65 protein-coding genes and 1 tRNA gene (1 of these 66 running past the window's edge) are annotated in these 55,469 nt (G+C 50.4%); 20 read left to right on the forward strand and 46 right to left on the reverse strand.

Going from position 1 to position 55,469, the window contains the following annotated elements:
- Positions 1-159 precede the first annotated feature (159 nt).
- From JNC80_RS17435 to JNC80_RS17455, 5 genes are all read right to left on the reverse strand, one after another.
- Entirely contained in the window at positions 160-420 is a 261-nt protein-coding gene (locus tag JNC80_RS17435) for a hypothetical protein (RefSeq protein ID WP_376711057.1), read from the reverse strand.
- Positions 420-1,166 (reverse strand): hypothetical protein, encoded by a 747-nt coding sequence (locus JNC80_RS17440; protein WP_376711058.1) that lies wholly within the window; start codon positions 1,164-1,166, stop codon positions 420-422. The genes JNC80_RS17435 and JNC80_RS17440 overlap by 1 nt, the downstream gene beginning before the upstream one ends.
- A 67-nt stretch (positions 1,167-1,233) precedes the next feature.
- Complete coding sequence (locus JNC80_RS17445; RefSeq protein ID WP_376711059.1) at positions 1,234-1,632, reverse strand: hypothetical protein; 399 nt, start codon at positions 1,630-1,632, stop codon at positions 1,234-1,236.
- 1 nt (position 1,633) lies between these two features.
- The gene (locus JNC80_RS17450) at positions 1,634-3,871 is read right to left on the reverse strand and encodes a hypothetical protein (protein ID WP_376711060.1); all 2,238 of its coding nucleotides are present in this window, start codon (positions 3,869-3,871) and stop codon (positions 1,634-1,636) included.
- Positions 3,871-4,677, reverse strand: coding sequence for a phage tail protein (locus JNC80_RS17455; protein ID WP_376711061.1), 807 nt, complete (start codon positions 4,675-4,677; stop codon positions 3,871-3,873). The genes JNC80_RS17450 and JNC80_RS17455 overlap by 1 nt, the downstream gene beginning before the upstream one ends.
- A gap of 84 nt (positions 4,678-4,761) precedes the next feature.
- Here JNC80_RS17455 and JNC80_RS17460 point away from each other — a divergent pair, with 84 nt between their 5' ends.
- Positions 4,762-5,133: a hypothetical protein gene (locus tag JNC80_RS17460; protein WP_376711062.1), complete on the forward strand. Its 372-nt coding sequence runs from the start codon at positions 4,762-4,764 to the stop codon at positions 5,131-5,133.
- A gap of 165 nt (positions 5,134-5,298) precedes the next feature.
- Here the strand turns inward: JNC80_RS17460 and JNC80_RS17465 are convergent, their stop codons facing one another.
- From JNC80_RS17465 to JNC80_RS17540, 16 genes are all read right to left on the reverse strand, one after another.
- The gene (locus JNC80_RS17465; protein ID WP_376711063.1) at positions 5,299-6,861 is read right to left on the reverse strand and encodes a hypothetical protein; all 1,563 of its coding nucleotides are present in this window, start codon (positions 6,859-6,861) and stop codon (positions 5,299-5,301) included.
- Positions 6,861-9,026: a PAT1 family protein gene (locus JNC80_RS17470; protein ID WP_376711064.1), complete on the reverse strand. Its 2,166-nt coding sequence runs from the start codon at positions 9,024-9,026 to the stop codon at positions 6,861-6,863. Before JNC80_RS17470 ends, JNC80_RS17465 begins: the two co-directional genes overlap by 1 nt.
- On the reverse strand, positions 9,026-9,907 hold the full coding sequence (locus tag JNC80_RS17475; protein ID WP_376711065.1) for a tail fiber domain-containing protein: 882 nt from the start codon (positions 9,905-9,907) through the stop codon (positions 9,026-9,028). The genes JNC80_RS17470 and JNC80_RS17475 overlap by 1 nt, the downstream gene beginning before the upstream one ends.
- Positions 9,908-10,024: 117 nt before the next feature.
- On the reverse strand, positions 10,025-10,477 hold the full coding sequence (locus JNC80_RS17480; RefSeq protein WP_376711067.1) for a GNAT family N-acetyltransferase: 453 nt from the start codon (positions 10,475-10,477) through the stop codon (positions 10,025-10,027).
- Complete coding sequence (locus tag JNC80_RS17485; RefSeq protein ID WP_376711068.1) at positions 10,474-12,111, reverse strand: hypothetical protein; 1,638 nt, start codon at positions 12,109-12,111, stop codon at positions 10,474-10,476. The genes JNC80_RS17480 and JNC80_RS17485 overlap by 4 nt, the downstream gene beginning before the upstream one ends.
- A 38-nt stretch (positions 12,112-12,149) precedes the next feature.
- The gene (locus JNC80_RS17490) at positions 12,150-12,845 is read right to left on the reverse strand and encodes a phage adaptor protein (protein WP_376711069.1); all 696 of its coding nucleotides are present in this window, start codon (positions 12,843-12,845) and stop codon (positions 12,150-12,152) included.
- A 3-nt stretch (positions 12,846-12,848) separates the two neighbouring features.
- The gene (locus JNC80_RS17495) at positions 12,849-13,559 is read right to left on the reverse strand and encodes a hypothetical protein (protein WP_376711070.1); all 711 of its coding nucleotides are present in this window, start codon (positions 13,557-13,559) and stop codon (positions 12,849-12,851) included.
- Between the two features lie 63 nt (positions 13,560-13,622).
- Complete coding sequence (locus JNC80_RS17500) at positions 13,623-13,913, reverse strand: hypothetical protein (RefSeq protein ID WP_376711071.1); 291 nt, start codon at positions 13,911-13,913, stop codon at positions 13,623-13,625.
- A gap of 45 nt (positions 13,914-13,958) precedes the next feature.
- Positions 13,959-14,981 carry a phage major capsid protein gene (locus JNC80_RS17505; RefSeq protein ID WP_376711072.1) on the reverse strand — a complete coding sequence of 341 codons (1,023 nt, stop codon included), beginning with the start codon at positions 14,979-14,981 and terminating at the stop codon, positions 13,959-13,961.
- 14 nt (positions 14,982-14,995) lie between these two features.
- On the reverse strand, positions 14,996-16,189 hold the full coding sequence (locus tag JNC80_RS17510) for a prolipoprotein diacylglyceryl transferase (protein WP_376711073.1): 1,194 nt from the start codon (positions 16,187-16,189) through the stop codon (positions 14,996-14,998).
- 23 nt (positions 16,190-16,212) lie between these two features.
- A complete protein-coding gene (locus JNC80_RS17515; RefSeq protein WP_376711074.1) occupies positions 16,213-16,524 on the reverse strand; it encodes a hypothetical protein in 312 nt (103 codons plus the stop codon).
- Positions 16,521-18,800, reverse strand: a complete 2,280-nt coding sequence (locus JNC80_RS17520) for a hypothetical protein (RefSeq protein ID WP_376711075.1) — start codon at positions 18,798-18,800, stop codon at positions 16,521-16,523. Before JNC80_RS17520 ends, JNC80_RS17515 begins: the two co-directional genes overlap by 4 nt.
- Positions 18,801-18,809: 9 nt before the next feature.
- A complete protein-coding gene (locus tag JNC80_RS17525; protein ID WP_376711076.1) occupies positions 18,810-20,204 on the reverse strand; it encodes a PBSX family phage terminase large subunit in 1,395 nt (464 codons plus the stop codon).
- Positions 20,185-20,658, reverse strand: coding sequence for a terminase small subunit-like protein (locus JNC80_RS17530; RefSeq protein WP_376711077.1), 474 nt, complete (start codon positions 20,656-20,658; stop codon positions 20,185-20,187). Before JNC80_RS17530 ends, JNC80_RS17525 begins: the two co-directional genes overlap by 20 nt.
- A 586-nt stretch (positions 20,659-21,244) precedes the next feature.
- A tRNA-Gln gene (locus tag JNC80_RS17535) sits at positions 21,245-21,318 on the reverse strand.
- 503 nt (positions 21,319-21,821) lie between these two features.
- Complete coding sequence (locus tag JNC80_RS17540) at positions 21,822-22,361, reverse strand: hypothetical protein (RefSeq protein WP_022710417.1); 540 nt, start codon at positions 22,359-22,361, stop codon at positions 21,822-21,824.
- Between the two features lie 90 nt (positions 22,362-22,451).
- On the opposite strand from JNC80_RS17540, the gene JNC80_RS17545 reads away from it, so the two are divergent.
- Positions 22,452-22,670 carry a hypothetical protein gene (locus tag JNC80_RS17545; RefSeq protein ID WP_376711078.1) on the forward strand — a complete coding sequence of 73 codons (219 nt, stop codon included), beginning with the start codon at positions 22,452-22,454 and terminating at the stop codon, positions 22,668-22,670.
- Positions 22,671-22,688: 18 nt separating this feature from the next.
- Here the strand turns inward: JNC80_RS17545 and JNC80_RS17550 are convergent, their stop codons facing one another.
- From JNC80_RS17550 to JNC80_RS17595, 10 genes are all read right to left on the reverse strand, one after another.
- Positions 22,689-22,952 carry a DUF2312 domain-containing protein gene (locus JNC80_RS17550; RefSeq protein WP_075656917.1) on the reverse strand — a complete coding sequence of 88 codons (264 nt, stop codon included), beginning with the start codon at positions 22,950-22,952 and terminating at the stop codon, positions 22,689-22,691.
- A 10-nt stretch (positions 22,953-22,962) separates the two neighbouring features.
- Positions 22,963-23,415, reverse strand: a complete 453-nt coding sequence (locus JNC80_RS17555; RefSeq protein ID WP_376711079.1) for a helix-turn-helix domain-containing protein — start codon at positions 23,413-23,415, stop codon at positions 22,963-22,965.
- A complete protein-coding gene (locus tag JNC80_RS17560) occupies positions 23,412-23,564 on the reverse strand; it encodes a hypothetical protein (RefSeq protein ID WP_175576070.1) in 153 nt (50 codons plus the stop codon). The genes JNC80_RS17555 and JNC80_RS17560 overlap by 4 nt, the downstream gene beginning before the upstream one ends.
- A complete protein-coding gene (locus tag JNC80_RS17565) occupies positions 23,561-24,463 on the reverse strand; it encodes a DUF1376 domain-containing protein (protein ID WP_376711080.1) in 903 nt (300 codons plus the stop codon). Before JNC80_RS17565 ends, JNC80_RS17560 begins: the two co-directional genes overlap by 4 nt.
- On the reverse strand, positions 24,460-25,893 hold the full coding sequence (locus JNC80_RS17570; RefSeq protein ID WP_376711081.1) for a replicative DNA helicase: 1,434 nt from the start codon (positions 25,891-25,893) through the stop codon (positions 24,460-24,462). The genes JNC80_RS17565 and JNC80_RS17570 overlap by 4 nt, the downstream gene beginning before the upstream one ends.
- Positions 25,890-26,072 carry a hypothetical protein gene (locus tag JNC80_RS17575; RefSeq protein ID WP_139316334.1) on the reverse strand — a complete coding sequence of 61 codons (183 nt, stop codon included), beginning with the start codon at positions 26,070-26,072 and terminating at the stop codon, positions 25,890-25,892. Before JNC80_RS17575 ends, JNC80_RS17570 begins: the two co-directional genes overlap by 4 nt.
- Positions 26,069-26,284: a hypothetical protein gene (locus JNC80_RS17580; RefSeq protein ID WP_075654684.1), complete on the reverse strand. Its 216-nt coding sequence runs from the start codon at positions 26,282-26,284 to the stop codon at positions 26,069-26,071. Before JNC80_RS17580 ends, JNC80_RS17575 begins: the two co-directional genes overlap by 4 nt.
- Entirely contained in the window at positions 26,268-26,534 is a 267-nt protein-coding gene (locus tag JNC80_RS17585; protein ID WP_376711082.1) for a hypothetical protein, read from the reverse strand. The genes JNC80_RS17580 and JNC80_RS17585 overlap by 17 nt, the downstream gene beginning before the upstream one ends.
- Before the next feature lie 33 nt (positions 26,535-26,567).
- Complete coding sequence (locus JNC80_RS17590; RefSeq protein ID WP_075654682.1) at positions 26,568-26,954, reverse strand: hypothetical protein; 387 nt, start codon at positions 26,952-26,954, stop codon at positions 26,568-26,570.
- Positions 26,955-27,194: 240 nt separating this feature from the next.
- Positions 27,195-27,401 carry a helix-turn-helix domain-containing protein gene (locus JNC80_RS17595; protein WP_213597341.1) on the reverse strand — a complete coding sequence of 69 codons (207 nt, stop codon included), beginning with the start codon at positions 27,399-27,401 and terminating at the stop codon, positions 27,195-27,197.
- Here JNC80_RS17595 and JNC80_RS17600 point away from each other — a divergent pair.
- Positions 27,400-27,792 (forward strand): helix-turn-helix domain-containing protein, encoded by a 393-nt coding sequence (locus JNC80_RS17600; protein WP_238481583.1) that lies wholly within the window; start codon positions 27,400-27,402, stop codon positions 27,790-27,792. The two genes, JNC80_RS17595 and JNC80_RS17600, sit on opposite strands and share 2 nt — an antisense overlap.
- On the opposite strand, the gene JNC80_RS17605 is transcribed toward JNC80_RS17600, so the two are convergent.
- A complete protein-coding gene (locus tag JNC80_RS17605; RefSeq protein ID WP_376711083.1) occupies positions 27,753-27,980 on the reverse strand; it encodes a hypothetical protein in 228 nt (75 codons plus the stop codon). The genes JNC80_RS17600 and JNC80_RS17605 overlap by 40 nt on opposite strands.
- 158 nt (positions 27,981-28,138) lie before the next feature.
- Positions 28,139-28,882, reverse strand: coding sequence for an outer membrane protein (locus JNC80_RS17610; protein ID WP_213597337.1), 744 nt, complete (start codon positions 28,880-28,882; stop codon positions 28,139-28,141).
- Positions 28,883-29,373: 491 nt separating this feature from the next.
- Between JNC80_RS17610 and JNC80_RS17615 the strand changes: the two genes are divergently transcribed.
- Positions 29,374-29,622, forward strand: coding sequence for a hypothetical protein (locus JNC80_RS17615; RefSeq protein WP_376711084.1), 249 nt, complete (start codon positions 29,374-29,376; stop codon positions 29,620-29,622).
- Positions 29,623-30,017: 395 nt separating this feature from the next.
- Here JNC80_RS17615 and JNC80_RS17620 read toward each other — a convergent pair whose 3' ends face one another.
- Positions 30,018-30,464, reverse strand: coding sequence for a pyridoxamine 5'-phosphate oxidase family protein (locus JNC80_RS17620; RefSeq protein WP_376711085.1), 447 nt, complete (start codon positions 30,462-30,464; stop codon positions 30,018-30,020).
- A 256-nt stretch (positions 30,465-30,720) separates the two neighbouring features.
- Here JNC80_RS17620 and JNC80_RS17625 point away from each other — a divergent pair, with 256 nt between their 5' ends.
- The 11 genes from JNC80_RS17625 (at position 30,721) to JNC80_RS17675 (ending at position 35,513) form a co-directional block, all read left to right on the forward strand.
- The gene (locus JNC80_RS17625) at positions 30,721-30,996 is read left to right on the forward strand and encodes a hypothetical protein (RefSeq protein ID WP_376711086.1); all 276 of its coding nucleotides are present in this window, start codon (positions 30,721-30,723) and stop codon (positions 30,994-30,996) included.
- Complete coding sequence (locus tag JNC80_RS17630; protein ID WP_376711087.1) at positions 30,996-31,199, forward strand: hypothetical protein; 204 nt, start codon at positions 30,996-30,998, stop codon at positions 31,197-31,199. The genes JNC80_RS17625 and JNC80_RS17630 overlap by 1 nt, the downstream gene beginning before the upstream one ends.
- 82 nt (positions 31,200-31,281) lie before the next feature.
- A complete protein-coding gene (locus JNC80_RS17635) occupies positions 31,282-32,103 on the forward strand; it encodes an ERF family protein (protein ID WP_376711088.1) in 822 nt (273 codons plus the stop codon).
- Positions 32,103-32,567 (forward strand): single-stranded DNA-binding protein, encoded by a 465-nt coding sequence (gene ssb, locus JNC80_RS17640; protein ID WP_376711089.1) that lies wholly within the window; start codon positions 32,103-32,105, stop codon positions 32,565-32,567. The genes JNC80_RS17635 and ssb overlap by 1 nt, the downstream gene beginning before the upstream one ends.
- 8 nt (positions 32,568-32,575) lie before the next feature.
- Positions 32,576-33,001: a recombination protein NinB gene (locus JNC80_RS17645; RefSeq protein ID WP_376711090.1), complete on the forward strand. Its 426-nt coding sequence runs from the start codon at positions 32,576-32,578 to the stop codon at positions 32,999-33,001.
- Positions 32,998-33,231 (forward strand): hypothetical protein, encoded by a 234-nt coding sequence (locus JNC80_RS17650; protein WP_376711091.1) that lies wholly within the window; start codon positions 32,998-33,000, stop codon positions 33,229-33,231. The genes JNC80_RS17645 and JNC80_RS17650 overlap by 4 nt, the downstream gene beginning before the upstream one ends.
- Complete coding sequence (locus JNC80_RS17655) at positions 33,231-33,599, forward strand: HNH endonuclease (protein ID WP_376711092.1); 369 nt, start codon at positions 33,231-33,233, stop codon at positions 33,597-33,599. The genes JNC80_RS17650 and JNC80_RS17655 overlap by 1 nt, the downstream gene beginning before the upstream one ends.
- Positions 33,599-34,555, forward strand: coding sequence for a DUF551 domain-containing protein (locus tag JNC80_RS17660; protein WP_376711093.1), 957 nt, complete (start codon positions 33,599-33,601; stop codon positions 34,553-34,555). Before JNC80_RS17655 ends, JNC80_RS17660 begins: the two co-directional genes overlap by 1 nt.
- Before the next feature lie 196 nt (positions 34,556-34,751).
- Positions 34,752-35,018, forward strand: coding sequence for a hypothetical protein (locus JNC80_RS17665; RefSeq protein ID WP_376711094.1), 267 nt, complete (start codon positions 34,752-34,754; stop codon positions 35,016-35,018).
- Positions 35,015-35,284 carry a hypothetical protein gene (locus JNC80_RS17670; protein WP_376711095.1) on the forward strand — a complete coding sequence of 90 codons (270 nt, stop codon included), beginning with the start codon at positions 35,015-35,017 and terminating at the stop codon, positions 35,282-35,284. Before JNC80_RS17665 ends, JNC80_RS17670 begins: the two co-directional genes overlap by 4 nt.
- On the forward strand, positions 35,274-35,513 hold the full coding sequence (locus JNC80_RS17675; RefSeq protein WP_376711096.1) for a hypothetical protein: 240 nt from the start codon (positions 35,274-35,276) through the stop codon (positions 35,511-35,513). Before JNC80_RS17670 ends, JNC80_RS17675 begins: the two co-directional genes overlap by 11 nt.
- Here the strand turns inward: JNC80_RS17675 and JNC80_RS17680 are convergent.
- From JNC80_RS17680 to JNC80_RS17690, 3 genes are all read right to left on the reverse strand, one after another.
- Positions 35,510-36,751: a tyrosine-type recombinase/integrase gene (locus JNC80_RS17680; protein ID WP_376711097.1), complete on the reverse strand. Its 1,242-nt coding sequence runs from the start codon at positions 36,749-36,751 to the stop codon at positions 35,510-35,512. The genes JNC80_RS17675 and JNC80_RS17680 overlap by 4 nt on opposite strands.
- Positions 36,752-37,074: 323 nt before the next feature.
- Positions 37,075-37,797 (reverse strand): DUF8692 domain-containing protein, encoded by a 723-nt coding sequence (locus JNC80_RS17685; protein ID WP_376711098.1) that lies wholly within the window; start codon positions 37,795-37,797, stop codon positions 37,075-37,077.
- Positions 37,798-38,028: 231 nt separating this feature from the next.
- On the reverse strand, positions 38,029-39,087 hold the full coding sequence (locus JNC80_RS17690; RefSeq protein ID WP_376711099.1) for a GNAT family N-acetyltransferase: 1,059 nt from the start codon (positions 39,085-39,087) through the stop codon (positions 38,029-38,031).
- 355 nt (positions 39,088-39,442) lie between these two features.
- On the opposite strand from JNC80_RS17690, the gene JNC80_RS17695 reads away from it, so the two are divergent.
- Both JNC80_RS17695 and JNC80_RS17700 read left to right on the forward strand, forming a co-directional pair.
- Positions 39,443-39,835, forward strand: a complete 393-nt coding sequence (locus JNC80_RS17695; protein WP_376711100.1) for a GFA family protein — start codon at positions 39,443-39,445, stop codon at positions 39,833-39,835.
- Between the two features lie 65 nt (positions 39,836-39,900).
- On the forward strand, positions 39,901-40,347 hold the full coding sequence (locus JNC80_RS17700; RefSeq protein ID WP_028233851.1) for a pyridoxamine 5'-phosphate oxidase family protein: 447 nt from the start codon (positions 39,901-39,903) through the stop codon (positions 40,345-40,347).
- An 11-nt stretch (positions 40,348-40,358) separates the two neighbouring features.
- On the opposite strand, the gene JNC80_RS17705 is transcribed toward JNC80_RS17700, so the two are convergent.
- Positions 40,359-40,796: a PACE efflux transporter gene (locus tag JNC80_RS17705; RefSeq protein WP_376711101.1), complete on the reverse strand. Its 438-nt coding sequence runs from the start codon at positions 40,794-40,796 to the stop codon at positions 40,359-40,361.
- Between the two features lie 335 nt (positions 40,797-41,131).
- Positions 41,132-41,980: a mechanosensitive ion channel family protein gene (locus JNC80_RS17710; RefSeq protein WP_022711822.1), complete on the reverse strand. Its 849-nt coding sequence runs from the start codon at positions 41,978-41,980 to the stop codon at positions 41,132-41,134.
- Positions 41,981-42,227: 247 nt separating this feature from the next.
- Between JNC80_RS17710 and JNC80_RS17715 the strand changes: the two genes are divergently transcribed.
- Positions 42,228-43,424 carry a winged helix-turn-helix domain-containing protein gene (locus JNC80_RS17715; RefSeq protein WP_376711102.1) on the forward strand — a complete coding sequence of 399 codons (1,197 nt, stop codon included), beginning with the start codon at positions 42,228-42,230 and terminating at the stop codon, positions 43,422-43,424.
- A gap of 7 nt (positions 43,425-43,431) precedes the next feature.
- On the opposite strand, the gene JNC80_RS17720 is transcribed toward JNC80_RS17715, so the two are convergent.
- Genes JNC80_RS17720 through JNC80_RS17745 form a run of 6 tightly spaced genes read right to left on the reverse strand, consistent with a single transcriptional unit; the run spans position 43,432 to position 51,665 of the window.
- Entirely contained in the window at positions 43,432-44,343 is a 912-nt protein-coding gene (locus JNC80_RS17720) for a hydroxymethylglutaryl-CoA lyase (RefSeq protein ID WP_376711103.1), read from the reverse strand.
- 17 nt (positions 44,344-44,360) lie between these two features.
- A complete protein-coding gene (locus tag JNC80_RS17725) occupies positions 44,361-46,052 on the reverse strand; it encodes an AMP-binding protein (RefSeq protein ID WP_376711104.1) in 1,692 nt (563 codons plus the stop codon).
- A gap of 2 nt (positions 46,053-46,054) precedes the next feature.
- Entirely contained in the window at positions 46,055-48,073 is a 2,019-nt protein-coding gene (locus tag JNC80_RS17730) for an acetyl/propionyl/methylcrotonyl-CoA carboxylase subunit alpha (protein ID WP_376711105.1), read from the reverse strand.
- The gene (locus tag JNC80_RS17735) at positions 48,066-48,869 is read right to left on the reverse strand and encodes an enoyl-CoA hydratase/isomerase family protein (RefSeq protein ID WP_376711106.1); all 804 of its coding nucleotides are present in this window, start codon (positions 48,867-48,869) and stop codon (positions 48,066-48,068) included. Before JNC80_RS17735 ends, JNC80_RS17730 begins: the two co-directional genes overlap by 8 nt.
- Positions 48,870-48,877: 8 nt before the next feature.
- Positions 48,878-50,482, reverse strand: coding sequence for a carboxyl transferase domain-containing protein (locus tag JNC80_RS17740; RefSeq protein ID WP_376711107.1), 1,605 nt, complete (start codon positions 50,480-50,482; stop codon positions 48,878-48,880).
- A gap of 13 nt (positions 50,483-50,495) precedes the next feature.
- Positions 50,496-51,665 carry an isovaleryl-CoA dehydrogenase gene (locus JNC80_RS17745; RefSeq protein ID WP_376711108.1) on the reverse strand — a complete coding sequence of 390 codons (1,170 nt, stop codon included), beginning with the start codon at positions 51,663-51,665 and terminating at the stop codon, positions 50,496-50,498.
- A 126-nt stretch (positions 51,666-51,791) separates the two neighbouring features.
- On the opposite strand from JNC80_RS17745, the gene JNC80_RS17750 reads away from it, so the two are divergent.
- A complete protein-coding gene (locus JNC80_RS17750; RefSeq protein ID WP_376711109.1) occupies positions 51,792-52,823 on the forward strand; it encodes an AraC family transcriptional regulator in 1,032 nt (343 codons plus the stop codon).
- On the opposite strand, the gene JNC80_RS17755 is transcribed toward JNC80_RS17750, so the two are convergent.
- Complete coding sequence (locus JNC80_RS17755) at positions 52,820-54,817, reverse strand: acetoacetate--CoA ligase (protein ID WP_376711110.1); 1,998 nt, start codon at positions 54,815-54,817, stop codon at positions 52,820-52,822. The two genes, JNC80_RS17750 and JNC80_RS17755, sit on opposite strands and share 4 nt — an antisense overlap.
- Positions 54,818-55,201: 384 nt before the next feature.
- Between JNC80_RS17755 and JNC80_RS17760 the strand changes: the two genes are divergently transcribed.
- A protein-coding gene (locus JNC80_RS17760) for a glycosyltransferase (RefSeq protein ID WP_376711111.1) crosses the window boundary here: on the forward strand, positions 55,202-55,469 show its start. Its footprint extends 560 nt past the window's final position; the window shows 268 of its 828 coding nt (coding positions 1-268); the start codon lies at positions 55,202-55,204; its stop codon lies off the right edge, out of view.

Consider the following 55,469-nt stretch of genomic DNA (forward strand, 5'->3'; position numbering starts at 1 on the left):
CAGCTGCTGCTCAAGATTTACAACGCGGGAACGAAGATCGAAATCATTCTCTGTTGGCGACATCACCAGCACCCCGCTTTTTTCCCATATGCATTGTGACCAGCAACGCCCTTGCCTGCGCTCTGGTCATTGCCAGCCAGATAGACGGCTGTTTCTGGCTTAAGGCTGATCTTCTGCCATCCCGCGCAATTGCTCACACTGGTCGCGCACCCCGCCAAGCTCAACACACAGAGCAACGCTGTCCAAATTGTCGATTGTTTCATTAATCCCTGCCCTGTTCTGGATGGCCTGTGTTACAGCTTGCGCGACTTTCAGCGCCGCATCCTGCTTGCCGTCATGTTGTCCGAGCGCATAAAAAAAGAGGCCTGAAACTGCCCCTCCGATTACCGCGCCCGTGATGTGTTGAAGGCTGATTTTCATCAGTGTGCCTCTATCAGCTTTGTGAGCTTCGCTTTGACCTGCGGCATGGAGTAAATTGCATACCCCGCCAGACCGCCGCCAATAACCACAGAAGCCAATTGAACGCGCCAATCCAGTAGACCGAGTGCCGGTAATGCTGCTGCCGTCAACCATGTCCAGAAACGCTTTGACGTGCCAACCGGCTCTGCTACTTCCGGAACTGGAAGAACCTCATTAACCGGCGCTTCGATAACCTGCTCAACACCATACCCCTCAGCAAGCAGCAGCTTATCGTAGTCACGGGCATAGCCAGCAATCAGATCGGCCTTATCCATCAGATTGACGATACGCCGAGCATTACGGAAGTCAGATTTTTGGAGAGTGATGTAATCGGACAATTTCTTACCCGTAAACCAGCCTTCCTGCATACCAATGATGAGGATTGGCGCAGCGTATTCCGGCTTTAACAGAAGCTGAGGATTACCCACGAAATCAACACACATCCGCTCACTGGCTTTTCGACAAAGTTCATGTGCAGCACGTTCATAGTTTTCTTTCCATGTCAGCTGAACATACCCCATACCAACGTGAGGGTAATATTTTTTGGAGCGAAGATATTTCTCTCCGCCCATCTCGCGCACAGGCTTCATAGTGTGCGCTGTCTCATGATACGCAGTCGCTAGCACATAGGCCATTTGATTGCGCAATAACCCACGCTCTCGACCCGCCTCAATCAAGAGACGAGTATCGCCAAGAATCATATTCATATGGCTTCCTTTGGATAATAAAAAACCGCCTCAAGGGCGGTGCAAATGGTCAATGATCAGACGATGGTCAGGCAGTTAATGCTTGCTGCCACATTGCATCAACTTGCTCCTGCGTTAGCGACAGATGCGCTGCCACTTGGTTGAGCAATGGGTGCAAACGCCGGTATTCAGAAGCATCCTGCCATTCGATTACAGCTTCATCACCCATAGCGATAATAGCCGCGTCGAGGTCAGAAAGGCTGATGCCGTTGCGCACCAATGTCAGGCGAAGCTGCCGCTTGCTGATTGGCGGCATCAGGGCGCGTTGCTGTTCTGGCGTTAATTCTGCTCCGGGAATGTCGCCACCCTCAATGTCTTCGACCGGAACTTCTTTCATGGGTAGTGCAAAATCAGGATACGCTTCCGGGTGCATAGGGAAGCCTTTTTTCCCGATACGTTCATGATCGACAACTGTCACAGTGCTCATGTTAGGCCTCTTTATCAACTTCAGGGATGAACCGCCCGGTGCCACGTTCACAGTTCGGGTCTAAATTCAGGACGAAAGCATCTTTTCGCCGCCCTGTGACCATCCATGCGATTTCGTCATTGCAGGATGTATCAGCACAGGTGATTTTCAATATGCCGCCCGTCATCTTGCCATCAGGCCAAACGACTGTTCCACCCTCCTGATTTTGCAATGAGGAAATCATGATATCAGCATTCAATGCTGCGAAAGTACCCGGCATCATTCCGAAATAATCATCGATATTGACGGTTGCCTTGCCATTAACAAGACGGACAACGCCACGATAAATATTCACGTACTCCGGAGCTTCAACAAAACCATGTCGGAGATTTTTATTCGCCGGATCAAGAGGGTGATCAATCAGGAAAGTGCCGCTGCCCTTTGACAAAGCACCCGGTATGTGTACGCGGTTATCAGAACCGAAGCACTCAAGAAGAACTGTACCACCGAAACCAGCTTGAACGCGCCAACTCCCGTACACCGTATCGGATATATTGGCGCCCATTGTATATGCGTATGCCGCTCCAGGAGATTGTAAGAAATACGCCGGAATATTACCCACAACTGAAATAGTGGTGCCGACTATTTTTACAGCTCCGGTAAAGTTAGTACCTGACAAACTTGCCTTACCGTTTAAAGCGCTCTGCGTTGCCGCTGAAACCGGAAGCTGCGCCGCTGTCTGGCCGTTTAATAAGGCGCTATCTGCTGCTTTTTCCTCCGTGCCGAGTTTACCCTCCAATGCATCAGCAATCGCACCAGAAGCCACCATTTGCGCTTCTGTTTTGTTGGCAACATTGCCGAGGCCGACTTCAGCAGGTGTGTGAGTATGAGGGGATGGCGGGAAAGTCGCAGGCTTGCCCGACAGATCGTCGTAACTGCCAGTTGTGGCCACCGTTGCAAGTGCTGGTGTTTTGTCCGCATCAGCAGGAATTCCGGCCAGCTTATTCGCCTCTGCTGTGGTATAGCCTTGATAGCCAGTAGCATAAGAAATGGTGATTGTGCCGCTTGTGGTAATGGCACCAGTTGCAGATAAACCAGCTGGAACAGCAACCTCGACACTTGTAACGGTGCCTGTGTTCGCCGTCGCACCGGTGGCAATGCCTGCAAGCTTTGTCCGCTCAGCTGCGGTCATAACTTTGGCAGCTGTCGTTTCGACCATGCTGCTCATGCTGAAGGCATCGGTGGCCTTGTTATTCGGATCATAAGTTGCACGGAACATGTCTCCGCCACCGGACGGATCAACCCATACACCGCCGCGCGTTAACAATGCCCCGCCCGCTGTTGAGCCAGTAGCATCAATATCTGTCGTCGCGACTTTGCTTTTAGTTGCCAGAGCACCAAGATCAGACGGCTGAACAGCAGTGTCAGCTTTTGCGCCCTGCGCTGTGGTTGCCTTTCCATCCAGTGAAGTTTGCGTTGCTGTCGAGATTGGAAGCGTGAGAGCCGTATAACCTTGCAGCTTCGCACTGTCCGCAGCTTGAGCGTCGGTATCAAGCTTTGTTCCAAGTCCGGCAGTCAGTTCGGTCCTCGTGGCAAAATTGGCGATTGCTGGCGGCTGCACGGCTGTGTCAGCTTTTGCAAGAGACGCAATACTTGCAGCACTCAGTGCCACTGTCCGGTCAGCGGAGAAGTCGCCACCACCCGTCAGTCCCGTACCGGCTGTAAGCTTTCTTGAAGGTTGAACTGAAGTATCTGCCAAAGCCAGCGAGGCGAGTGAGGTGGAGGAAAGAGCAAGAGCGATATTTGCGGCCAAAGTGCCGCCACCGACAAGCCCAGATCCTGCGGAAACTGAGCGCTCTGGTTGAACCGCGGAATCAGCTTTCGCCAAGGACGCGATACTGCCTGTACTTAGCGCAAGTGTTCGATCCTGCGAAAGGTCGCCTCCTCCTGTTAATCCTGCGCCGGTTGCGATAGTCCGATTTGGCTGTACAGCGGTTCCCGCAAGATTTCCTTGTGCGCTAGATGCAAACCGCGCGGAGCCGAGCGTTTCAATCGCCTGCGCTGTTTTAAGCGGCGTCATAGCGACGGTATCACTCAGCCCTTCTCGTGCCTGCGGCTCTGTTGCAATCGGGAGTGCAGCAGCGACCAATTGCTTAACCGTTGTCCGCCGCGTACTTGCTCGGTCAATAGCAACATTATCATCAGGGGATGGCGATGCATCGACCGGAAGGTCGTTAATTCTTACTCGTTCGTCAGCCATTATACACCTGTCCGAATGATATAATTGAGAATGATTGAGGGCTGCATATTAAGATGTGGCTGGCCACTTCCACGTTTTTCAGTGGTAAATAAATGCTTGTGTACGCCCGCCCATAGCGTTCGTAAAAAACCGTCGCCACCAGAACCAGAAGGGCGAATGCCTCCCGAGGAGCTTGAAAGTGCAGGGCCCGGATACTCATGATCATGCCCACCAGAATCTTGCGTTTCGCCAGAATGGGAGTGGGCTGGCATTTGGGCTTCAGTAAGCGTTTGAGTTTCCGCGCCGCCATTCGCCCCAAGGCCTTTACCATCAACCCCGCTACCAGCTGATGTGATACGGTTTGCAGCAGCCCCGCCCATATCATCTTTGCCGACTACGACACGCCCGCGCAGGTCAGGCAAATTGAAGGTCGTTCCACCATCACCTGCACCGTATGTGGTGCCAATAACTGCAAAGAGTGCGGAATAAGTCGTGCGTGAAATGGCCTGTCCAAAGCACAGCAACCAGCCAGTCGGCGCAGCGGGGCCAGCAAAGGCCATAATTGCACCGGTTGGCATCGCTCCATCCAATGTGCGCCGGTTTACAGCATCACCGGCAGCTTTAGGGTCACCAATATTGGTAAGCCGGTAACCGTTCACTGACTGATCTGCCAGCCAAGGCGTTGAACCATTACGTTTGATGGTTTCTGATAAGACCTGAGAGATATCCTCAAGCGGCACGTTATGCTGCTCTGCAAGAACAGTTGTACCAGTGATGGCTTTATACACCGGTGGCAATGTATGCCTGCCGTTTGCATCCAAGGGCATTTCTGGCCTCCAAATAAAAAAAGCCCTCGTGACAAGAGTCAGAGGGCGATGTAAGTTTACTGGCTTAGAGATTGGGGGGTGAGAATGAAGTCGGCTGTTGTTCTATTCGGTTTAGTTGTATTGGCAGGATGTCAAACCAAACAGATTGAAGAAATGGGATATTCTGAGAAGAAGGCCCTAGCAGAACAGATAGTTCAGCGCTGTTATGCACAAGGCGTTAAGCCAAACTCCCCTGAGATGAATACTTGTTCTATGGCGGAGGTTCAAAAAGAACATTACAGCCGCCGAAACAGCGCTATCAGACAGCAAAACGCAGCTGCAGCAATGAGTGCAGGTATGGCTAACGCCTCTCAAGGTTATTATCGCGCTGCGGCAAACACATCAGCAATGAACAGAACTGTCACATGCTCCCGCGTGCCATCTCCTGTCGGGTATTCTACTGTGCGGTGTTACTGATGAATCAAACTGATCACAACCGGAACGAAAATCAGCCATTCTTTAACTCGAACGCCAAGCCGTTTTTTATTCAAATGATGGTTGTAATTTTTTGCGTTGTTTTTCTTGCTTCACCAATTCGAAACTGGATTGGCGAGGTTTTATGTTCAGAGTTAAATTTTTGCTCTAATGAGCAGCAACAACGCCTGAGCGCAACAGCGCATCAACAATAGCTTTTCTGCCTCCTGACAGTTGTGCGATTGGAAGTTTGCCACCAGAAGCAATGACTGCCTCAGCAAGTCTGGCGTTAGTTGCAGATAAAGCTTCGGCTCCACGCTTTGCCACCATCCCCACACCGGCAAGAGGTAAAGTTGCGCCGCCCGTTGCGCTTCCCCCAAGGAGATGAAGCAAAAGAGTGAGGCCGTTTCCTTCTGGCGATAGCCTTCCTGCCAGCCTCAGCAAGCCCTGCCCTTTGGTGCCAACTACAGCCCTCTTAACCGCTTCCAACTCTTGTGGATTGAAGCCTCGCTTTAGCTTGTCAGAGTTAAGAATTTTCCGAAGTTCCTGACGGGTCGCATTCTCAATATTCCCACCTGATCCGGTTGAGGCTGCGCGCAGACCTGCCCTTTCCATAAGGTTATTTACTGTTTCCAGTTTTCGTGCCTGCCCGTAAAGCCCTCTTGCTTCTTTCAATGCGGCGGATGCCAGTTCGTTATTCCCTGTAAGGACATCGCCAGTCTGTGGATTCATCGCAAGACCGTCGAGTGCATCAGCAATTTTGGCCGTAAGCGCATTATTGGATTTATTGCCCGCCTGATATGCATTACCGGCTATTTTACGAGCAGTATCCAGTCCTTTCAGGGTCACATCATTACCAACAAGTCGGTCAACTTCATTCAATGCTACTTTAGCGCCGGATTGTAGTTCGGGGTGATAACCGAAGTCTGCAAAATCTTTCACAAGTGCATCGCGGATGCGCTCAATACCCTGCTTAGAGTAGACAACGCCTGCATCGTCTGCCCGCTCATATGCTGCTGCGGCTGCATTCTTTAAATCATCGGCCGTTGGCAACGCGGATTGATCTATACCTTTTGCACCAATACGGGCGACCGCTCCTGTAAGCCCCCCAAGAGCGCCGCCAAAGCCAGCACCGGTGGCCGCATTCCAAGCACGGTCGTTAAAGCCTTGCCCTTCACCAGCACCGTACACCCCACCCCAGATAGCGCCCTCAGCAGCGCCGCGACCACCCAATGAGGCAAGTGTAGGTTTAGCTCCATTAAGTAGGGTCAAACCACCTTTTGCCGCAACCCCGCCCAGACCAAGACCACCGGCAACACCACCAACAGTAGAAGCAATCGGGGAGCGTTCATTGCGTCGCCTTTGAAGTTCAGCTTCCAATTCCATTGAGCGGTTATATTCACGGCCAATATCGAAACCATTGCCTTGAATTGCGCTAATACCGGCTTTGAACGGAGCCATTGCACCAGACACAATTTCATCGCCAAACGGAATACCTGTGAGGATGCTATCTGTTGCATCAGAAAACGCACCGATGCCACGCAGTGCTTCAATTTTATCGGCCTCAGACGCAGCTGACCATCCATCAGAGAAACGTGCGCCTGCATTTGGCTGTTGCCCACCGAGAGAACCAGCTATTTCATTCACGGTTGCTTCCTGCTGCTCAGGTGACAGCTGCAGAAAGTTATCGTCAACTTTGACGCGCTTACCATTGATATTAAGTGTCGCCATTATGGTTCAATGCTCCACTGAACGCCCGATGAGGTACGATTGCTGCCTGTGCCAATGTCTTTCGATGACTTACGGAAATCTTCCAGCGGGTTTTTCAGGTTCTTAATCAGCTCTCGCCCCTGTGCCGCCGTAATCTCACGATTTGCAACTCGATCAGCGATGTCGCCCATTTGCATCTGATACTGAGTAATGCCAGTCATGGTATCGAGGATGAGATTGTTACCATCAGGCGTGTTGATGATGCGCGGTAATGATTGTTTGAAGAGCGCAAGATCAGCATCAGACATAGGGCCTGATCCGGGCTGCCGCTGCTGAGGCACAAGCTCGTTGATTAAAGCCTGCGATGCTTGAAGGTCGTCAAGCCCATCTGTTTTAATGCCGTACTCACCGGCAGCCAACTTAAGAGCTGCTGTTGCTCCAGTTGGAGACGCTGCCATTAAGCCACGCAAGCGATCAATCTGAGCAAGCTTTGAACGTGCCTGAACGCCTGTATCCGAAAGCGATGAAAACGTTTCAGCGTTCTTTTTGTCGAGCGCTTCATAGAATTTATCACCTTCACCAACTGAAACATTGGTGCTACTGGCGCCAGCCTTTTTAACCATCTGCTGATACTGATCAAAAGTACCAGCAAAGCCGTTCTGACGCGCATATTCAAAGTTCTGAATGTCGCTTGTTGGCTTAGTCTGTTCTGGGAAATTAGCAATAACTTGACCAGTATCTGCATCAACGAGGTTGCCGTTGATGCTGGTTGTATTTCTTTTGGCGGGCGTATTCAGATCACGTTGCAACTTCTGCATTTGCATCTGGCGCATCGGATCAGCATTTTGCATCTGTTGCTGTAGCGCCATGTTAATCATGCCGCGCTGACTATCATTCAGGAATGGATCAGACGCTGCCGCCATAAGCTCCTGAAGCTGGTTGCCGCCCTGCTGTGGCTGCGGTGCCGTTGATGCATAACTGCCCATCGCCGGAGCTTCTGGGAAATAACCCTGCCCTGCCGGTGCCTGCTGCGGTGAAGTACCAGCCGGAGCCAAAGCACCACCAAACATCGCGTCATGCTGCTGGATAGCATTATCCGAGAACTGAGGCAGTGGCGCTTGCGGGATTGCACCCGTTGGCATTGGGTCAAGTTGCTGTATCGCCTGCGGCTGGACAGGTTGGGCTTCCTGCGTTCCGCCAAAACGGGAATTAAACTGATCTTGTGAAATTCCCTGCGGCTCAGGAGGTGCAATCATATTAATTGCGTCAGTTGCGGTATTTGCCGGCTGATGGGATTGTGGGGCATATGCCTGCGCAACACCAATAGACGGATCAAGGCTAGCGACCTGTGCCGATGGCTGTGCAGAGCCACTACTTTGCAGATCAGCAACAATCTGAGCAAGCTGGGCATCTGGTACATTCCGAAAGCCTTCCCACTCGGAACGAAGCGCAGCCATTTTACCGCTTAATGTATTTGCGGAAGCAATACGACGCCGCGCTAAATGGTTGGCAATCGCATCTTGGGTGCTTTGGTCAAATGCAGCATTAGGGTCTAGCCCCATTTCTCTCACAGCATTTCGGAGGGTTGTTCCCACGATTTGGTGCCGCCCCATTGGTGTTGCAACACGCCCAACCTTTCCTTTCACAGATTGAGCGTATCGCCCGCTCGGGTCAGCAAAAGCCAAAACATCTTTTATCGGCATTTGTGAGACTTGTACGCCTGAAAATTCTCCACCATTCCGCTGAGCATGGCCAAATAGCGTGTTATAGTCTCCTCCGCCCTCATGCTTATCCAGCGCAGAGAGAAAAGAGGAGGGCAAAGCACTTACGCCTGCAGGGCTTGCTGTTGTCCCCGTTGCCGCCGCGCTCGTAGGTGATGCACCAACTGCAACGCTGGAGGGATAAGCCGCCTGTCCGCCGGAGAGGATTTTTGCCAGATCAAGCGAATTAAACTTATTGGTAGCGCCCTCAATGCCTGCCTTTTCAGCTGCATCAGCTCGGCCTTGTTTAATGTTACCAACAAGAGCATTGGCCATACGAGCGGCACCCTGCGTCCAGTGACCGACCGGCGAAGTGTCAGCGCCGGAAGCAATCATGGCCTCGGCAATCTTGCGCTCACGGGAGATCTGATCTGGTGTTTTCTTCTGTCCACCAGAACCCCACACGAAATAATCCTGCAAAGCCATTAGTGAACCTTTCCATAGTCAACCATTCGGAAACCGCTTGGATGCATTTTCACAGCGTCTGGCTGCTTTTTCTCAACATCTTGAGCCATAACGCCCATCTGAGTGGGGCCACCATCTTTGTAGCGATAGGTGTAGATTGGTGTACCATCATCAGTGCGGCCCACTCGTTCAACATCAGTTTTCAGATGCTCATCCGAAAATTTAAACATACCTAAAGCAGCCGATCCGAGGCCAAATAGACCACCCATTTTGGCCTGATACTGGTTCATTTCGGATTGGTATTTCTGATTTACCAATCCAGTGTAATCCACGCCGCCAACGCTTGTTTGTGGAGTGCCGCCCGACATCTGAGCCGGATTAGACACCTGCGAACCAGAGAGAAGCGCCGTAATCTCGTTAATCGGCTGGTTGCGCTGCGCCAGAGCCTCACTGAACGCCTGACCGCGACCTGTGAGCATCAAATTGTTATAGGCATCATTCTTGGACTGGCCGAGACGCGCCATTTCTGTGTCCCATGCGGCCGTACCTTCACGAATGCCTTTATTTGCAAGCGTGGTGCGCAGCTTGTCCTCATCCTGCGCAAAGCGAGGATCAAGGCGTTGCGCACCCAGATCATAAGCCCAATTGGCGGCATCCTGATTGTTAAACTCAAAAGGCTTATTGAGGTAATCCTTGAGTTTTGCAGACTGTTCATTCGCAAGGCCAGCCAGATTGCTTTCTGCGGCCTGAGACTGTTCAAAGATTTTCTGCTGCTCAGGGGATAGGTTTGTCGTCTGTGTATAGGTTGGAGTTTCAACCCATTTACCGAACGAATCCTGAAAGCGGTTGGTGCCGGTCTGCTTGTAATCAACCGTTCCCCAAGGATTGACCTGATTGACCATATTCAGGTTCTGCTGCGTAATCGCTGTATCGCGGTTTGCGCCGGCCTGCGCCTGTGCTGTCTGTACCGGATCGGGAGCTTTAGGGGCTTTTTTACCGATAATACACCTACCCGCCTGTTAGGGCTTATAGAAGCGACCGGCGCGCCATGCGTCATCGGTCAAAGTGAAGATAAATTCGCCCTCATCCCTGCCGCGCAAACGGGGGATATAGTTTTCTGAGAACCCGTAAGCTCGGGCGATGCGAAGCATATTTTCGTTGCGCTCTGAAACACGCAGAACGACAAGCTGGTTTTTCAGGCCATCAAAGGCAAAGGACAGCATCGTTTGTGCTGTCCGGCGGGTCAGCCAGCGCTTTGAAATAGCAGCGGTTGTTATCTCAATCACGCCGCTCTCGGGATGCCAGTTATGGAATAAGCTGCCGCCAATCAGTTCGCCGTCTTTGAAATACCCCATAGCAGCGTATTTTTCTAAGGCGTGAGCATCATCAAAAACCAGCTTGCAAACGAACTCACCGATTTGCGTGTGTCGCCCTGGCACCGGCTGCCAGCCGTAAACCTGCGTTTCAATCAAGTCACGATTTCCGCTGTTTGATAGGTCAAATCCAAACTGATGATTTCAGCGTCCAGAGGAACGATTGAGCCACTTGTGACCTGACAGGAAACAGAAAGCGCATAGCCAGAACCACCGACAGAATTCCATCGGTTATTCATGAAGCTTTCCCGCGTTCCTCCCCATACGGATTGCCCCCATATGGCTGTCCCCCATTCGGAGGTAGATTCCACACTGGTGGCATTCGGGGCAGTCGGCAGTTCGATATCGTATTCCTGATGCAGATTGACACTCAATGTCAGCAATGAAGCTGCCCGAATGGTAAACCGCGCCAATTCTCCAATCTTTAAAGAAGCGGGTGCGCCCAAGTCCTCAAATAGCGGCAGATAGGCGCCGGTATAAGTATTGCCTTTATCGCTGCCGCCAACATTGGCTTTGATGACCTCACCTTCCAGAGAGCCGAAATAAAGCTGCCCCTGAAAGACCTCCATGCAGTTCGAAGTCCAGCCTGTGAAACGCCCCCACTTACCGGTCAACGCATTGGCAGCAAACATAACCGGTGATGAACCGCTCATATGCGGCGGGACAACCAGCACCATCTGACGGTCTGGCCATATCTGGCAATGCCAGCCTTCATTGCCACGCAACAAAGTGGCTTCATTCCATGCATCCTCAATCGGATAGGACACTGCCGCCGGAGATAGCGCCGCCACGTCTCTCTGAATTGCCTGAGAAAGCGGGATAAAGCCAGTCGTGGTGGCGATGATAATATCCCCGCCTGCTCGTATCCATGCTTTACGTCCGAGCGGCTTGCCGATCCGGTATACGCCAACCTTTGACCAGTCAGCTGCATCAGATGGATTTGCACCTTGATAGACGGCGATTTCGCCTTCTGTGGTGATAAACACGCATTGCTCAGACAAGCCACCCTGCGCACCGCTATCGAGCGACCACGTAGCACCAAAAAGGATTGAGCCACCTTCTTGGAATACACCGCCAAGCGGGAACTTTGTAAGCTTCCCGCCAACCTGATCAACCGGTAAATACCAGACATCAAGTGTATCTTTTTGAACAAAGAACAGTCGGTTTTTATAAGCCCATGTCGTGACCATATCTTCGGGCTTTACGTCTGTTACGGTGCTTTCAAACTCCAGCGCAGGCGTTTCGGTAAACGTCTCTCCATCATAGACAAATGGCTTATCGACCCCGTTCACACCGCGCAGGAAAATACCGCCAGCGGTTGCAAACTGAATAACTGACCAATCACCAGATTGCTTGCCAGTTAGGACATTCAGCCCAGCCGTGGAGAATTCACCAAAACGAGCACCGGTATCTGTCTCAAGATCATCATCTTCAGCGGTAGAAAGCCGCCAATTACGCGCGTTCGGAACAGCGGTGATATTCCAGATTTCATTGTCGGTAGCTGCAAAAAGCTTCTGGTTGCCGCCTGAAACATATTTGAACAGTGCTCGAACCGGTTTCTTGTCTGTGCCAAGTGTAGCGTAAAGCTCACTACCACGGCGCAGCATTACAGTTGTCGCGCTTGGGAAAAAGTTATCCAGAACGGCGGCGGCTTGAGGCAACCCCTCGCCTGCAGGCTGGGCTATATTCCTGTTCGCCACCCAACCACCGACCGGAGAAAGCCAGCGTTTCATTGTGGAGCCGCGAGGCTTTCGAGCTGATCTTGGCCACTTCATCCAAGCACCTGCGGGTACGCCGGAGAAACATCCAGTGAGGTTGTCGTGCGACCAATCGCAAGGATGTGTGAGCCTTTATCTTTACCTGCAATTTCATTGAAGCGCTTTTCAAACAAAGCCTGATCGTCGGTGTAATCAAGCCGTTTCTGATGTCGATACCGCCAGATCAGACCCAACGTCAGTAAGTCTTCATCAAGCAGAAAGGCATCATCATCCTTTTGAAAGCGCCGCTGTGTTTCACCATTGGCGCTTTTTACGATGTAATTGCTGATGTAATAAAAACGTGCCTTTTCACCCAAAGATACAATGGGCACGATATGCACCTGACCGCCGAGCATTATCCAGCAACCACCGGCAGAATACCCAACAGGACTATTCCGGTTCGCCCATGCATCAAGATCATTGATTGGTACATAGCAATTCGCAAAACCATCCCCGACCCTTAAACTGGCCTTGATTGGCATGCGGCTATAATCCACCGGCAAGGCAAAACTTTCATCGCTGCCGGTGCCTGTCATTTCAGCAAGCTTTGTAAGGACGCGCCAATCGTGCGAACGCGCAATATCCTGCGCAACATCATTGACCAGTTCGGTCAGTTCATTCTCCAGCACATTGGTTGAAGAAAAGAACACGCTGGGCTTTACGCCCATAATGCGTGATGCAGCACTGCGTAGCGCGTCACTTACAGCCATTTGTTATTCTCCAGCCTGAGCGGCATCAAGTTCACGCGCCATTGCCAGCAAGGTTTCACGCTTTGGAGTGCCGCGTACACCTTCGCCGGATTTGTCTTTGATGAAGGCTTTCAGGTCTTCGTCTGGCATGAGCGCAAACAGGTCTTCATCTTCATTATCAGCAGGCGGAGCCGGTGGAGCATTTGCTTCATTTTTTTCAGCCTCAAGCTCTGCAATACGCAGGCGCAACGCCTCATTTTCAGAAGCCAAAGCCACACTATCAGCGCCTTTAAGGGCGCTATCAATGAATGCCTGAGCCTGATCTTTAAGGCCACGGCCACCCTGCCCGAGGTTTTTGAGTGGCTGTCCATCCAGACCGGCAAGCTGCTCAGCGGTATAAATTTTGAGCGCTTTCAGCTCCATGCGTTTGGCTTCGGTCAGGAAGGGCAATTCTGAAAGCGGAGTGCCATCGGCAATCTGTGCGCGACCTTCTTTGAAGCGCAGATACTGCTCATTGTATTTCATGGCATATGTCTGGCGTTCGTTATTGCCGTTTTCATCTTCCGCCCAACCGGCAAAGGAATGTGCAGGGAATACCGGCTTGTGCTGCTTATCACCGGCAAAATGCAGTTCACAGACTTCAATTTCACGATAGATCGGGCGGCCTTCCTTCTTGGATGCTGCCGGATCATGCTGTGCAATGCTTTTGAAAATTGCTGTTTCTTTTAACGACATGGTGTTTCTTTCTGTCTGAGAGAGCGGGAATAAAAAAGGGCGGTGTTACCCGCCCCGTTTTGCTTAGAGTGTTGAGCGTTTCGCGTGGAAGCTCTCGCCAGATTTAACGGCCACCGGAACTTTGAAGCCGCCAGCCCCTGCTGAGGCTACAAAGGTGGTTTCATTGATCTGTACTTCCGCATCTTTCGCCAGATCAGCTCCGGCTTTGACGTGGATGTAATCGTGGCCATCAGAACCTTTGACCATTGTGCCAAGCGGATAGCTTGGTGCGCCTGACGAATTCAGATCCCAATAATATTTATCTGCATGCTGCTCGACATCAGGGCCGAGCGTTGGGGTAATGCGATGAGACATTGCCTTGACCTTTCCTGAAAAAGAAAAAGGACGGGTAAACCGCCCTTAAGTTGCTGGGTTGCTGTCGAACAAGCGCCATGAGAACAGCGGATTGCTATTTGTCAGCTCACCCATGAAGCCAATGAACTGCGCAATCGCATCCTGATTGATTGGCATGAGGCCATCGCCCGGGAACAGCTTGTCAAAGTTACGGTTCTGGTTGTAGCGGAAGCGCATACTGTCAGTGTCGAGACCGTAAGTGGTATTGGCTGGCATATTGGAGCCAATGCCGCCGTCCAGCACGATTTCAGCGCGCTTGCCGCCACCGATATATTCCAAAGATGAGAAGCCAAGCTTCGCAAGGCCGCCCTCTTTGGTGATGCGCTGAATGGCGGTTGTTGCCGCGTCATAAGCTTCATAGTGCTCAGGCGACATGAGCAGCAGATCAGCATGGCGTTTACCACGGGAACGCTGTGTCATGATACGATTCAGCATCGGCCGGATAGTATCTTTATTTACCTGAGTGCCGATATCGGTGAATGCGGCCTGCGCATCAAAAGCACTTGTGCGCCACTTCGGCACCTCTGCGCGGTTGATGCCGCCGTACACGCCCTGATCTGGTAGGATTGGAATAGCGGCATTCAGACCTGTAACAGCCTTACCACCATTTGCAGAGCCATCGCCGTGCAGCGCGGCATCCATCATATCAGTGAGGGAGCCTTCCGCCACTTCCAGATAGGATTCCATTGTGTCGAGAAGCTGATTTTCCCCCTCATTGTTGAGGATTTCCTCATTGGAGAGGGTGATAGGTACAGCCGCCATTTTGGGTGTGAAATAAGCGTCATTGAACAGCTCAATTGGCTTATTCGCCAGAATATCGAAGCCGCTGTACCACTGGCCATCCATCTTATCGATGAGAAGGCGCTCACGGATGCGAGGGCCAGAATATGTTTTCCAAAGGCCTTTACGCTTGAGAACAGCAAAGAATGCATTGCTGTTAGAAACAAGGTCTTGATAACCCTTCGAGCGATCCTCAAAAGCCATCGAAAGAACCTGACGGTAGTGGTCAATCTTTGTAACCGGTGCCATGATAGGTTTTCCTGTTATTGGACATTGCGCAGCGCTTTCTGGAGCGCTTCACGCGGGGATGAAGAAGGCTTTCCTGCTGTGCGAGGGTCTGAGCCTGCCGAAGGTGCGCCGGAGACGGATTTAAGCCCTGCCGGATTGACGGGGCTTGGTGCGTCACGGGTTTGAGCCGTGGGATTCTCTGCAGCCTGTGTGAGAGGTGCTTGAGAAGGATTCATTCTGTCAGCAAGTGCATACGCATCCTGCAATGTGGCTGCGCGTTTGCTTTCAAGGAGGAAGGCGATATCGTCCGCCAGTTCCTCAACACGAGGGTGATCTTTTGCAAAGCTCTGGATCATTTCATGTGTTTCGCGCAGACGATTGTCTTGCATGGTTTGTTCAAATGCCGCCGACCGATTGGTTAGCTCTGTGATTTTTTCATTCATCTGACGAATAACAGTATCCTGCCGCGATGCAGTGCGATCAGCCGGCATATTCAGATAGCTGGCTGCAACGTCACGGAAACTAACCGGCGTACCATCTGGATTGCGCCACTGCTTGTGTGCGGCAACATTCGCGATGATCTGCTCAAAGGCCGTAAACGGGTCGCTGTGCAATAAGCGTTCAATGCCGGTATAATTTGCCAGCGCATCTTTTACTGTGGTGCCGTATTGCGTCGCCATCTCGTCATATTCGCGGATGGTTTCATATTTTTCATGGCTTTCACGGTACTTGTTAAGGCCATTCTCCAGCTCTGACAGGCTGCGATTGACCTCAGCGCGCACACTTTCAGGGGTGCTTTCCCATTCCTGCCTTGCCTGTTCATGGAAGCGCTGCGGCGCTTCAAACTTGACTGGCTTCGGTGCCTCTGGTGTTTGCGGCTGTTCGGCTGGTTTGGCAGCCTCAGGAGCATCTGCATTGGCTTTCGGCTGTTCTGCTTGAGGCTTTGCCTCATCCTTCGCCGGTTCATTATTCTCGCCTTCTTTGGCGGCGGGTTTTTCCGGCTTAGCTTCTTGCTTGGTATCGACAGGAGCTTCTTTCACCTTTGCAAGTGCGCGCTCGACTGCTTCACGGGGGGATTTAGCAGGTTCCTTTGCTTCTGGCTGCTCTGCCGGTGTTTCTGGCTGTTTAACAGCCACCTGTTGCCCGAGCGGATTGCTGTATGTGTCAGTTGTATTGCCAATTTCGGCAACAGCGGATTGTTCTGCCGGAGCAGCGTTTTCGATATCCATGATGTTTCCTGTCTGAGAGGTTGTTAAGCGTTCATTTTCGCTCTTGCTTTTTCAAGCGATGCCCTGATCTCTTTACGATCAATCTTTGGCTTTTCCGGTGTTTTAAACCGGCTGCTGTCGTTCCCGACTTCAATGCATCCATGCGCCTTTGTGACCGCACGGAAAGCTGATTTTGAGCTGTATGACTGGCCGGTGCACGGATGCTCGGTATCCGGCATCTCATCGCGGATTACCATCGGAACAGGAAGGTCGGAACGCGCAACACCCAGAACAGGCTTCTGGAAACGATAGACCTTGCGGCCGTTCCCAAGATCAACCTCTATTAAATTGCTCATATACCACCTCCATCAGCTGGAACTGTTGGCTGGTTAAGAGCATTGACACGCTCCTGCTCTCGAAGTGCGGCTTCATTGGTTTTTGCAGCCATATCAAGCTGGATGCGATCCATTTCTAAAGCCGTTCTTTGCATATCCTGCTCATGTTTCTGCGCGTCTCGTTGCGCCTGTTGATTAGCAAGCTGCATGCGCTGCTCGGTCTCGGAGCGCTTATTCTCAGCCTCCTGACCTTTCAAAGCCATCTCGCCTTGCTGCCTCTGCTGGTCAGCCTGAGCTTTCATCATGGCTTCCTGTCCGCGCATCTGCATTTCTGCACGTTTCAGCTCAAGCTCTCCATCAAGGCGCTTTTGTTCCATTTCCAATTGTTGCTTTGCAGCCTCGGCTTGCGGGTTTGGTTGCGGCTGTCCAGCTTTGGACGTCAAAGCCTCAACAAAGGTATCAACCTGACCATTAAGCTCACGGCCTGCACGATACGGAGCCAATACGAATTTGAGCATTGCACCTGCCAAAGGTGCAGCCTCCGGCGCGGTACTGACCAGCTGGCCAAGAGCTGCAACGCTCTGAGTGAACACGCCCATAAACTCGTTGCGCGCTTCTTTTTCGGCCTGCTCGTCCGGCTGAATGGTGCTGTCAGTTTCAATATCAAGCGTGAATGGCCGAATGCGCTGATCACGCAGCACCGCCATTACTTGCTCTATCGTGACTATCGCGGAAAGCTTTGCAATTTCCTGCTGTGCTTGTTGCATAATCTGCTGCTGAGCCTCAGCAAGCATCGCCTGAGCCTGTTCAGGGTTTTGCTGTGCCTGCTGGAGCATTTCAGGATTGCTCTGCGCCTGCTGCGCAAGCTCCTCAGATTTAGCCTCAAGCTGCTTTTTAGCATTTACCTCAACATCTTTGATTTTGGCTTTCATCGCTGCATCAGTCGGCAGCTCCATCTGGCACATTTCCTTAATGGTCTTTTGAGAAAAGTTCTCAGCGATAATTTCAGCCGCAATTCGTGCAACATCACGCGCTACCCGAACAAGCTCCTGTTGCTTGTCACGGATGCGAACCGAGCCATACTGTGCTTTGAGATTCTGTGCTGCTGCTGTCTCGCTGGCCTCTGTCGAGCCACGCATAATGTCAGACAGACCCATGATCTGATAAACATCATCAATGATCTGTTTGCGAAGAGCCACAAGCGTAGTAATCGTCGTGACAATCATATCGACCGGCAACCAAATGATTGGTGCGCCATTGCCCCCACCAAAGGCCGCCCAATCAGAAATTGGCACCATGATCTTGCGATCATCGTTCAGCTTGAGAGCTGTCTCAACCGCATCGCCCTGCTCACCAGCAGAAGGATAAAAACCTTTTACCTGAATAGCTTCAGACAATGAATGAATACGGCGGGTAAGCTCCGCAATTTCCTCAAGCTGATCTTTGTAATAGACCATATCAGGAATAGGAATAAGCGACCTGCGACGGCGCGTGCCGTAAGCAGGCTTCGGACATGGAAAGAAGCCCTCAAGGTTCAAATGAGGCTTATCAACGTCGAGCACCACATCAACGCCCGATGCAACCCAGATCACCTTATTCTCGGTCTTTGACCAGATTTCCCATACACCAGCTTTTTTCAGGCCATCATCTGCACCGTTTTCCTTGTCTTCCTTGTGGATGGTGTATTCAGCGTTCAGATATGCATCGCCGCTTGTTTTCGTAAAGCGGGCTTTCATTTCATCCTTGGTCAACCAAGCACGACCGGCAACCCAACCAACATCTGACCATTTACGCGCAGGCTCATGGAGGAAGTCCTTTCGGTCTTTATGCTCAACGCAGACCTTTTCTTTCCCATCCTTGTTTTCATAGCGCACCCACGGTGCACCACGGGCAAGAATGGCCAGATCATCGCGCAGCTCAAGCATAACCTCGTTAATGGCCGAAAGGTCAAAGGTTACGACTGTACAGCGTTCAAGCACTTCTGAAGCTGTATCCAGTACCGGTTTATTATCCGAAAATTTTGGTACAACGACCGGAACAGGAGGCCGCGCATAAATCGACGGTGCAAGCACCTGAATATTCGCCCAGAACAACTGAAAATCTCGGTCACGCTTGACATTGCCCAGCTTCTCTAGGTCGCCATAAAGCTCGTCAATTTTATCAGCTTTATCCTGATAGGGTTCAAAGACCTTTTCAGCCTGAGTGATAACTTGCAGCCACGCAGTCGCATCTTCTGCATCCGGCAATGCTTCATCGTCTGCCGCCCCATCAGGGCGCAGTTCGGACTCGTCAATCATCGGTAATCCTTAAATCCTGATCCGGTCTGATCTGGCCTCAGTGACCGGCGGAATTTGCCACTGTGTTGCGCTCGGTTCGATTTGCTTTGGCTTCTCTACTTTAGGCTCTGGAGGCTTAATTCCGCAGTTTGCGGCAAACTCACCAAAAGCCTCAGCCGCATGGCTGTGTTCATTGTGGTTGGGGCCGAGATAAATCCCGAGCTTTTCGTTCACCTTCTTTGCGTATCTGCGAAGGTGAGTAAGGCCGAGCATAACCCGCTTAGACATGTGGAACTCACACATAGGAAGCAACGCACGAACGGCGCTGATGCGTTCCTCTGGGTTCTGGGCAACCCCGCGCCTGATCTGTCGCAATGGTATCCCAAGGCTGTTTACGATCTGGATACGGGATTTCGCACCGGCACCCCATTCACGATTGCCAATATCGTGGGGAAAGAAATGCTGCTGATATTGGAACGGCTTTTCACGATCCAGCTCCAGCATTGCTTCAATGCGACACTGCAAATCACCGGTATATTCAGGCATTGCGGAGGGAATAATCGCATCCGCACCAATGTCAGACGATTCATAAAAATCGATTACCCTCACACGGGGCATTTCATCGATGTATCGGATCTGGAAAAACCAGATCGATGTATAATCATCAACGCCCAAATCCCATGAGGTATAGACAGGCAGCGTAGGGATATGCGGGAAATATCCCACTCTCCCGTCACGTTCCAAAGCCACTATGTGCTTTGCAAAATATGCCCCTGCACTTATGCGCTCATAGCCACCACCCCAAACATGCTCAGCCATTTCAGGGTCTGATGCATAATCAAGGTCTTTTTCTTCAAGCAATACCTGCGGGAGCCACGGGTTATCATACCAGTTCACTTCAATGACAATGGCATTATCAGGACGGTTGCCACCAAAGAAAAACTTATCAACCGCGTCGGTCTCATAACGGGTATTCCAAGAGAACCATATCTCCGAACCTTCCTTACGGATTGTCGGGCGAAGCAAGCGCAATGATTTCTCTGAGAAGGTCTGCGCCTCCTCTACCCATGCGATATCAAAATCTTCCAGAGATTTGATGTTTTCCGCATTGTAGGACTGCATGCCCTTGAAAACGATAAGGGAGCCATGCGGCCCCCGTATTTCAGTCTCCAGAACTTCAAAATGTTTACCCAGCCTGAATTTTTGTATCTTCTGGATTAAAAGCTCTCTGACAGAATCCTTCATAGTGGCCTGCACCTCACGGATACAAGCAACACGCGTCTTTCTTTCAAAGCACCTTAAAATAATACGCTCAGCATAGAAGTGAGACTTAGCACCGCCGCGCCCACCTCTGGCTGCTTTGTAGCGTGAAGGCTGCAGCAATGGTGCCAGCGCACGGGATACATCAACGTTTAGGATCGACAATTGTCACTTGGATAGCGGTAGGAGTGCCATCCTCCCCTTCTGCGCCGGTTAACTGCATCTGTTGCTTATCCCCGTATCGCTTAGGTGCCATCTTTGACATAAGCCATTTGCGCGTATCGATGCGGAGTTTGGCTTTCTGAACGTCAGGGCATTCTTCATCATCAGCGATATCAAGAATATCCTCAGCCATTGCAGAGGCGCGATCTTCTTGTGCTCGCGCGTATTGGTTGCGAAACTCCTTATGGCGGGCAAGCCAACGGAACACAGTAACCCGATCTGGCATGTCGGTATCTTCGCAGATTGAGCGTAACGAACGACCTGCTGACATCTCAGCACAGATATGGCTTGCCATTGCTTCAGTATAATCGGAGGGGCGGCCAATCTTTGCTTGCTGCCCGGCTCTTGCCTCTGCCTTATCAGCTATCTGTTTAACGCGATCTGGTGGGATGCTCATGCGTTCACCTTATAGGCTCCAGCCAAAAGCAATACCGAGGATGAATACAACGCAGATCATCAACGTGGCATGCCACCCTGAAAATCCGACTTCGATGTCACGATTGTTACGCGTGTATTTAACTGCCATCACTTACCCCTTGCTGCGGCTGCAATCCATGCAATGCCAGCGAGTGCCGTCCACATGTGAATTAGCATGCCGCTAAAGTGCCAGAATGATTGAAAGGTGAATTCGAGAAAGGTCATTCACACTCTCCAAGTTTGGACAATAAAAAACCCCGCACTAAGCGGGGCACCAAGAATTTCATACATATTTACTTAAGAAGGTTATATTAGTAATATATAAATTCACGGGGTAATTTTTATTACTTTGGAAGGTTGATTATGCATCATTCAAATAATGAAAATCAAACAAATCATTCAACTCCACATCCTATAGAAGATGAATGCCAAAGATCATTGCAGCGCAGCAGCTCAATAACAACAAAATCAATATATATAACCACAGCATTAATTATATTAAACGCAATTTTTTCAATTGTTTATTTAATTGAATAGCAAAAACGACCACTGAATATCATAAAATCTGGTTCCGCCTCATGGGATCGAACCACGACCGGCGCATTCAAAGTGCGCTGCTCTACCTTTAGGCGAAGGCGGATTAGCTAAACCATCTAACAGTAGTTGCTTATCTTAAGATCGTCACCTAATCTTACAGTCAGTAACATGGGGGTGATCTATGAGGGACAAGATTCACAAACTTATTGTTGATGCGGTGGTGGTCGATCGTACACTGGAGGAACCATTCTCAGCACATGACGTGCGCCGAATATGCCCAGGTTGGGGTTTCCCTCGTTATTATTCCTATCTCGCAGCGAATTGTGCTGAAAATTGTAAAGAGGAGTCTGCACTCTACATGCGGGTTGGGCGGGGAAGATATGTGCTAAATAAATTAGCTGGACTTAATAATCAAAAGTAATAAGAGATGCTCTCGACTACGCGCTCATCTACTGTCTTGCTGGGGGGCCACAGATAGCTACGGTTTGAGTGCGTAGTCGCCAATAAAAAAGGCAGCCTTTAAGCTGCCTCTCAAATCGGATTTCGCGTTAAACGCAAATCACCACAATACAAAATATAGTATATTCCGCGTACACGGGCAACAGCCTATTGTGTTTTATACCCCCAATGCACAGCCAGCTCGTCCAGACCATCTTTGATGTAATCGCCGATTGTCTTCCTGTCGCGCTGGCTCTCTGCCATATCCTTTATCTCCATGCCCTGCCCGACGACCTTGATCATCAGGTCAAAGGCTTTGCGGCCAAGCACAGGCTTGCATTCATTCAACCTCTGTACCGCATCAATCATGCTGTCCGGTAATGGGTCAATGCCCTTGCCGCCGTCCACTTGCTCACGGCCATAGTCTATGGCAATTGTGCCTTTAGCACCTGACCGCTCCCAATATTGACGAAACCGACCGGCAGCCGCCCATTGTGCATCATTGATATGGCCGCGTGAATAGAGTGTGCCAACCGCACTCTCCTTGATATTCACATAGGCTTTGATCTTCGGCGGGTTCCAGCTCTCGCCCGAATGATCCGGTGAATAAAACGGGTTCGGAACGCGATGCACCCGAATATCGGATTTGAGGGTTCCCACCTCGCCGCGAGAGATTGCTTTTCGCTGTTCTTTTGATGGTGCCGCCATATGTATTTCCCTGCGCTGAATATCTATTGTAACTCTATAAACTACTGCTAATATTGAAACTCATTGCCACATCATCTGAGGGGTAAACGAGTGCGTACGCAGCGTTTTATGAAGTGGCATTTGTCAGGTGACGACTGGATCGTCATGGATTTCCTGACTGGTGAGGAGGCTTTTGTTGGTGGCGTCAAGTATGGTGCATTAATTGAGGTCGAGGCTGAACGATATGCTGAAACTCTCAATTGGCTACATAGTTATGCACCTCTAAACTCAGCGCCCTGGATTTACGAAGAGCCGTACGAAAGAGAATGACTGCACACGTCTGCAGCGTTAACTCATTCCCAATGCGTCCATATAAAGCTGGATCATCGCTTCTTCTTCCTGACGCTCATGCGCTTCCTTCTTACGAGCCCGGATGATTGCGCGAACAGCCTTGGTGTCAAAGCCTGAGCCTTTGAGCTCCGCGAACACTTCCTTGATGTCCTCACTGATCGTGCTCTTTTCTTCTTCCAATCGTTCAATGCGCTCGATAAAGGCACGAAGCTGGCCAACTGCAATGGTCTGGGCGCTATCACCGGTAATATCGTCACTCATGGCTTAATCCTTATGCTGCTGATTTCGTTTGTGATTGACTGGTATAAATTCCGTATTTCCGCAGCGCGTGGAGCGCACTTGTGTGATCCACGAAAAACTCTCGCCCAAGGGCAGATAGCGAAATGTCTGGCCAATGGATTTTTGCTGCACAAATGGCAGCATGTTTAGCTCGAACAACACGAACAGTTCTGTTTTTCTCATCCAAAGTTTCCTTTGGGACATTGAACAGATCAGCGGCCATCATCCGCAATTCCTCAAATGTCTCGAACTGCATGGAAACAAGTAACGCAGCTGATATTAAAACGTCAGGGATGGTGCTGTTATGCGTCTGCGTTTTATGTTCACGCTGTTTAGATCGACGCTTTTTCCATACCCGCTGAACAAATTTAGGGTTCATCCCGCGATAGATACTCACGTCTTCAACACTGGAACCACGGCATCCAAAGTCCACTTCTGTTTTCATTTCCCTGCCTGCCTCATGCGTTTGAAATTATTGATCTGCGCGGTTCGCTCAAGGTGGATCAGTTGTTCAATTTCAGCCTCTGGCCTGCCCATAGCTGCCGCGATTTCCAACGTATCTTTCCCCATGCGGAACATATCGAGTGCCGTCATGCCGCCACTCCGATGATCTGCCAGCCCTTGCCATCGTTCGGCTTGAGAAGATGCTCAGGAATGCGGCAACCATCCTGCCATGGCAGAGCGCCAAGCAGAGGGTTCCAGCGGCGATGCAGCCTTGCTTGCTCAAGGAAAAACTCGAGTTTGCGCTCCTGTTCAGCCTGCGGCAGCGCGAAAACATCAATCTTTGTCACGGTCGCAGGCTTCGCCAACCCTTCACCGGCTTTGATACGGTTGTTGTAAGCATCACGGATCGCACCGACGAAATATGCCCATGAATTGGCTGGTTTAGACATTCGGGACGCAACAGCGCGGATTGTCGGTAGAATATCCGCTTCCAGATCAACGCCATTGTTGATCAGCTCCAAGATAGTTCCGACAACCAGTGAACCGTGCGGTTGGATTTTACCGTCCACCGCTTCCGTCAGCTTTTTCGTTAAATCCCTGAGGTCAAGATTTTGCTTTTGAGGAAGATCAGCAGCAGCCTCGCGCACATGCGCGTTAGAAGCTTTAGCTTCTTTTGGTTCTGGTTCTGATTGGTCAAACGGTGGTGATTTTAAGCCTTTGATTTTATTAGGACGAGAACGATTTTCAGCCTGTTTATCTTGAAGTTTTCTCAGAGTTTCGAGCTCGATAATTGCTCGTTCATTTGTCAGAAACTCGCCGCTCACGATAATTTTGCCCATAGCAACAAGCGATCCGCGCAATGAATTCCACTTCCGAACCGTGCATCCAAGCAGACCGGAAATGTAACGTGCATCATCAGGGAGGTTGCCGCCCTGCATGTAAATGAGATCAAGGACGAGCCGATAAGCAGCCTTCGTTTCGAAGTCCATTCCTATGGTGCCCTCGATAAAGTCACGTGGATATGCCTTGTAATATGGGAGGCCATTCATGCTTCATACCTCGCTGCGTTTCTGACAGCAGAACAAGCGACATCAATGAACAGATCAACCTGTGTGACCGGTCCGTTGCGCTGCTTTGCAATGTGGAATTCAAGCTTGTTTTTGACTTCTGCCAGCCTGTCCTGACGGGCAATTTCCTTATCCATATCATCGTGCTTTTCACGCTCAAGGTAGTAAGCCTCGCGGTAAAGAAAGATGATTGTGTCGGCATCTTGCTCGATGGCTCCGCTATCACGCAGAGCAGACAGCTGAGGGCGTTTGTCGGCTTGTTGCTCCACAGCACGATTAAGCTGTGAAAGAAGCACAACAGAAATATCGTACTCACGCGCCATAGACTTGAGTGCACCGGTCATTTCCGCAATTTCATTTGTACGGTTGCCGGAATAGCGATTACTGGCGCGGATCAACCCCAGATGGTCGATCATAAGGCAATCAAGAGCGTGACCAGCCTTTTCAGAGGCTTCCAGCATCACTTCAAGTTTGACGCGGATATCCGAAATAGAAAGGCCGGACTGCTCTTCAATGAGCAACGGCAGGCCGTCCATTTCTTTCTGAACGCGCTTCAATGCGTAAAGGTCTGGCTGAGACAATCGACCTGTGACTAAATCCTGGTAAGGAATGCGAATATTATCGTCATAGGCCAGATCCGACACGGCTCTGGCCGCCAACTTCTCAGCATCCATTTCGAGGGAAATAAAACCAACGCCATGTCCCTGCTTGGCAAGTTTGCAAGCAACAGACATTGCAACGGAAGTTTTACCCATGGATGGACGCGCACCAATCAGCGTCAGATCGCGCTTATGAATTCCGCCGGTCACATGATTGATATCCGATAGCCCCCACGACAGGCCGGTAATACCTGTGCCGGTCGCCATAGCTATTTCAGCTGCAATGATTGCGTTTGATGCTGCGTGAGATACAGACACCTGAGACTTACGTTTAGAGCCACGGCGTAAATCAGAAACGATATCATCAAAGATCACGCCAGCCTTAGTAACAAGCTCAGCGGGGTTGGAGTTCGGATCACGTGCAGCTGCACTCAAGCTTTCGGCCTGATCCGCCAGCGCCAGCCGTGCTGATTGCTCAATAACCTGTTTAGCACTCTTCTCGATATTGGCAGAGCCAAGCACTGACGATGTCGCAAGGCGAGCCAGATAATGCGATATACCCTGCCCTGTAGACTGTTCGTGCGCTTCTGTTACAGCTTGAGGTAACAACTTGACCAGAATATCAGGTCGAGCAGAATTAAACCGCTCATGTGCCGAAGCAATTGCCTGATAGATATGCTGGTGTACAGGCTCAATGAAGTGTCTGGCTTCCAGCATAGATGCTACACGGCTAAAGCCACCAAGCATCAGCGAACCAAGAACCTCTTGTTCAATTTCAATAACAAAATCAGCTTGGTTGAGTGCAATGGTCATATCGCACCCAAGTTTTTCTGAATGATTGGGCATTCATAGCAGTAGAAAGCTTTCAGGCAGCGTTTAGCCTCAATCGCATCTAAAAATGCGCCTGTGCTATCAGCCTTGGCCTTGGCATCGACATAAGCCTGCCAGAGGATAAGTTCATCTGTTGTGACTGACATAAGTACTGGCTTCATGCTGCCTCACTTTCGCGCTCTTGGCGGCGGGAGATTTCGGCATCAATCAACGTCACAACCTGACGGCGATGCTGTAAAATCTCTTCCTGCTGAATGAACCAAGCTTCACCGCGCGTTTTCTTGATCCGGTGAAGCGATATGAAATCTTTGAGGGAATTGACTTGTCCCTCGGCAATTGTGCGCATAGTGCGCAGATTAAGAGTGGCCGACATGCGGCACCCGATAGGTTTGAGTGCCGCCGAATAGGTCGTCACCGGATGGCAAAACCATGTGATTAGCGATGAGCCAAAGCGCAGACGAAAACCCAACTTTCTTGCCGTCAGGGTGTGTGAAGTAGATGAAGCCATTACCTTTCATCGTTGCCTCCTCTGACGTAGAGGATTGCCGGACAAGTGCCCCCCCCTGACGAAGGCGAGAAAGAACTGGTTTTGCATGATGAGGTATTTTCACTTCCTGTTTCATTCCTGCCGCCTCTTATTGATTTACAGATGTCTGTTATTCTGCTGCTTTCTTCGCTTCACGAACCTTCGCCAGAAGCTCCGCAGCCTCGCGTTCAAAATCCTCCATAGGAGCATTGGGCGTCCCCATTTTCTCTAGTGTTAATTCATGCTGGAGGTTGGCGATTTGTCGTTCACAAACATCGAGATAAGCGGATTTGATCAGCCGGAATAATCCGGCATCCACGGTCTTTGACCTGCCAATTCGCAGATTATTCAATGTCCAGAACGACAGGCCATAACGACGATTAAGCCGCTTCATGGCATTCGTGGTATCGCCCCAACCACGGCTTTCACGTTCAATCATCTTGTTCACGTATGAACTCGCTAACTGTGCGCTACTCATCAATTTGTGCACCAATGACTGAGTTTCTCGGTAGCTCATGCACTAAATTCTCCTTTAGGTTCCAACTTGCGAAGGATGAAACCAGTGAGAGAGTGAGTGCATGGAGCCAGTGGGAAAGATTGCGCTGCGCATACTGAATAAAAACAGACATGCGCAGATACACCGCCAAAGGACGGGAATTAATGGCCGAGACGATCAAACGGGGGAGGAAAACCGCCTCGGCCTCACCGGTGGGAGGAGTAACCGGTGATATGAAACTGATTGATGGGGTCGCGTGGCTCATGCTGCGCGATCCATTTGTATGAACCAATCCCGCTCTTTCACGAAGCCTTTAGTCGCTTCTTTAATCCTGAGGATTGTTCTTTTTGACGGGGAGCGGTCACCACTCACATAACGATTAACCGTCGCCTGCGAAACGCCTACCTTTTCAGCAAAGGCGGCATGGGTGATCTTATGTTTTTCAAGATACTGTTTGAGCTTCAACATGAAGCAACAATACCAAATTGGTATCTATAATCAAGAGAAAAATACCAATATGGTTTTTGATGACCGTTTGTATTTCCCGTACAATGTCCGCATGTCACAATTGAAGCGCTTGCGCGAAAAAATAGGCCTTACTCAAAAAGAGTTAGGCGCCCTTGCAGGAACATCTCAGCCGCAAATAAAGCGCCTTGAAGATGGCGATAGGACTCTAACCAAGCAATGGGCAGAGCGTCTTGCCCCGCACTTGAACACAACAGCGGAAGCCCTACTCTTTCCAAAGGGTGATGATCTGGACTCTGACATCATGGCAATTGTATCTCGCCTCAATGATCAGCAAAAAGCCCAGGCTCTATCTTATCTTCGCTTTCTCACCGCGCCTGCAGGCGAAAACTGAGTTACGAATAGATTCTTCGCAATTGGATCAATAAAGTATCTCCATTCGCCGCCGTGCATTCTCTGCATAGCCTGCGTTAATGCTGCTGCTTGATCTTCGACCGATTGAATTTGCCGTTGTGCAATTTGTACATCGTCATCTGTTGGGTTTGCTGCAATTCCATCAGGTACGCTACGCTGTGAAAGCATCAGAATCTCCGTTCCCACAAACGCCTATCATTCCAGAAAATTAGAACATAGCAAGAACGAATTTCAGTTTTAAATACGAAATAATTGCCACCAATGCTTTAGATAGACATAAAAAAAGCCACCCGATGTGGGTGGCTTTCTTCATAAGTGGGTATAAATTAAAACTTATAATTCACACCAATACGAACAGTATGGAATGGCGATTTTGTTGTAACGTTTATGCGTTCGTCCTCGTCACCAAGGCTGAATTTCATTTTGCCTAGGTCAGTGTAGAGGTATTCGCTTTTTACTGTCCAGTTATCGTTGATAGCGTATTCAGCGCCAGCACCAACAGTGTATCCTACACGCGATTTGGAATTGGAGAAACCAATCACGTCACCATCAAAATTAACGGATCCGTAGGTTTCAACTTTTCCGTAAGCCACACCACCAGTTGCGTAAATCATGAAGCGTTCTGTTGGCAGATAACCAAGACGAACACGAGTTGTACCGAACCATTTAACTTTGGTGCCCAGTTCAGCTCCAATAACGTCAAAGCCATCGGTAAGGCTGCCAGAAACTTCGCCCTTCAGGCCAGAAGCCTGAAAGTCTGTTTCGAGACCAACAACTGTCTGGTCAAACTGCCAGTTATAACCGGCTTGTACACCACCAATAAAACCGCTCGATGTGATTTTTGCTGAGCCGGATACGATATCAAACCAATCGCCTGCGTCGTAATATTGTGCAGCGAATGGGTGCTTAAATTTTCCTCCAGCATAACCGGCGTTCAGACCAATGTATCCGCCAGTCCATGAAAAGGTGTCAGCGACAACTGGCGCTGGCTCCGAATACACAACTGCATCAGCAGCATAGGCTGAGCTTGCAGCAAAAAGAACGGTAGAAGCTAATAATATACGTTTCATAATTCACCCCTGTTTATTTAAGTGAATTCAGAATACGTCAAAATACATCTATTCAATATAGCAAAAATACAACACAAGACACCCAAGAAACACCTTATGCATTTAGAATTATAATATAAATTTATAATCAACGACTTAGATGAAAGCCCTAATAACTATACTAAAATTTTTAGAGGCAATAATGGTAAATTATTAGTTAAAAATCGATTTAAATTACAACTCTCAAGTGCACTAATATGAGCATCCGGCGAGTAGCAGCCTTTAGCCTGATTAAAACTCTGTACCACATACAGTTCAGCCATTAAGCAAACTCCTAGCGACTGATTCAGCTTTATCTTGACCATATGTAGTGAACATATCAAGAACGATTTAACGCAAACGAACAGATTTTTAACGGATGGTTAAGGACGCACTAGATGTGATGGAGCGGGGTTTCATCGCATACAAATGAGCGTATGATGCCGGGGATTATATCCTTGATGGAGGAGACTATGAGGACTGAACTGCGCATAGATGGCGTAACAGCAAGCCAACTTGTATCGGCCGCTATAATTGGAGCCTTGGTATCCGCCTTGCGTCGCAAGGGTCTATTTAACGACACCGAAATTGAGGAAATTTATAAAGAAGCTCTAACACTGCTTGAGATTGACCAAAGCCCTGAACCAGAATTCAAGCGCGTATCAGATATGGCGATAGAGATGTTGAGAACACAACTGAACATGCCAGATAATGATAATTAAAAACGCGCCGTTCATTTGCTCAATCTATAGAATATTAGCTAGACTAGCACAATCTGATATACTACCATTTCACTGCCTTGCTCTATCCAAGAGTATCACCCTCAAGCCTCAGCCTTTGCTGGGGCTTTTTTTGAGACGTTATTCTGAAGCGTTGCGCTCGCTCTAAAGATATCTTCTAAGGCAGCTTCTGATAGCAATCATATGACCAAATCACGAGCTTGTGATTATTTCTCGACTCTCCGTCATAATCATACTAAAGTTGAATTAGGTTACGCACTCTCGTCTTTTCGCGCTCAGAGGGGGGACACTGTGAGATGGCTAGATTGAGCTGCGTAGCCTACAACGCCTACCCCACAACGCTAAGCCTCGGGTAACTCCGAGGCTTTGTGCTATGCCTAATTTACAGTTGCATGTCCTGTTGCCTGCAAAATTGAAACCCTAAAATAAACAGGCACCAGTGGCCGCTCTTTTCCACGTAGAACGGTTCGTGTGTATGCAGGCTCCCACCACTCAGGTGTTCGGGATAATAGCCTGTGTGCGAACATATGAAGACTATCCCCATCTATAGATTTTAGGATATCTTCAAATTTCCCCACGACTACTAAACTCTTCCAATCGTTAACCGCTTTTATTTCAGTGAAGCTTACGCAGACATTATCGTTTATCTGCATGATGTCTAACTTTCGTCCTATCGTGGTCAAAGCATAAAGATACCCGCCATTATGGACAAACCTGAGAGGAACCACATATGGGACATTAGATAGAGCGCATGCAAGGTAACCAATATTAATAGCATCCAGCATTGTTGAAATCTCAGCCGCATTCATGTCTCTGATTTTCATGTCGTGCCTCCTTCTCTGTTTAAGGAGCTATTATAGCACGAATAGATTGTCCCTACATCACGACTTCCCAGCCCGCCACGTGCGGGCTTTTTGCTGCCCTGATTCTAGCATGGCCGTGGCGTGGGTCAATTCTCAATGGTATTTTATACCAAAATAAATACCAAATCGGTATTGACATAATATACCAAGTTGGTATTTTGCTACCATCAACAGCGCGAAGAAGCACCCGCCGATCCGCTAACCGATGGAGAGAAACATGCGATACCCGTTTTGCACTGATCTGAGCGATAAAGCTCTCGGCATTACACTGTTTCAGGATTTTGAATGTGAAGTCGATGTATCCCTGATCTGGGATAACGGCGATCCGGTTCTTGAAGTGAACGCGGTCTATGTTGACGGTGAAAACCTGTCCAAAGGCGAGAGCGCATCGCAGTTTCTCGTTCATATGATCGCGGACAAAGCAGAGCGCGACGATGACCTCCTGACACGTCTCATTGAAGATGAAGAAGTCCAATTCCCGAGGGCTGCGTGATGGTCAATCATTACCGCATCTCCCTACTGGCCGCTGCACTCACTCAAGAAGCCGCAATGGCTCATGCCTATGAACATTCAGGCAATGCAATCATGGCGAAAGTTTCCGGCGATAACGCAATGGAAGAACTGCGCAAGATCGCGCACGAGCTTGGTTGTCGTGTTGAAAAAAATGCAGAGCCTACCCTGAGAGTAGCCGCATGACTGGCTTTATTCAAGACCTCTGCGCCCTCGCCTCAATGTCAATCTTTGTGGCTGTTTTACTCACTTATATCGGAGCATTTTCATGAGCGCCGCACCCGCAATTATTGAACAAACAACAGAACTCCAGCCGGTTCAACAGAACGAAGTCGCGGCCATCATTCAGGTGATTGAACGCGCTGCCATGAACCCGAATGTCGATATCGACAAGATGGAGCGTCTTTTGCAGATGCAGGAGCGCGTTATCGAGCGCAATGCAAAAGCAGCCTTCAATGCGGCCTTTGCTCGTATGCAGCCCGATCTGCCAGCTATTGAGAAGAACGGCAAAAGCAACAACGGCGCTTATGGCCTTTGGGAAGATATTCAGGGCGGCATTCAGCCGGTACTTGCCAAGCATGGCTTTGCCCTGTCATTCAAAACCAAAGTCGAGCAGGACGCGATTACCGTTACCGCCATTCTTCACCATGAAGAAGGCCACGATGACAGCACCGACTTGAAGCTGCCAACCGATAAAAGCGGCAGCAAGAACGCTGTGCAGGCGGTTGGCTCCTCGGTCAGCTATGGCAAGCGCTATGCGGCTTGTGCCCTGCTCAATATCCGCGTCGGTGGCGAAGATGATGATGGATCAGCAACCGGTGAAATCGTCAATCACGATCAGCGTCCCTCCGCACCGAGCAAATCCAGCGCCGCGCTGAAACGTGCTGACGAGAATGGTGATGATGCATGGAGCCGCCTGATTAAAGACGTTCGCGCCGATATGGCTGATTGCCAGTCACTCGTCCGGCTTGAAGCCATCAAACAACATTATCGTAACCGAGCAACCGGTGAGCGCTGGCCCCGCGCATGGATGGATGCACTTGCCAATGAATTTGAAACTTACGCTCAGGCATTCGGAGAACAAGGATAATGACTGGTTCAGTCAATAAAGTCATACTTGTCGGAAATCTCGGCTCTGATCCTGAAATCCGCCGCCTGCAATCCGATGAGCCGGTTACAAACCTGCGTATCGCAACATCGGAAAGCTGGCGCGACCGTCAGAGCGGTGAGCGTAAGGATAAGACCGAATGGCACAGCGTTGTAATCTTCAATGAAAACCTCGCCAAAGTTGCAGAACAGTACCTGAAAAAAGGCGCCAAGGTTTATATCGAAGGCCAGCTGCAAACCCGCCGTTGGCAAGATCAACAGGGCAACGACCGCTACACGACCGAGATTGTACTGCAAAAGTTCCGCGGCGAATTGCAGATGCTCGACAGTCGAGGCGAAGGCCAAGAGCAAAACCAATCACGCCAGTCCGAACAGTCCTACAGCCAGCAATTTGGCGGATTTGGCGGTGGTTTTGACAATAACCTCAATGATGACATTCCGTTCTGAGGCACCCCATGGAAAAGCAGCGTTACACCATCGTAAATCCGCAGGTTCGACAGAATGCAATCCGAGCACTTATGGCTCTGCCCGACGGGCATACAGCGACATTCGCACCACCAACCAGAAGCGGAGGGCAGAATGATTTCTTTCATTCAATTTGTTCTGACATTGCGAAGTCTGGTTTTGAATGGGCTGGTAAACCACGAAAATCGGAAGAATGGAAAGTTCTGCTCGTTTCCGGTCACACAAAAGCAACGCAAGGCGAAGTCGAATTTGTGCCGGGGCTTGAAGGTGAATTCGTAAATATCCGCGAAAGCACAGCCCGTATGTCGGTTAAACGCGCTGCATCCTTGCTCGAATACGCGCTTGCTTGGTGCGCAGATCACAACATTCCCCTCACCGACACACGCCGCCAAGGCTACCTTATGGAGGCAGCATGATTATTCAGTTCCTCATTTCAAAACTGCGCAAGCTTCTCGGTTTTCACGACGATCCACTGCCAGAGCTTCGCGCCACCGCTGAAACTCTCAAGGCCACTATAGCCAAAGCCAAGAAGGATAAGAAACGATACAGCCATCTTGAGCGTGAATTGCTCAGAACAACAGCTGTAATCGTCGCCATTGAGCGCGGCATTCCTTACCGCAATGGCTCTCTGGATTGGGGGCGCTGATGGCTCGTATGGAGTTCACCCGCAAGGACAAGGCAAAGATCATCGCCCGTGCAAACGGCAAATGTGAAAAATGCTCCGCCATGCTCAAAACCGGCGAAGGCGAAGTGGATCACATTCTGCCTTGCGCTCTCGGCGGCGAGGCAATAGTGGCCAATGGCCGCCTGCTCTGCCGTGTCTGTCATGTTGAAAAGACGGCAGACGATATTCGACAAGTCAGAAAATCTGACCGGCAGCGTGACAAGTCCAGCGGTGCGGTAAGGCCAAAGTCTGCCCTCTCCGGTCGCAAATCTCCCAAGCCTCCACTCACCAAAATCGTTCAGCACCGCCGCTCACTTTATGAGCCTGCGCAGCCACAGGAGCGCATGTAATGTCAGCTACTCACACCACAGCGTTTATACCGGATGAGGCTGTGCAGGCATTCAAGCAGGAGTTCCACGAGAATTCTCCAAAACGCAGCTATGATGAAAACATAAAAGCCTCCCTCGCTGCCGCCCTTCCTCACCTCTCTGCGCCTTGTGCTGTAGAGGTGAAGAAGCTGGATTGGAGTGAAACCAGTTACGGCACTCCTGAGGTTTTCACGGAAGTCGGTGTTTACCGTATCGAACATGCACATGATGGCGGGTGGTCATTACGCAGAAACAATAAAGCCATTGCAGACGATGATGGGCGCAGGAACTTTGCTGACCAACAGAAAGCCAAAGCCGCCGCACAAGCTGACTTTGAGCGCCGCATACTCTCATGCGTAGTCACCAAGCCCGTTGACGCGCCTACGAAAGAGGAACGTCACGCTAATACAGCACGAAATCTGATTATCAACCAAACAAGCACTGACCTTGAGCAGATTATCTATGGTCACGATCCAGAACAAAGCATCCTGGATAATGATGTTTGGGACAGGCTTGATAAAATGGCTTGTGAAATAGAAGCCTTAACCAAGCCCGTTGACGTGGCGGCGGTGCGGGAAGAGTGCGCAGAGGTCGTTGAGAATGCTGTGCTTTCCTATCACGTCGCTGACTGCGCTGGATTGGCGGATTGGAAGGCGTTTGAGAAAGGGCAAGAGAGCGGATTGAAGTTTGGAGCCGCCGCCATCCGCGCCCTTACCCATGCCGAACCAGCACAGGGAGAGCAGTGGAGAGACATTAAGAGTGCGCCTGTAAGTAATGGCAGTCAAACCTTTCTAACCTACATCACAGGGCATGGATCATCCGTCTGTTATAAAACTCCTAGCGGCCACATCTGCTCCAATAGCACTGGGAAAATTATTCATCGCGCCACACACTGGATGCCACTCCCCGCCGCCCCGACACCGGAGGCAGGCAAATGACCCTTCATGAGATCATCGCAAATTCACACCCATCATTGAAGCGCGGTCAGGTTTGGTGCCGAAAATGCAGATCGACGCAGAAGGTAGTCGCAGCAGAAACGCTTCGCTTCGGCTGGCCAAAATGCTGTGGCCACACAATGACTATCGATCATCCAGACACATGGTCTGGCGGTAAACCCTTTGAGGAGGCAGGCAAATGCAGCTGACCGAACGGAAAAAGTTAGACGCTGATGTGTTAGCTAACCTTGACGAATGGTCGCATAAAGCGACTTACGTCATACGAAATGGCCTTATCCGCAATGGACGCAAAACGCTGAGTACAGCGCAAGTTCTACGTGCTTGTCGTCGCCTTGAAGTTAAGGGGCTGATTAAACAAACAGATCATACTTCATATGTTGTCATGAAGGTATGGGAAATCACACCAGCAGGCCGCGCATCCTTGGCGCAAGGAGGTGATGCATGACACCTTGGAGCTGGTACGCCGGAGAGGTAGACGAGTTTGCTTATGATCTGGCCTGTGATGAACCAACACGCGAAGCGGCAATAAATGCAGCAGTGACTCAGCTGGAAGTTGGCGATCAATTTCAAATCATTGAAGCCAGATCGAGCGAAGCCAAAAGACATGCAGATGATGACGGAATAATTTCGTTCCTGCGGACGCGAAACCACGAGCTGGTTACAGTGACCATGGCGTTAAAATCGCAGGTAGGAGGACATAATGCAAATTGATCGCTTAAACCGTCCACGCCTTCGCCGAAAAGATGTACCAGAATATCTAGCCAGCAAACACGGTATTGACGTTGCCGTATCAACACTTAACAAGCTTGCTACGATCGGCGGTGGTCCTGCCATGCAATATGCTGGTCGAATTCCTTTGTATCACCGAGATGATCTGGACGCATGGGCGGAAGCTAAGCTTTCAAAACCTGTAAGCTCGACATCAGAACGAGGGTATTAATTGCCCTTATCCATCTGCTTTATTATTTCTTCTGATATCTTATCAGCTGCAGCAATGAGAACACTATCCAGGCGATGCGTATATCGGCTGGTAACGGTATTGCCTGCATGGCCAATGATGGAACCAATTGTGCTGTCGGAATAATTTAGATCTGCTGCCACGGATGCAAAGCTGTGTCGCAAAGTGTGCGCTGTCACCCCTTCCAATCCAGCAGTTTTTACTAGACGATCCACGGCACTATCCAGCGCTCCGTAAGAAATCTCATGATTACGCACGCCGTATAAAACAAAGCCAGTCGGTCGGTCTGCTTGAATTGTTTTTAGCAGCTCCACAACTGGCTTACCAATTGGGCGTATAGATGCTCCGGTTTTACTATCGCCTAGCCTGAGTGCCTGTCCTTCAAGATCAACCTCTTCCCATTTCAGTTTGACTATCTCACCGAGACGACAACCAGTGAGCGCCAGAAGCTTAATCCCAACTATCGCTTGCCATGGCTCATGATCGTGTTTCTGCAGTACTGCACCTAATGAGCGGAATTCTGCAGCGTTCAAGCGCCTGTCACGTTTTTTATACGCCGGTTTAGAAACGCCATGAGCCGGATTACTTTCTATTATCCCTTCAGAAACAGCATATGAAAGAATGCCGCCCAACAATCCTGTAGTTCGGGTTGCCGTACCCGCGCCACCAGCCACTAAAGTTATGCCCCTTAATTTCGTTGATTTTTCTTTCAACGCAGTTTTGCCTGCCGTCACGTCACGAATGAATTTGGCGATATCCGGTCGCTTCATATCTATTACGAGCTTCCTTCCAAGCAGCGGCTTGATGTGTCTCTCTATCCGTCCTTCATCAGTTTCGAGGGTGGTGCTCTTTTTAGCTTTCCCGGACCTTCCGATAATCAAGCCTTTTCGCGCGGCTATCAGGTAATTATCGCACAACTCAGCCACGGTCAGTGAAGCACGTCGGGTTCGCCTTTCCAGTAGCGGATCATCGCGCTGCAAGACAATTCCGCCCATGGTCTCAATGGCAAGCTTTCGCGCTTGTTCAGTAGTGATAGAACCATGGCGACCGATGGTCATACGCCTTCGGTTCCCCTCCGCCGCCCTATAGTCAACGAAGTAGGTTTTCGTGCCAGTGGGATGAATAAAGACTCCGAAGCCTTTAAGGTCGCTGTCCCATATTGTATATTGCTTTTCACGAAGCTCGGCACGATCAACAATTGTCTTCGTTAGCTTTGACACTCTAACCTCTGCCCTTGTGGTTTAACTCACCAAATACTCACCACAAAAATGGAAACAAGGGAATGCAGGGGTAAACAAAAAGTCACGTAAGTCGTCAAATTAACAAATAAAATCATCATCTTGGTAAGAAAAATAAAATTTAAGCAAACTACTGAAAATGAATAAAATTCGCCCTCCGAAGGCAGAGGTCACAGGTTCGAATCCTGTCAGCTGCGTTATAAAAATCAATCGCATGAATAAAATGTTGTTTAATCCGGCTTACTGCATAGATGAACATCACCTCCGTTTCACACACGGACTTCCGTTATCAAACCTCTGCATTTTCAGCTGGATGACTCAGGCACAAGTGCAATTTTAAGTCCCTGTCCCTGAAGATAATCAAGCACCGCATAAAGCATGATTAGAATGCCAAATAGCTCCAATGTTTCTTCCATCGTCGAAACAATGAGATAGGACGGGGTGAAAAAGGTTTCATCCGCCAGAACAGCGCCGATCCCTTCGAAAATCAAGGCGCCGGTCACAAAAACAGCACCGGCTATAAAGAACAATATTGTTGTGCGTCGTGGCAGTGTGATCAGCCACCGGACATAAATCAGAGCAATGATAAGCACGACAAAAACAGCCGGAATGATCCACGAAAAAAGTGCCTGTGTTGTACCGGGAACTACATAACCATCTATCCGCCACAAACCATGCATATCGGTTGCCTCATCAAGCGACATATAAAAGAATATCACTGCCAAACCCCACCATGCGATTGCAGAGCGTGATCGTAATCGCTGAACCCATGCGGCCAGCGCCAAGCTACAAGCTGTCACAAATAGCTGGATCACGGAAAACCAGGTTGGTATGTTCATTTCCCGGTTGAGGTCGAACATATGGCCAAAGCGGTTAATCGGGTCCATCGCCACCCCACAGGCTTTGGTATACCAGCACACCATAACAACAGAATGAAAAAATATAAGAATGGCAATTGCACTCGCCAATATGAGTGCAATAAAAGACGGCCGGATATTGAAGTACTGATGTTCCTGAGTTTGTTGCATCGTCTTCCCCCGAAAAATGCATTCTCATATATACATTTTACAGCAACAATAGATTTGCTTCAACTGAAGCAATGCAACTGACTTTTACTTCTTCATCTGCCCGTAATTTGGCACGATTTCTCCCGCTGGCCTATACAGTCATCCTCCACACTGGCTCATCAGCCCCCATGCCCGTTGCTGGCTCCAATCAGGTGCTTTGACGCATCTTTCGATGCGTCAAAGTTTCAGGTTTTAGCTGGCTTCTGTTTCGCGTTTGCGTCTGAGCAAAGCGTGAAAATCCGGATCACCGCTCAGTGACTGAAGCGCCCAGAATCTTTCAAGCCATTCAGCCTCTCCCTCCCAATCACTCTCGATCAGCAGGCGGATATTCTTAAGCGCATTCTCCCTGTCCCCTGAGAGCGCACGCGCGCCGGCAGCGTGGAAATGACACCAGTTGATCTCCTGACTTGCCTTTTCAAAATGCAAAGCAAGATTCAGACAGGTTTCATCGGTCAAATCACCTATATTTTCAGCAGGAAGGCTGCAACTATAGGCCATATGATGATCAAGCTCTGTCAGTCCGACAGCTTTACCAATGGCCAGCGATCCTTTGTTCGAGGCATGGCTGTGCCATTCGATACCGTGAATGCCCCGTCTGATGCATTCCGCAAGAGTTGCAGAAGACACTGCGCGTCCCAGCCCCATACGCCGGAAAGCAGGATCTGTGTCCACACCAATTTCGCAGCGCGTGCCAGAAACACTATCCGTCAGGCAATGGCTTACCATTACTCCCTGATGTAAAGCACAGAAGCCGACTGCATTTTCAAAGAAGGCATCCGCAGAACCCCATCCTTCCACCTTCTCCTCCAGCAACTCAATGTTTTCCGGATTGCGGCTAAAGAGTTCCTGATTAATCGGAACGATTTCAAACTCTGCTGATGGCAGATAAGGTTCCGGCAGCGCATTGCCTGCAACATATCCCATACGGATACGGGGATGCGGCACGACAAACTGATTGCCCCAGATTTTGGTGAAATGCGGAAACCAGCATTCCTCGGCAAACAGATAAGCCCAATCCGGAATGATATCCCTGATATCATTCGCAGTTTGTTGCGAAATATCCGGATTTCCGGCCAGAAAATACCCATCTCCATTGATGACGATGACAAGCTTAGGGTTTACCGGACTGTCCGCCCAGACTTCCCCGTCGATTGATCCGTCCAGAACGGAAGCGATAGTGACATGAATTGAAGAAAGTTCAGCCAGAATGGCCTGAGCGGCCGGATAGGCCTTTTGCTCTAATTTTTGCATATAAAAGCGATCCTATGGATGCGATGCCATGCATTCGCACCATGAGTGATACCAGTCGGAACTGATAAACTGTTCCGTGTACAGCCGGCTTACGCCCGCCGGCATCCGGCGAAAAAGTAACTGTCATCCTGATACCCCGCTTTTATCTCAAACATACTGCAATCACGTTGCAGAACAATCAGATATGGCTGGCAGAAGTGAAGCACAAGAGATATTTGCGCTCCACTTTGAGACCTCTTCAAGTCTCGACAAATACCTGACAAAAACCCACAATCACACCTCTCAGCCCCCCTGTTCTTGCTTTTTGCAGAGCTTAAACGGAATAATAGCTTGCCTACCCCAAAGGAGAAAAACCATGGAGACGTTTACAGGCGGGTGTCTTTGCGGAAATCTGCGGTTTTCCGCTACGGGAAAGCCCTATCGGGTTGGTATTTGCCACTGCCTTGATTGTCGCAAACATCACGGCGCTCTTTTCCATGCATCAGCAATATTCCCACAGGAGGCTGTCACTGTCAGCGGTGATACCCGCAGCTATGCGGAGCGCTATTTTTGCCCGCAATGCGGCTCTACGGTCTTCGGGCGATCAGATGACGAAATTGAAATAAATCTGGGCTCACTTGATGAGCCGAACCAATTCGTACCAACCTATGAATTATGGACTATTCGCCGTGAAGCATGGCTTCCGCCCTTCCCGCTTCAGAGGACATATGAGCGAAACCGCACTTCCACGCGCCGTCAGGAAGAATAAAATCTGAGCCGTAAACTTCCGGATGTGCTATATTGAATTATACCCGCACGTTCACGGAGGTCACGATGTTAATCCATGACATGCCCCGTCCGGAAGTTGAGGAAATGCTGCGCCATGTAGGCATCGGCTATCTGGCCTGTTCGGTTGAAGACAAGCCCTATGTAGTGCCGCTCCGTTTCATACACAGCAACGGTTATCTCTATTCCCTGACTTCCGAGGGGAAGAAAATGGAGCTCATGAGAGCCAACCGCAATGTATGCGTCAGCTTCTCAGATGTTCATGGCTCCAATAACTGGCGCTGTCTGGTTATTTCCGGTCATTTTGAGGAAATACCCAAATCCCTGAGCAAAGACAGCCTGTATTATCACGCACATGAGCTGCTGGCAGCCGGTGCGAACTGGTGGGAACCCGCTTATGTCAAAACCATTTTGCGGGGTGAGGAACGGCCGTTAGAACCTTTATATTTCAGAATATCGGTTCTTGAAACGACCGGCCATCAAGCCCAGCCCTGAGAATGGCTGAATTATTCAGCGGCAACCATTGCCTGCGGCAGCGTAAAGATCATGTCAAAAATATACGTAAAAACAAACGTATAAATCAGGAAGAACAGCAAGAGCACAGCTTCCATCTGAAAGGCTTTCCAGAAGCCGACAGAATACCAGACCATATAAATCGGAATGATAATCACGAACAGGCCGAACTCAAATATGAAAGCATGGGCAATACGCACCCAGACACTGCGTCCGGTTGACTGACGGCGTGCCTCCCATTTCTCAAACATGAGATTAAATGTGTAATTCCACGTCACAGCGATGAGAGAAACGGCAACAGCAACCGGCAGAGAACCCTGCGCATCGCCGCCGCTCAAAAACATCAGCAGCAAAGTTGAAGCGGCAATCGCAATAAGTTCAAAAGTACTGACATAGACAATACGCCGCTTAAGCGGTTTAAGCACGAACATAGACAGCTCCTGAGCAGAATATGTCGCATTCACTGCGCCCACTCTGCTCGTTCTGGATTCTCGGATGCGCATGCCACAAAGCGTTAAATGTATCCGTTTAACGGGGACACATCCTGAAAATCTGACTTGTGAGCCGGCACGCCCCGGCACTCATAAAAACGGGAAAAAATCAGCAGATCGCGGTTTTCCATCTGCGAAATTCAGAAATAAGAGCCTCAACCGGATATGTCAACAGATGAGCCGTTACTAATTAGATCAAGCTAAATTGAATAGAGTAATGTGCGGACAGAATTTTGATCGCCCGCACATCCTTCAAACACGTATAAACTACAGAATTAACTCGTCACCTCGGAACGATGATAAGTGACCTGTGGATAAGGAATGTTAATGCCCTCATCGCTGAATGCGGATTTCACCCGTTCCGTTGTCGTATTGCTGACCGTGAAATAATTCGGCGCTTCAATCCAGTAACGGCAACTGATGACCACAGAACTGTCTGCCAGCTGGGAGACAAAATAAATCGGCTCCGGTGTTTTCAGCACGCCTTTTTGTTCGGAAATAATGGTTTTGAGAATAGTGAAGGCTTTTTGCACATCATCCTCATAACCAATCCCGACTTTAAAATCATGCATACGGGCTTTGTGGCGGGTGAAATTGGTAACCGGCGTATTCCAGAGAACCGAATTGGGTGCCATGACGAACAACCCGTCATAGGTTTTCAGCTCTGTCGAAAACAGCCCGATTTCCTGTACGGTACCGGCAATTGCACCCGCATTAATATATTCACCGACTTTGAAAGGGCGCAAAACCAGCAGCATAATACCGGCAGCAATATTCTGTAATGTGCCTTGCAATGCCAGGCCGATAGCCAGACCAACAGCACCCAATGCGGCGAGAATTGAAGCAGTCTGGATACCAAACTGCCCCAGCACCATCACCAGAACGACAACCAGAATGCCATAGCGAACAGATGCGCTGAAAAACACAACGAGCGTCTGGTCGAAGCCTTTGAATTTGGAAAGGGATTGCCGCGTCCAACGCTGCAAAATCCCTGCGATAATCCAGCCAACACTGAGGATGATAATCGCGCCGATTGTTGAAAGCGAGTAACTTAAAACGAGATTGGAAATCTGGATGGCAAGGGCATTGGTATTTTGAATAAATTCAGCTGTCTGTTCCTGCATGTGTCATCTTCAGTTTAATGTTTGATAGCAGCGAAAATGGTGAAATAGCTCTTTATCCGTCAATAATTTAATGCACCAGAGGTTTAAGACAAGAGAATATCGCGGAAATCACTGCGAGTATGGGCACATAATTTGTTTCAGCCTGAAATTCTGAAATGCTGCATATATTTCGCGGAAAAAGACATCATGGAATAACTGCACATGTCATGTTAAAAATTGCGAATATCTTCCGTGAACAGGATAGCCAATGCCTGACGCATTATTAAACAACCGTGATGCGCGCCGTCTTTTTCTTCACCGGCATCAGCTTTTATGTCGTGAAACCGGATCAGGCAAAGGTGCGGATTTGTCCGGTGTTTTAACAGATCTCGGCTTTGTGCAGGTCGACAGCGTGAACACACTTGCGCGGGCGCATGATTTTATTTTGTGGTCGCGCCGCAGCCGCTATCAGCCCGAAGCACTCAACAAGCTGATTGCCTCTGAGCGCAATGCATTTGAACATTGGACTCATGATGCTGCAATCATTCCTATGCAGTTTTTCCCGATGTGGCGCTTGAAATTTGCCCGTGACGAAGCCCGTATGAAGCAAAGATGGTCAAGCTGGAGACGGGACGGCTGGGCTTCGCAGTTTGATGAAATATTGAGCCATGTCGAAAAGCACGGACCAACCACCTCCTCCGATGTCCGTGGCGACACGCCTGCCTCATCCGGTGGCTGGTGGAACTGGCATCCTTCAAAAACCGCTTTGGAATTTTTGTGGCGTTCAGGGCGACTGGCAATCAGCCACCGCGAAGGTTTTCGCAAGTTTTACGATCTGACGGAGCGGGTCATACCGGAACCGTTTCAACGCTCGCAAATGCATGAAGCTGAGATAATTGACTGGGCAATGTCCGCATCAATGGATCGTCTTGGCTTTGCAACACATGGTGAACTTGCTGCATTCTTTGACATTGCAACACGCGAAGAGGCAAAACAATGGTGCATTGAAGCCAAAACTGCAGGTCGCCTCATCGAGCTTGATGTTGAAATGGCTGACGGTTCTCTGCGGCGTTGCTACTCCACACAAGCACTCCTGAATTCCGTGTCTGACTTGCCGGAACCGTCATCACGTGTGCGGATATTATCGCCTTTTGACCCTGCCCTGCGTGATCGGGCACGGGCTGAAAAACTGTTCGGGTTCTATTATCGTATTGAAATATTTGTACCGGCACCGAAACGCCAATATGGCTATTATGTATTTCCGGTCATGCAGGGAGACAGGCTTATCGGCCGTATTGATGCGAAGCGGGAGGATAAAAAGCTTGTCATTACTGCATTCTGGCCGGAACAAAACATCAAAACAGGTAAAAACCGCATTGCAGCCTTACAGGCCGAACTGGAACGCATCGCATCATTTCTGAAGCTGACGGAACTATCTTACCTGCCGGACTGGTTGCGGAATTAGCACTGCATCACGCCGTTCCTGCAGAAGATTGACGGCTGATTGCCCGTGCAACCCGTGAGGATGGCGAGCGGCCAAGCTGAGCGCTGATCCAGACGGAGCAATCCACCAGCTGTTTCAGGTCGATACCGGTTTCCACACCCGTCCGGTTAAACAGCCAGACCAGATCTTCAGTTGCCACATTGCCCGTAGCGCCCGCCGCATAGGGGCAGCCGCCCAGCCCTGCGACCGAGGCATCAAAAGTTCTTACGCCCAAGGCATAAGCAGCCACGACATTAGCCACGCCCATGCCATAAGTATCGTGAAAATGTCCGGCAAGCGCGGTAACTGGAACCTGCGCACCAACAGTTTCGATCAGCCGCTTAACACCATCGGGCACACCGACACCAATAGTGTCGCCCAGACTGATTTCATAACAGCCCATATCGAACATCTCTTTGGAGATTTGCGCGACCACTTGCGGGTCAATATCTCCCTCATAGGGACAGCCCAGCACACAGGAGACATAGCCGCGTATTTTTAGTCCCATTTTCAGAGCCTGTTCTGTCACCGGCGCGAAACGTTCCAGCGATTGCGCGATACTGGCATTGATATTCTTCCGGCTGAAAGACTCCGAAGCCGCAGCAAATACGGCAACCTCTTTTGCGCCTGCAGCCACTGCGGCCTCAAAACCTTGCAGATTAGGTGTGAGCACCGAATAGGAAACACCAAGATGCGTTTTCAGTCCGCTCATAACCGCCGCCTGATCCGCCATTTGCGGTATCCATTTCGGAGATACAAAAGCCGTCACCTCAATATTGCGCAAACCGGCCGCGACCAGACGCTCGATCAGTTCAAGCTTGATATCTGTATCAATAATCTGCTTCTCATTTTGCAGACCATCGCGCGGGCCGACCTCAACAATTCTGACACGCTCTCCCATTGTGTTCTCCCGTCAGTCTATGCTGTTCTGCTTTCCTCGAGTCCCAATTCTTGCATCATCCGCTCGCGGATAATGTATTTTTGTATCTTACCTGTCACCGTCATCGGAAACTGATCGACGAATTTAACATGATGCGGGATTTTATAATGCGCGATCTGCCCCTCGCAGAAGGTGCGGATGTCCTCTGCCGTCAGTTCGGTATCTGCACGCAAAATAATCCATGCGCAAACCACTTCACCATATTTATGATCGGGAACACCCACAATCTGAACATCCCTGATTGCAGGATGGCGAAACAGAAATTCCTCAACCTCACGGGGATAAATATTCTCGCCGCCACGGATAATAATATCCTTTATCCGCCCGACAATATTGCAATAGCCCTCATCATCAATGGTTGCGAGGTCGCCACTATGCATCCAGCCATCCTGATCCACGGCCTCATCAGTCTGGCGCTGATCGTCCCAATAGCCATGCATAACCAGATAACCGCGCGTACAGAGTTCTCCCGATACCCCGCGCGGCACAATCGTCCCGCTGCTATCAATGATCTTCACTTCGCAATGCGGCTGAACCCTGCCAACGGTTGAAACACGGCGCTCAAGACTGTCATCAACACTGCTTTGAAACGACACTGGCGATGTCTCTGTCATACCATAGGCGATTGTGATCTGCTTCATATGCAGATGCTCGATTACCCGCTTCATCACCTCAACCGGACAGGGACTGCCAGCCATGATACCGGTGCGCAGGCTTGAAGCATCGAATTTTGCAAAGTCAGGATGATCTAGGATGCTGATGAACATGGTCGGCACACCATATAATGCGCAGCAATGCTCATTCTGCACGGCCTTCAGCACGGCTAAAGGTTCAAAAGACTCCGCCGGATAGACAATCGTCGCGCCATGTGTGAGGCATCCGAGATTACCCATCACCATCCCGAAACAATGATAGAGCGGCACGGGAATGCACAGCCTGTCACGGCTTTTTAAGCGGATTGCATCGCCGACAAACCGTCCATTATTGAGAATATTGCGATGTGTGAGTGTCGCCCCTTTCGGCGAGCCGGTTGTGCCTGAGGTAAACTGAATATTGATGGGGTCATGCGCATTCAGCCCCACACCAATCTGCTGCAATGTGCCTAGCTCGACCATTTCCGGCGCAACAAGCAGATCGTCGAAATTAATCATGCCGGATGTTTTGTCTGTGCCGAGGCGTATAACCCATCGCAATTGCGGGAAACGCTCAATCCGCAGATTATACGGGTCTGAAACAGGGATTTCCGGTGCCAACTCGCAGAGCATCGCGATATAATCGCTGCTTTTAAAACGAGGAGACAGGATAATCGCACTGCATGCCACCTTGCTGAGTGCAAAAGCAAGCTCGGTCAGGCGGTAGGCCGGATTGATATTAACGAGGATCAGACCCGCTTTTGCCGTGGCAAATTGCGTTAAAACCCATTCGGCATTATTGGGCGATAAGATCGCAACCCGATCCCCTTTTGTCAGGCCTAGGCGCAACAAACCGCAGGCCAGAGCATCCACTTTTTGATGGAGCTCGGCATAGGTCAGCCGTATATTCTGATGCACTGAGATCAGGGCATCAACATCCGGATATCGCAAACAGGTTTCATCGAAAAACTGGCCGATTGTGGCTTCTATCAGCGGATGTTCCGTCACGCCTTTCACCAAGCTCAGTTTTTCTGTCACTTTCATTCCTCCTGTGAGGTCAGCGCAAGCTGCTCCTTTACCTCTCCGTCTGCTAGCTCAAAATCCGCCAGTTCTGTGCCTTCATTAACCTGATCGCCCACGGAACAGCGGAAGGCTTTCACATAGCCCGCAGCAGGTGCGGTTATTTTGAATTCCATTTTCATGGCCTCGACAATCAGAAGCGGCGTGCCTTTTGCAACCTGCTGCCCCTCCTCCACCAGCAAGGCGGTAATACTGCCGGGCATGGGTGCCACGAGCCCGTCATGGGCAGTTGCGTGTTCCGGCGACACATCCAGCGGATCGAGCCATTCCGGCTTCCAGCTTTGCCCGTCTGTGAAAAGGTGAATGAAATTGCCTGATCTGACTGCCGTAAATGTTTTACGCAGCCCGTCAATCTCGGCAATGATGCGATTGCCCTTGTCTTGTCGGCCGGAAGCAACAACATCAAGCGAACCTGTCTGCAACCGGTATCCTGTGCCCAGATAGGTCACAGAGACAGTGTGTGTTGCCGCAGCATAGCGAAAATTCAGATCACGCCTGACCTGTATATTGAGCCGGAAACCGTCGCGCCGCTGCAAGAAAGAGGTAAGAGGAGTCTCAACGGCCTCATGCAGCAATTGCGCCAGAGCCGCTAACAGAAACACTTCAGCGGGCGGTTCCTGCGCTTCAGGAAAGAGCGCCGCAATTTCCCGTTCAATCAAGCCCGTATCAAGATCAGCCTGCGCAAAGGAACGGCAAGCCACAAGGCGCGAGAGAAACTCAATATTACTGGCAATGCCCGCAATCTGCATATCGGCCAAGGCATGTTCCATACGGCGCAGGGCTTTGTCTCGCGTTTCATCCCAGACAATCAGCTTGGCGATCATCGGATCATAAAACCGGCTGATCGCATCTCCCCCTTCAACACCCGCATCAACACGTACATGAGCGCTCTCTTCAGGCATATGAAAATGCACGAGCTTGCCCGTTGACGGCAGAAATCCGGCTGACGGATCTTCCGCATAGATACGCGCTTCTATGGCATGGCCGGAGTGGGACAAATCTTGCTGCGTAACGGGCAATTTTTCACCGTTTGCAACGCGCAACTGCCATTCCACAAGATCAAGGCCGGTTATCATTTCTGTCACCGGATGCTCTACCTGAAGGCGGGTATTCATCTCCATGAAATAAAACTGGCCGTCAGGCGCAACGATAAATTCGACCGTTCCCGCACCCGTATAATGCACTGCACGTGCAGCATTTGTAGCGGCCTCGCCCATGATGCGGCGTTGCTGTTCGGAGAAATGCGGCGCAGGCGCTTCCTCAACGATCTTCTGGTGTCTGCGCTGTACCGAGCAATCCCGCTCGAACAGCGAGACATAATTGCCGTGACTATCGCCAAAAATCTGAATTTCAATATGGCGCGGGCGGATTATATAGCGCTCGATCAGTACATGATCATCGCCGAAAGCCGATTGCGCCTCACGCTGACAGGCAAGCAGGCTTTGCGTAAAATCCTCAGGCCTTTCAACAAGCCGCATGCCTTTGCCACCACCGCCTGCCGATGCTTTGATGAGGACAGGATAGCCGATTGCATTGGCCTCCCGCTGTAGCTTTTCAGGTGTCTGATCTTCCCCGTGATAACCGGGGATCAGCGGAATGCCCGCCGCACCCATCAGCCTTTTCGCCTGTGACTTCAAACCCATGACCCGAATGGCTTCAACCGGCGGACCAATAAAGACAATTCCGGCCTGCGCACAGGCAAGGCAAAAAGCTTCATTTTCCGAAAGAAAGCCATAGCCGGGGTGAATGGCCTGTGCACCGGTCGCTTGTGCAGCAGCAATGATTTTTGCCCCGTCGAGATAGGATTCTTTTGGTGGCGCAGCACCGATATGAACGGCCTCATCCGCCAGCCGCACATGCCGCGCCTGCGCATCGGCGTCTGAAAACACGGCAACCGTACGGATGCCCATGCGGCGGGCGGTTTTGATGATACGGCAGGCAATTTCGCCGCGATTGGCAATCAGAATTTTGTCAAACATCATCTGATCCTGTCCGGTTTATCCATGCCGGTGCCCGCTTATCGAGAAAGGCGCTCAGGCCTTCACGGGCTTCCGCATTCATGCGCAGAGCCGCAATATTATGCGCGGTTTCCTGCGCCAATGCATCGCCCATCATCTTGCCTGCAACATTGCGGATCAGTCGTTTTGCGGCGGCCTGTGCCTGCGGGCCGCCTTTCAGCAAAGCCGATATCAGATCATCAATCGCAGCATCGAGCGTCTCCGCTTCCGTCACTTCATGCACAAGGCCGATTTGCAGGGCTTTTGCAGCATCAATGCGCTCCGCAGTCAGAAAATACCGCGAAGCCTGCCGCACACCGATAGCGCGCAGCACATAGGGGCTGATAACTGCCGGAATAATGCCGAGCCGCACCTCGGATGTGGCAAAACTTGCCTGCGTTGAAGCAACACAAATATCGCAGGCAGAGGCGAGCCCCATGCCGCCGCCCAATGCTGCACCATGCACACGGGCGATTGTCGGCTTGGGCATCTCAGCCAGTATGCGGAACATCTGCGCCAGCTTTTCCGCATCGGCAAGATTGGCATCAAAACCGGCCTCACCCGCAGCTTTCATCCAGTTGAGATCACCGCCTGCGGAAAAGTTTTTGCCGCGACCGGCTAAGATCACAATACGGGTCTCGTCATCCGCACCAAGCTGCGTAAAGGCCTGTGTCAATTCGGCAATGAGTGCTGCGTCAAATGCATTATGCCGTTGCGGACGGTTCATCCAGATGGTTGCCACGGCGCCGTCGCGGGTTATTTCCAAGGCGTCATACATGATTTGCCTCACATTCTGAAAAGACCGAATTTGGTTTCTTTCACCGGAGCATTCAGCGCTGCGGCCAGTGAAAGACCGAGAACGCGGCGGCTTTGGGCGGGGTCAATAATCCCGTCATCCCAAAGGCGCGCCGTTGCATAATAAGGGTTGCCTTGCGTTTCATATTGCTCGCGGATCGGTGCCTGAAACGCTTCTTCAGCCGCAAGGCTCCAGCTTTCTCCGCGCGCCTCCAAGGCATCGCGCCGCACACGGGTAAGCACGCTTGCGGCCTGCTCACCACCCATCACCGAAATGCGGCTATTCGGCCATGTCCACAAAAAGCGTGGTGAATAGGCTCTGCCGCACATGCCGTAATTACCGGCACCAAAGGAACCGCCGATCAGCATTGTGATTTTAGGAACCTGAGCCGTTGCCACAGCCGTCACCATCTTTGCGCCGTCTTTGGCAATACCGTTATTCTCGTATTTTCGTCCAACGATAAAACCGGCAATATTTTGCAGGAAAACCAATGGAATATGCCGCTGCGCGCAAAGCTCGATAAAATGCGCGCCTTTCTGCGCGGATTCACCGAACAGAATACCATTATTGGCAATGATGCCGACCGTTGCGCCATAGAGTTGCGCAAAACCAGTCACAAGCGTTGTGCCATACCGCGCCTTGAACTCATCGAACCGTGAGCCGTCAACCAGTCGTGCGATCACCTCGCGGACATCATAAGGATGGCGCGGATTTGCAGGAATAATGCCGTAGAGTTCCTCAGGCGGGTAGAGCGGTTCCTCACCGCCATTGAGCAGATCAGGTTTTGCCGTGATATTCAGATTGGCAACAATCCGGCGGGCGATTGCCAGTGCATGAGCATCATTTTCCGCAAGATAATCAGCCACACCGGACTGGCTTGTATGCACATCAGCACCACCCAGTTCTTCCGCCGTTACCACTTCACCGGTTGCTGCCTTGACCAGTGGCGGCCCGCCTAAAAAGATCGTACCCTGATTGCGCACGATGATTGTTTCATCCGACATTGCAGGCACATAAGCTCCGCCTGCCGTGCAGGACCCCATCACCACGGCAATCTGCGCAATGCCTTTTGCCGACATATTCGCCTGATTATAAAAAATCCGGCCGAAATGCTCACGATCGGCAAACACCTCATCTTGTCTCGGCAGATAAGCACCGCCGGAATCCACCAGATAGATGCAGGGCAGATAGTTTTGCTCGGCAATTTCCTGCGCACGCAGATGTTTTTTGACCGTGAGCGGATAATATGTTCCGCCTTTAACCGTCGCATCATTGGCGATAATCATACATTGTGTGCCTGAAACGCAGCCTATACCGGCCACAAGACCGGCACTCGGCGCATCATTGTCATAAAGACCATTTGCGGCAAGCTGTCCGATTTCCAGAAAAGCCGTACCGGCATCAAGCAGCAGATCAATGCGCTCCCGCGCCAGCAATTTGCCCCGCGCCTTGTGCCGTGCCGATGCGGCCTCCCCGCCTCCGGCACAGGCAATCTGACTGCGGTCACGCAGTTCTTCCACCAGAGAGCGCATGGCAGCGTGATTAGCTGTAAACTCCTCACCATGCACATTGAGAGCGGTTTTCAGAACACTCATATCCATGCCCCGATTATCTGGTTTCAGCCATTAATTCCCGCCCGATCAGCATCCGGCGGATTTCAGAAGTCCCTGCACCGATTTCGTATAATTTGGCATCGCGCCACAGCCGTGCCGCGGCATAATCATTCGTATAGCCGCAACCGCCGAGTGTCTGGATTGTCTCTCCGGCCATCCATGTCGCTTTTTCTGCAGCATAAAGAATGGCGCTTGCCGCATCTTTGCGCAGGGTTCTGGAATGATCATTGCGATCGCAGACCGCGCCAACGGCATAGACATAGGCGCGCACCGCCTGCCACGTGGAATACATATCAGCAAGCTTGCCCTGCATGAGCTGGAAATCACCAATCGGCTGGCCGAACTGCTTGCGCTCATGCATATAAGGCAGCGTGATATCCATACAGGCAGCCATGATACCAAGGGGGCCGCCACTCAGAACCACGCGTTCATAATCAAGCCCCGACATCAGAACTTTAACGCCATTGCCTTCTCCGCCGAGCACATTTTCCGCAGGCACAAGGCAATTGTCAAAGAACAACGGGAATGTGTTGGAGCCACGCATGCCAAGCTTATCAAGATGGGCACCATGGCTGAAACCAGCCATGCCTTTTTCGACGAGAAAGGCTGTGATGCCTTCTGCCCCTTTACCGGCGCCGGTTCTGGCATAAACAACCAGCACATCCGCATCACCACCATTGGTAATCCACATTTTCGAGCCGTTGAGGACATAATGGTCTGTCTGCTTCTGCGCCTGCAATTTCATTGAAACAACATCAGAGCCCGCATCCGGCTCGGACATAGCCAAAGCACCGACATGCTCTCCAGAAATCAGCTTTGGCAAATATCTGGTCTTTTGCGCTGCATTGCCGTTGCGGCGGATTTGATTGACGCAAAGATTGGAATGGGCGCTGTAAGACAGGCCGACAGAGGCGGAAGCGCGCGAAATCTCTTCCATCGCCACAATATGCGCCAAATAGCCCATTCCGGTGCCGCCGTCTTCTTCCGGCACGGTGAGGCCGAGCAATCCCATCTCCCCGAATTTCTTCCACAGATCGGCAGGAAATTGATTGCTGCTGTCGATATATGCCGCGCGGGGGGCAATTTTCACCTCAGCGAATGCACGCACACTATCCCGCAGTTGGGCGATTTCCTCTCCCAAAAGGAAGTCAAGGCTTGGTGTCATCAACAACAGTCCTCCCAAACCGTTTTGCAGTTTGCCTATGTTGTACCATAAGCCGGTATCTGACTGGCCAGACAGGTTGCAAAATCGGCCATTTACCTACAAACTGCAGCTATGACGGATCAAACTTTGGCCTCATCTCTCACAGGAAAAGCAGCTGCGGTCATCCCTACCGCTTTTGTGCGTTGTATTTTGCTAGCCTATGCAAAATATGGGGCAGATCCTGCCGCAGCGCTGGAAAAGGCACAAATTCCGCCAGAAATCCTTGCCGATGAAAACGGACGCGTCACACCGGACCAGTTTGAAGACCTGAACTGGGAGGCAATGCAGGAGCTTGATGATGAAGCTCTGGGCTGGTTTTCCCGCAAATTACCGTGGGGCACTTATGGTATGCTTTGCCGCGCCTCCCTTGGTGCCGCAACGCTTGGCATTGCCCTGCATCGCTGGAAGCGCCATCATCGCCTGCTCACGGATGATGTACTGCTCAATCTGGATATTGCCGATGGCATTGCCTCGATCAGCATCACTGAGGCGCGGGATCTCGGGGCTTATCGCGAGTTCTGCCTCGTGACATTGCTGCGCTATGTTTTAGGCTTTGCCTGCTGGGCTATCGACGAGAGAATACCGCTTTCCGCAGCTGAGTTTCCCTATACAGCGCCACAACATGTCGATATTTATCCCAAGCTGTTCTCACCAAAGCTAAAGTTTTCAGCCTCAAACGCACGTATTCAATTCAATGCAGTGTTTTTAGAACGCCCGCTGCAACGGGATGAGGCTGCGATTAACAGCATGCTCAAACGCGCTCTGCCGCTCACTGTTCTGCCCTATAAAAGCGAGCATCAACTGACAAGTCAGGTGCGGCGCTTGTTGCGCATGGCGAAAAACGGCCTGCCTGTGGCCGAGGATGTGGCGAGTGTTTTCAACCTGTCTGTGCGCAGTTTGCACCGCCATCTCAGTGCGGAAGGAACATCTTTGCGCGCGCTGAAAGAACAAGTGCAGACGGAACGCGCCAAAGAGCTGCTCACGCGTTCAGCCCATCCGATCAAACGCGTGGCCTTCCTTGCCGGTTTCAGCAATGAAAAAAGTTTCTCCCGTGCATTCCGCATCCGCACAAATGAAACGCCCAGTGCCTTCAGAAAAAAGTCCCAGACAGGGTACTAAATCTGCAATTCCGGCAGGTTTGCATAAAAAGCTAATGCCTCAGGATTGGCCAGTGCTTCCCGATTGTTAATCGGGCGACCGTGGACAACATCGCGCACCGCGATTTCAGCGATTTTTCCTGATTTCGTGCGTGGAATATCAGCAATTGCGATAATTTTTGCCGGTACATGGCGCGGCGAAGCACCGCTGCGGATGCGTTGTTTGATTTGTTCCCGCAAGGCATCATCAAGCTCAATCCCCGCGGCAAGACGCACGAACAGCACAATACGCACATCATCTGCAAAATTCTGGCCGATGCAGATTGCTTCGGCAATTTCCGGCATTTGCTCGACCTGATTGTAAATCTCGGCGGTGCCGATCCGCACACCGCCCGGATTGAGCGTGGCATCAGAGCGCCCGTGAATGATAATGCCGCCATGTTCCGTAAGTTCGGCAAAATCACCGTGACACCAAACATTTGCAAAACGGTCGAAATAGGCCGAGCGATATTTTTCGCCAGTCGGATCATTCCAGAACCCTGTCGGCTGACAAGGGAAAGGCTTGGTACAGACAAGCTCACCTTTGCCATGCATCAACGGCGTGCCGTCCGTGTCCCAAACGGCAACGGCCATGCCAAGACCTGCACCCTGAATTTCACCGCTCCACACCGGCAGAACCGGCACACCCAACACAAAACAGGATACGATATCTGTACCGCCGGAGATGGAAGCAAGGTGGATATCCTGCTTAACAGACTGATAGATATAGGAGAAATTCTCCGGTGAAAGTGGTGATCCGGTAGAAAAAACAGCACGCAGATGCGGCAGACGATGACTGGTCGCAGGCTCGAGCCCGCTTTTACGCAAAACATCAATATATTTAGCGGAAGTACCGAAATGGGTCATGTTTTCGGCCTGCGCATAGTCAAACAGCACATTGCCATCGGGATAAAACGGCGATCCGTCATAGAGCAGCAAGGTCGCGCCTGCAGCCAGTCCCGAAGCCAACCAGTTCCACATCATCCAGCCGCAGGTCGTGAAATAGAACAGCCGGTCGCCTTGTTTAATATCCGCATGCAAACGGTGTTCTTTGGCATGTTGCAGCAAGGTGCCGCCGGCAGAATGGACAATACATTTTGGTATGCCGGTTGTGCCCGATGAGAAGAGAATAAACAACGGATGGGCAAAAGGAAGTTGGTTGAACTGCAATTCTGATGGTGCGAATTGTTCTGCGGCCTGATCGAAAGTCAGACATTTGGCCGGTGTCCCATTTTGAATCTCGCGGGACACAGCTTCAGCAGTGCCCAGATAATCAACGATCAGCACCGCTTGCAGGGACGGCAATTGCGGCACAATCTGCTCTAATTTTTCACCGTTTGGCTGCGCCTTGCCATTATACCAATAGCCATCGCAAGTGATGAACAGCTTGGGCAATATTTGCCCAAAACGATCCAGCACACCTTGTACACCGAAATCAGGCGAACAGGACGACCAGACAGCACCTATGGAAGCACAGGCCAGCATAGCGGCAATGCTTTGCGGCATATTGGGCAGCATCGCTGCCACACGATCCCCCGCCTGCACACCCTGCGCCAGCATAAACTGCTGTAATTGCGAGACCAGATCCCGCAACTGATCGCAGGACAGGCGTGAACGGACACGATCCTCACCGCGAAACACCAGAGCATCATCCCCGCCGGTTTTTTGCAGCAGGTTTTCAGCAAAATTCAGCTTTGCATCGGGAAAGAACCGCGCTGCCAGCATATTGTCGGCATTAATCAGAATACGAGCACCTTTATGGCCGATAATACCGCATTCATCCCAAATCAGAGGCCAGAACATTTCCGGTCGCTCAACAGACCAGTCATGCAATTGTTGATAGGTCTCAAGAGGTAAACCGCTGATACTCCGGGCTTTTACGGTAAAAGCGGTCAGATTTGCCTCGGCAATCTTTTGTACCGATGGCTGCCATAAAGGCTCGGAATCAGCTCCGTTCGAATTAACACCTGTGTTCATCCGGCACTCCTCCCCAACGCATTATCGCTGTTTTTGAGAAGAAGACAAAGCCTTGAGTGGACTTTCTCAAATGATGGCAGGTGTCTTATTTAGACAACGTTTGATCACAAAAAGTCGGCAATTAAGGGATCGCCCGTAGTATGAATAGTATTTATACTCAAGATGTTAGAACTCCCCCACCTAAAAATGACATTCTTACGATACCGGGAATAATTAGCTCCAATCCCTCACATACGACAAGTTTTAGATCAAAAAATATGTCTGCAAAACTATAAGTGGCATTGGCTTTAAATCACATGTGGTTATAAGCATTGGAGTTGATCGCATTGAAAATGAACATTCATAAATCAGCCAGAGTTGACGTAGGGATCAGGCAATAAAATAATGTCCTCAAAGAACGAAAGCCTCTCTGTACTAATGTCAACTTATAAGTGCGACAATGTTGATCATCTAAGAAAAGCATTTATAAGCCTTACGCAGCAAACATTGAAAGCCGATGAGATAATCCTAGTTGAGGATGGACCAATCTCGGTTGAGAATAGTGCTCTAATTGAAGAATTTAGAGATCAACTAAATATAACCTCCATTAAACTTCCACAAAATGTAGGTCTTGGAATTGCTTTAATGCATGGCGTCCTTCAATGTAAATCAG

Origin of the sequence: Pseudochrobactrum lubricantis, assembly GCF_041929865.1 — a bacterium.
In the GTDB taxonomy this organism is placed as follows: Bacteria; Pseudomonadota; Alphaproteobacteria; order Rhizobiales; family Rhizobiaceae; genus Pseudochrobactrum; species Pseudochrobactrum saccharolyticum.

Bases quoted from the DNA above. Each gene is read 5' to 3' on its own strand.
- JNC80_RS17645 (WP_376711090.1), top strand. From the start codon at position 32,576: ATGGAAAAGCAGCGTTACACCATCGTAAATCCGCAGGTTCGACAGAAT.
- JNC80_RS17660 (WP_376711093.1), top strand. From the start codon at position 33,599: ATGTCAGCTACTCACACCACAGCGTTTATACCGGATGAGGCTGTGCAG.
- JNC80_RS17635 (WP_376711088.1), top strand. From the start codon at position 31,282: ATGAGCGCCGCACCCGCAATTATTGAACAAACAACAGAACTCCAGCCG.
- JNC80_RS17490 (WP_376711069.1), bottom strand. From the start codon at position 12,845: ATGGCTGTAAGTGACGCGCTACGCAGTGCTGCATCACGCATTATGGGC.
- JNC80_RS17580 (WP_075654684.1), bottom strand. From the start codon at position 26,284: ATGTCGGCCACTCTTAATCTGCGCACTATGCGCACAATTGCCGAGGGA.
- JNC80_RS17610 (WP_213597337.1), bottom strand. From the start codon at position 28,882: ATGAAACGTATATTATTAGCTTCTACCGTTCTTTTTGCTGCAAGCTCA.
- JNC80_RS17740 (WP_376711107.1), bottom strand. From the start codon at position 50,482: ATGAGTGTTCTGAAAACCGCTCTCAATGTGCATGGTGAGGAGTTTACA.
- JNC80_RS17515 (WP_376711074.1), bottom strand. From the start codon at position 16,524: ATGAGCAATTTAATAGAGGTTGATCTTGGGAACGGCCGCAAGGTCTAT.
- JNC80_RS17575 (WP_139316334.1), bottom strand. From the start codon at position 26,072: ATGAAGCCAGTACTTATGTCAGTCACAACAGATGAACTTATCCTCTGG.
- JNC80_RS17720 (WP_376711103.1), bottom strand. From the start codon at position 44,343: ATGGGAGAGCGTGTCAGAATTGTTGAGGTCGGCCCGCGCGATGGTCTG.
- JNC80_RS17570 (WP_376711081.1), bottom strand. From the start codon at position 25,893: ATGACCATTGCACTCAACCAAGCTGATTTTGTTATTGAAATTGAACAA.
- JNC80_RS17485 (WP_376711068.1), bottom strand. From the start codon at position 12,111: ATGAAACGCTGGCTTTCTCCGGTCGGTGGTTGGGTGGCGAACAGGAAT.
- JNC80_RS17505 (WP_376711072.1), bottom strand. From the start codon at position 14,981: ATGGCACCGGTTACAAAGATTGACCACTACCGTCAGGTTCTTTCGATG.
- JNC80_RS17470 (WP_376711064.1), bottom strand. From the start codon at position 9,026: ATGGCTTTGCAGGATTATTTCGTGTGGGGTTCTGGTGGACAGAAGAAA.
- ssb (WP_376711089.1), top strand. From the start codon at position 32,103: ATGACTGGTTCAGTCAATAAAGTCATACTTGTCGGAAATCTCGGCTCT.
- JNC80_RS17615 (WP_376711084.1), top strand. From the start codon at position 29,374: ATGAGGACTGAACTGCGCATAGATGGCGTAACAGCAAGCCAACTTGTA.
- JNC80_RS17695 (WP_376711100.1), top strand. From the start codon at position 39,443: ATGGAGACGTTTACAGGCGGGTGTCTTTGCGGAAATCTGCGGTTTTCC.
- JNC80_RS17685 (WP_376711098.1), bottom strand. From the start codon at position 37,797: ATGCAACAAACTCAGGAACATCAGTACTTCAATATCCGGCCGTCTTTT.
- JNC80_RS17715 (WP_376711102.1), top strand. From the start codon at position 42,228: ATGCCTGACGCATTATTAAACAACCGTGATGCGCGCCGTCTTTTTCTT.
- JNC80_RS17605 (WP_376711083.1), bottom strand. From the start codon at position 27,980: ATGCTTTCACAGCGTAGCGTACCTGATGGAATTGCAGCAAACCCAACA.
- JNC80_RS17670 (WP_376711095.1), top strand. From the start codon at position 35,015: ATGACACCTTGGAGCTGGTACGCCGGAGAGGTAGACGAGTTTGCTTAT.
- JNC80_RS17520 (WP_376711075.1), bottom strand. From the start codon at position 18,800: ATGATTGACGAGTCCGAACTGCGCCCTGATGGGGCGGCAGACGATGAA.
- JNC80_RS17450 (WP_376711060.1), bottom strand. From the start codon at position 3,871: ATGGCTGACGAACGAGTAAGAATTAACGACCTTCCGGTCGATGCATCG.
- JNC80_RS17630 (WP_376711087.1), top strand. From the start codon at position 30,996: ATGGTCAATCATTACCGCATCTCCCTACTGGCCGCTGCACTCACTCAA.
- JNC80_RS17510 (WP_376711073.1), bottom strand. From the start codon at position 16,189: ATGGATATCGAAAACGCTGCTCCGGCAGAACAATCCGCTGTTGCCGAA.
- JNC80_RS17540 (WP_022710417.1), bottom strand. From the start codon at position 22,361: ATGGCGGCACCATCAAAAGAACAGCGAAAAGCAATCTCTCGCGGCGAG.
- JNC80_RS17475 (WP_376711065.1), bottom strand. From the start codon at position 9,907: ATGGTCAATCAGGTCAATCCTTGGGGAACGGTTGATTACAAGCAGACC.
- JNC80_RS17495 (WP_376711070.1), bottom strand. From the start codon at position 13,559: ATGTCGTTAAAAGAAACAGCAATTTTCAAAAGCATTGCACAGCATGAT.
- JNC80_RS17710 (WP_022711822.1), bottom strand. From the start codon at position 41,980: ATGCAGGAACAGACAGCTGAATTTATTCAAAATACCAATGCCCTTGCC.
- JNC80_RS17440 (WP_376711058.1), bottom strand. From the start codon at position 1,166: ATGAATATGATTCTTGGCGATACTCGTCTCTTGATTGAGGCGGGTCGA.
- JNC80_RS17465 (WP_376711063.1), bottom strand. From the start codon at position 6,861: ATGGCGACACTTAATATCAATGGTAAGCGCGTCAAAGTTGACGATAAC.
- JNC80_RS17705 (WP_376711101.1), bottom strand. From the start codon at position 40,796: ATGTTCGTGCTTAAACCGCTTAAGCGGCGTATTGTCTATGTCAGTACT.
- JNC80_RS17455 (WP_376711061.1), bottom strand. From the start codon at position 4,677: ATGCCCTTGGATGCAAACGGCAGGCATACATTGCCACCGGTGTATAAA.
- JNC80_RS17675 (WP_376711096.1), top strand. From the start codon at position 35,274: ATGCAAATTGATCGCTTAAACCGTCCACGCCTTCGCCGAAAAGATGTA.
- JNC80_RS17745 (WP_376711108.1), bottom strand. From the start codon at position 51,665: ATGACACCAAGCCTTGACTTCCTTTTGGGAGAGGAAATCGCCCAACTG.
- JNC80_RS17590 (WP_075654682.1), bottom strand. From the start codon at position 26,954: ATGAGCTACCGAGAAACTCAGTCATTGGTGCACAAATTGATGAGTAGC.
- JNC80_RS17755 (WP_376711110.1), bottom strand. From the start codon at position 54,817: ATGAACACAGGTGTTAATTCGAACGGAGCTGATTCCGAGCCTTTATGG.
- JNC80_RS17655 (WP_376711092.1), top strand. From the start codon at position 33,231: ATGGCTCGTATGGAGTTCACCCGCAAGGACAAGGCAAAGATCATCGCC.
- JNC80_RS17435 (WP_376711057.1), bottom strand. From the start codon at position 420: ATGAAAATCAGCCTTCAACACATCACGGGCGCGGTAATCGGAGGGGCA.
- JNC80_RS17560 (WP_175576070.1), bottom strand. From the start codon at position 23,564: ATGACGGCACTCGATATGTTCCGCATGGGGAAAGATACGTTGGAAATC.
- JNC80_RS17650 (WP_376711091.1), top strand. From the start codon at position 32,998: ATGATTATTCAGTTCCTCATTTCAAAACTGCGCAAGCTTCTCGGTTTT.
- JNC80_RS17665 (WP_376711094.1), top strand. From the start codon at position 34,752: ATGCAGCTGACCGAACGGAAAAAGTTAGACGCTGATGTGTTAGCTAAC.
- JNC80_RS17565 (WP_376711080.1), bottom strand. From the start codon at position 24,463: ATGAATGGCCTCCCATATTACAAGGCATATCCACGTGACTTTATCGAG.
- JNC80_RS17620 (WP_376711085.1), bottom strand. From the start codon at position 30,464: ATGAAAATCAGAGACATGAATGCGGCTGAGATTTCAACAATGCTGGAT.
- JNC80_RS17445 (WP_376711059.1), bottom strand. From the start codon at position 1,632: ATGAGCACTGTGACAGTTGTCGATCATGAACGTATCGGGAAAAAAGGC.
- JNC80_RS17690 (WP_376711099.1), bottom strand. From the start codon at position 39,087: ATGCAAAAATTAGAGCAAAAGGCCTATCCGGCCGCTCAGGCCATTCTG.
- JNC80_RS17460 (WP_376711062.1), top strand. From the start codon at position 4,762: ATGAAGTCGGCTGTTGTTCTATTCGGTTTAGTTGTATTGGCAGGATGT.
- JNC80_RS17700 (WP_028233851.1), top strand. From the start codon at position 39,901: ATGTTAATCCATGACATGCCCCGTCCGGAAGTTGAGGAAATGCTGCGC.
- JNC80_RS17500 (WP_376711071.1), bottom strand. From the start codon at position 13,913: ATGTCTCATCGCATTACCCCAACGCTCGGCCCTGATGTCGAGCAGCAT.
- JNC80_RS17730 (WP_376711105.1), bottom strand. From the start codon at position 48,073: ATGTTTGACAAAATTCTGATTGCCAATCGCGGCGAAATTGCCTGCCGT.
- JNC80_RS17555 (WP_376711079.1), bottom strand. From the start codon at position 23,415: ATGAAAACAGAAGTGGACTTTGGATGCCGTGGTTCCAGTGTTGAAGAC.
- JNC80_RS17625 (WP_376711086.1), top strand. From the start codon at position 30,721: ATGCGATACCCGTTTTGCACTGATCTGAGCGATAAAGCTCTCGGCATT.
- JNC80_RS17585 (WP_376711082.1), bottom strand. From the start codon at position 26,534: ATGAAACAGGAAGTGAAAATACCTCATCATGCAAAACCAGTTCTTTCT.
- JNC80_RS17530 (WP_376711077.1), bottom strand. From the start codon at position 20,658: ATGAGCATCCCACCAGATCGCGTTAAACAGATAGCTGATAAGGCAGAG.
- JNC80_RS17595 (WP_213597341.1), bottom strand. From the start codon at position 27,401: ATGTTGAAGCTCAAACAGTATCTTGAAAAACATAAGATCACCCATGCC.
- JNC80_RS17735 (WP_376711106.1), bottom strand. From the start codon at position 48,869: ATGTATGACGCCTTGGAAATAACCCGCGACGGCGCCGTGGCAACCATC.
- JNC80_RS17550 (WP_075656917.1), bottom strand. From the start codon at position 22,952: ATGAGTGACGATATTACCGGTGATAGCGCCCAGACCATTGCAGTTGGC.
- JNC80_RS17600 (WP_238481583.1), top strand. From the start codon at position 27,400: ATGAAGCAACAATACCAAATTGGTATCTATAATCAAGAGAAAAATACC.